Genomic DNA, 57,671 nt, shown 5'->3' on the forward strand with positions numbered 1-57,671 from the left:
CCGCGCCGCCGCCACGGCCGCCTGGGCTTCCGGACAAACCCTGAACCTCTCGGAAGCCCTGACGCTGACCGGGGCGTGACGAACGGGAACGCAAGCATCCCTTCGTTAGCATCGAAGGTTTTGGTCTCACCCAATCCCTTCTTCATGCCCCGTCTGACCGCCGCCCCCGCCCTGCTGCTGGCCGCCGCCCTCGCCGCCAATGCCCAGGAAGCTCCCAAGCCAGCGTCCTGGAACGTCAACGCGCCACCCGGCGTCGCCAAGACGGCCACCATCGACGTGAAGACCGGCACCTGGATGAGCGTGGACGTCAGCCCCGACGGCAAGACGATCGTGTTCGACCTGCTGGGAGACCTCTACACGCTGCCCATCGCCGGCGGTGAGGCCAAGGCGCTGACACATTCCATCGCCTGGGAGCAGCAGGCGCGCTTCTCGCCGGACGGCAAGCAGATCGCCTTCCTCAGCGACGCCGGCGGCGGCGACAACGTCTGGGTCATGAACGCGGACGGCAGCGGCGCCCGCGCCGTCACGAAGGAAGACTTCCGGCTGCTGAACAACCCGGTCTGGCACCCCAACGGCAAATACCTGCTGGCGCGCAAGCACTACACCGGCACGCGCAGCGCCGGCTCGGGCGAGATCTGGCTGTTCCATGTGGACGGCGACGCGGCCAAGAACAAGGGCGTGCAGCTCAACGAGAAGCCCAACTGGCAGAAGGACCTGGGCGAGCCGGCCGTGTCGCCGGATGGCAAGTACCTGTACTACTCGCAGGACACGACGCCCGGCCGCGTGTTCGAGTACAACAAGAACAGCAACGGCGAGATCTACAAGATCTTCCGCCAGGACCTCGTCGACGGCTCCGTGGAGCCCTTTGTGCAAGGCCCCGGCGGCGCCGTGCGGCCCACGCCGTCGCCGGACGGCAAGTACCTCGCCTTCGTGCGCCGCGTGCGCAACCAGAGCACGCTGTTCCTGAAGGACCTGCAGACGGGCGTGGAGCGCCCGGCCTGGAGCGGCCTGTCGCGCGACCTGCAGGAGATCTGGGCGATGTGGGGCGTCTACCCCAGCTTCGCGTGGATGCCCGGCAGCAAGGAGATCGTCGTCTGGGCCGAGGGCCGCATCTGGCGCGTGGACCCGTTCAAAGGCTCGGCCGCCGAGATCCCCTTCCACGTGAAGGACACGCGCGAGATGCGCGAGCCCATGCGCTACGCGCAGACCGTGGCGCCCGACCAGTTCGCCGTGCGCCAGCTGCGCGGCGCCCAGGTGTCGCCGGATGGCAAGCGCGTCGTCTACGCGGCGCTGGGCTCGCTGTGGATCAAGGATTTGCCCAGCGGCACGCCGCGCCGGCTGACGAAGCAGAACGACGCGTTCGAGCTGGCGCCGCACTGGGCGCGCGACGGCAAGTCCATCGTCTACGCGACCTGGCGCGACGACACGCAAGGCAGCATCCGCCGGCTGGACGTGGCGAGCGGCAAGGACACCGTGCTCATCAAGGAGCCCGGCAAGTACCTGGAGCCGCGGCTGTCGCCGGACGGCAAGCAACTCGTCTACCGCAAGATCAAGGGCGGCGGCCTGACCAGCCCCTGGCACAGTCTGGACACCGGCCTCTACCTGGCCGCGGCCGACGGTTCGGGCAAGACCGAGCGCATCGCCAAGGAAGGCAGCGCGCCGCAGTTCGGCGCGAAGAACGACGAGCTGTTCTTCACCAAGGTGGCCAGCACCAGCGAGGTCGATCAGCGTTTCTCGCTGATGCGGCTGAATCTGCAGGATCGCAGCGAGACCGAGATCGCGCGCAGCGATTTCGCCAGCGAGTACAGCGTGTCGCCAGACGGCCAGTCGCTGGGCTTCGTGGAGCGCTTCCACGCTTACGTGACGCCGCTGCCCAGCGTGCAGGGCCAGTCCGGCAAGGTCATCACCGTTGGCAGCAAGATGGACGCGCTGCCGGTGCGCCAGCTGGACGCCAACGCCGGCTACGCGCTGCACTGGAGCAGCGACAGCCGCAAGCTGCACTACACGCTGGGCGACGAGCTGTTCACCGCCAGCGCCGAAGGCAAGGACAAGGCGACCGCGCAGAAGATCGGCTTCGAGCAGGCCAGCGACAAGCCCGCCGGCAAGATCGCGCTGACCGGCGCCCGCATCGTGACGATGAAGGGCCAAGGTGACGAAGGGGTCATCGAGGGCGGCACGGTGCTGGTGGACGGCAACCGCATCGTGGCCGTGGGCAAGGACGTGGCCATTCCGGCCGACGCCAAGCGCATAGACGCCACGGGCAAGACCATCGTGCCTGGCTTTATCGACGGCCATTGGCACGGCGCGATGAACGACGGCGGGCTGATCCCGCAACAGAGCTGGGTCAACCTGGCCTCGCTGGCCTTCGGCGTGACGACGCTGCACGACCCGTCTAACCTGAACGCGGCCATCTTCACGCAGGCCGAGATGCAGCGTGCCGGCATCGTGCTGGGCCCGCGAATCTACTCGACCGGCAGCATCCTGTACGGCGCCCGCACGCCGATCACGGCGGTCGTCAACAACCTGGATGACGCGCTGACCCATCTGAACCGCCAGAAGGCCGAAGGCGCCATCAGCGTGAAGAGCTACCAGCAGCCGCGCCGCGACCAGCGCCAGCAGGTGCTCGAGGCCGCCCGCCAGACGCAAATGATGGTGGTGCCCGAGGGCGGCTCGCTGTTCCAGCTGAACATGAGCATGGTGGTGGACGGCCACACGACGGTGGAGCACTCGCTGCCGCTGGCGGACGTGTGGGACGACGTGAAGCAGCTGTGGCGCCAGACGGCGGTGGGCTACAACCCGACGCTGAACGTGGGCTACGGCGGCCTTGACGGCGAGCACTACTGGTACGCCCGCACGGAGGTCTGGAAGCACCCGCTGCTGAGCCGCTACGTGCCGCGCGCCGTACTGGAGCCCCGCGCCATCCGCCGCGAGACCGCGCCGGAGGAAGACTTCAACATCCTGAAAGTGGCCCGCACCGCCAACGAATTGTCCAAGGCCGGCGTCAACGTGATGATCGGCGCGCACGGCCAGCGCGAGGGCCTGGGCGCGCACTGGGAGATGTGGATGCTGGTGCTGGGCGGCATGGGCCCGCACGACGCGCTGCGCGCCGCGACCATCAATCCGGCGCGCAACTTCGGCATGGACAAGGATCTCGGGTCCATCGAGGCTGGCAAGCTGGCCGACCTGGTTGTCATCGACGGCAACCCGCTGGCCGACATCCGCCAGAGTGACCGCGTCGTGCAGGTCATGCAGAACGGCCGGCTGTTCGACGCGCTGACGATGAACCAGATCGCCCCGGTCGCCAAGCCCCGCAAGCCCTTGTTCTTCGACGGCAGCGACGGCAAGACCATGCCGGTGGACAGCCATGCGCTGGAGACGGGACATGGACATGACCACGGCGATTGAAGCGTCAGGGCTCGTTGCCGCAGGGTAAACAGGCCCTAGAATGCCCTCTGTCAGGAGAGCGCCCCGGAGCATTTGGGGGCCGCCGAAGGCGCAACAACGCTCAGGCAGAAGGACTGACAAGACGCGGTGGGTGACAGACACTTGCCGCGTTCCTCACTGGAGAGAGGCCGGCCCCTGAGTCGGTCCACCGAAGGGGCAAGCCCAGGGCCATTGGCCGGGGTCAATCTCTCAGGTACCAGGGACAGCGAGGACATCCACACCCGAAATCCGTCGGAGCTTTGATGTCCTCTCTGCTGCAAACGCCTCTTCACGCCCTCCACGTCGAACTCGGCGCCAAGATGGTGCCCTTCGCCGGCTACGACATGCCGGTGCAATACCCCACCGGCGTGATGGCCGAGCACAAGCACACGCGGGCGGCCGCCGGCCTGTTCGACGTGTCGCACATGGGCCAGGTGCGCCTGGTGGGCGCCGATGCCGCCGCCGCATTGGAAACGCTGGTGCCAGTGGACATCGTCGACCTCGGCGTCTTCAAGCAGCGCTACGCCCTCTTCACGAACGAGCAAGGCGGCCTGCTGGACGACCTGATGGTCTGCAAGCGCCCGGACGACCTGTTCGTCGTCGTGAACGCCGGTTGCAAGGACCAGGACATCGCTCACTTGCAGAAGCACATCGGCTCGCGCTGCGAAGTCATCCCCGTGCCCGAGCGCGCACTGCTGGCGCTGCAAGGCCCGCAGGCGGTCGACGTGCTGAGCCGCTTGAACCCCGAGGTCGCCAAGCTGACCTTCATGACCGGCAGCTTCTTCCAGCTCGACGGCATTGACACCTTCCTGACCCGCTCGGGCTACACCGGCGAAGACGGCTACGAGATTTCCGTGCACCAGGACGACGCCGTCGCGCTCGCTCGCAAGCTGCTGGCCCACGCCGAGGTCAAGCCCATTGGCCTTGGCGCACGCGACTCGCTGCGCCTGGAAGCCGGCCTGTGCCTGTACGGCCACGACATCAACGAGACGACCACGCCGGTCGAAGCCTCCATCACCTGGGCCATCCAGAAGGTGCGCCGCGCCGGTGGCGCGCGTGCGGGTGGCTATCCGGGCGCCGCGGTCATCGACGAGCAATTGGCCAACGGCGCCGCCCGCAAGCGCGTCGGCCTGGTGGGCAAGGAGCGCATGCCCGTGCGCGAAGGCGCCAAGATCGTCACCGCCGACGGCGTCGAGATCGGCGTCGTCACCAGCGGCACGCTGGGCCCCACGGTCAACCAGCCGGTCGCCCTCGCCTATCTGGCCAAGGAACACACGGCTGCCGGCACCGAAGTCTTTGCCGTGGTTCGCGACAAGCGCACCCCGATGGTCGTTTCTTCCACCCCCTTCACCCCCAACCGCTACTACCGAGGTTAAGCATGTCCATCAAGTACACCCCCGACCACGAATGGCTTGACGTGCATGGCGATGGCACGGCCACCGTCGGCATCACCGTGCACGCGCAGGACGCGCTGGGCGATGTGGTCTTCGTGGACCTGCCCGAAGTGGGCAAGACCTACGCCGAGAAGGAAGTCGCCGGCGTCGTCGAATCCGTGAAGGCCGCGGCCGACGTCTACATGCCCGTGGACGGCGAGATCACCGAGGTCAACGAAGCGCTGCGCGACGACCCGGCGCTGGCCAACTCCGACCCGCTGAAGGCCGGCTGGTTCTTCAAGGTCCGCTTGAGCAACCCCGCCCAGCTCGACGCGCTGATGGACGCCACCGCCTACGACGCGCTGTTGAAGACGCTGTAACCCTTCGCCACGTCTTAGAAAGGCAACCACAGAGGCACAGAGACACAGAGCAATCTGGAGATTGAATTTCTCCGTGCCTCTGTGCCTCCGTGGTTGCATTTGTTTTTCTCTCCGCCACGCCCCGCCATGCCGACGCCGCTCTCCCAACTCGAAGACGCCTCCGAATTCCACGCCCGCCACATCGGGCCGGATGCCGTCGATGAATCCCTGATGTGCGCCGCCGTCGGCGTGGCCAGCCGCACCGCGTTGATCGACGCGGTCGTGCCCAAGTCCATCCGCCGCTCGCAGGGCATGAAGCTGCCCGCGCCCATCACCGAGGCTGGCGCGCTGGCCGAGCTCAAGCTCATCGCCGGCAAGAACAAGGTCTACAAGAGCTTCATCGGCCAGGGCTACTACGGCGTGCACACGCCGGGCGTCATCCTGCGCAACATCCTCGAGAACCCCGCCTGGTACACGGCCTACACGCCTTACCAGGCCGAGATCTCGCAGGGCCGCATGGAAGCCATCCTGAACTTCCAGACCATGGTGACCGATCTCACCGGCATGGACATCGCCAACGGCTCCATGCTGGACGAGGCGACGTCGGCCGCCGAGGCCGTCACGCTGGCCAAGCGCGGCGTGAAGAGCAAGAGCAACACGCTGATCGTCGCCGGCGACGTGCACCCGCAGACCATCGAGGTGATCCAGACGCGCTGCGCGCCGCTGGGTATCGAGGTCAAGGTCGGCATGGCGCCCGCGCTGATGGCCGAGAACGACTACTTTGCCGTCGTCTGCCAGTACCCCAGCACCACCGGCCTCATCCACGACCTGAAGGCCTTCGCCGACCAGGCCCATGCCAAGAACGCCGCCTTCATCGTCTGCACCGACCTGCTCGCTCTGACGCTGCTGGTCTCGCCGGGCGAGTTCGGCGCCGACATCGTGGCCGGCAACAGCCAGCGCTTCGGCATGCCCATGGGCGCCGGCGGCCCGCACGCCGCCTTCCTGGCTTGCAAGGACGAGTTCAAGCGCTCCATGCCCGGCCGCCTGGTCGGTGTGTCCAAGGACGCGCAAGGCCACCCGGCGATGCGCCTTGCGCTGCAGACCCGCGAGCAGCACATCCGCCGCGAGAAGGCCACCTCCAACATCTGCACGGCCCAGGTGCTGCCGGCCGTCGTGGCCAGCATGTACGCCGTCTACCACGGCCCGCAAGGCTTGAAGCGCATCGCCGAGCGCGTGGCCAGCTACACCGCCGTCCTGCACGCCGGCCTGACGCGCATGGGCGTCAAGGTCGTCACGCCGCACGTGTTCGACACGCTGCTGGTCGAGTGCGAGCCCGGTGTCGTCATGGCCAAGGCCGTGGCGGCACACGCCAACCTGCGCAAGCTCAGCGACAAGCATGTCGGCATCGCGCTGGACGAAACGACGTCGCGTGCCGACATCGAAGCGATCTGGAGCTGGTTCGCCCCGGCCGGCGCCACCGTGCCGACGGTCGCCGAATTCGCCGCCGGCGTCGACAGCCTGATCCCGGCCAGCCTGCGCCGCAGCAGCGCCTACCTGACCCACCCGGTCTTCAACACGCACCACAGCGAAACCGAGATGCTGCGCTACATCCGCAGCCTGTCGGACAAGGACCTGGCGCTGGACCGCAGCATGATCCCGCTGGGCTCGTGCACGATGAAGCTGAACGCGACGGCTGAGATGATTCCCATCACCTGGCCGGAGTTCGCGGGCGTGCACCCCTTCGCGCCGCAGGACCAGCTGGCCGGCTACACCGAGCTGGACCAACTGCTGCAGAACTGGCTGACCGAGTGCACCGGCTATGCCGGCATCAGCCTGCAGCCCAACGCCGGCTCGCAGGGTGAGTACGCTGGCCTGCTGGCCATCAAGGCCTGGCACGAGTCGCGCGGCGACGCGCAGCGCACGGTCTGCCTGATTCCTGAAAGCGCCCACGGCACCAACCCCGCCTCGGCCCAGATGGTCGGCATGCAGGTCGTCGTCACCAAGTGCGACAAGGAAGGCAACATCGATCTCGTCGACCTGAAGGCCAAGTGCGAGCAGCACGCCGACAAGCTCGCCGCGATCATGATCACCTACCCCTCCACGTACGGCGTGTTCGACACGCACGTGAAGGAGATCTGCGCGATGGTGAAGAGCCATGGCGGTCGCGTCTACGTGGACGGCGCCAACATGAACGCGCTGGTCGGCGTGGCCGCACCGGGCGAGTTCGGCGGTGACGTGAGCCACCTGAACCTGCACAAGACCTTCTGCATCCCGCACGGCGGTGGCGGCCCGGGCGTCGGCCCGGTCTGCGTGGTCGACGACCTCGTGCCCTTCCTGCCGGCGCACCGCACTGCGGGCCTGGGCAAGGAGACCAACATCGGCGCCGTGTCCGCCGCGCCGCTGGGCAATGCGGCCGTGCTGCCCATCTCGTGGATGTACATCCGCATGATGGGCGCCGAGGGTCTGAAGAAGGCCACCGAGGTGGCCATCCTGTCGGCCAACTACGTGGCGGCGCGCCTGAGCGACCACTACGACATCCACTTCTCCGGTGGCAATGACGGCGTCAAGGGTGGCGGCGTGGCGCACGAGTGCATCCTGGACCTGCGCCCGCTGAAGGACACGAGCGGCGTCAGCGCCGAAGACGTGGCCAAGCGCCTGATCGACTACGGCTTCCACGCACCGACGCTGAGCTTCCCGGTCGCCGGCACGCTGATGGTCGAGCCGACCGAGAGCGAGTCGCGTGCCGAGCTGGACCGCTTCATCGACGCGATGATCCAGATCCGCCAGGAAATCGCCGATGTCGAGGCTGGCAAGGTCAGTCGCGAGGACAACCCGCTGGTCAACGCGCCGCACACGTCGATGGTCGTCAGCGCGACCGACTGGACCCACGGCTACAGCCGCGAGGTGGCCGCCTTCCCGCTGCCGTCGCTGCGGCGCCAGAAGTACTGGTCGCCGGTCGGCCGCGTGGACAACGTGTATGGCGACCGCAACCTGTTCTGCAGCTGCGTGCCGCTGTCCGAATACGACGAGGCCTGAAAAACCCTCGTCGCAAGAACAACCACGCAGCGCCGCAACATCGGCGATGCGTGGTTTGCTGCTGAGTCGGGGCGGCCAAAAGCCGCCCCGACCTCTTCTACTGAATCGAGGTAGTCATGGCGGTTTCTGTTTTTGACCTCTTCAAAATCGGCATCGGCCCGAGCAGCTCGCACACGGTCGGCCCGATGCGCGCCGCGCGGCTGTTCGGGCTGCGGCTGCAGCACGACGGCCTGCTGGACCAGGTGGCCCGCGTGCAGGTCATCCTGTACGGCTCGCTGGGCGCCACCGGCAAGGGCCACGGCAGTGACAAGGCGGTGCTGCTGGGGCTCGCCGGCCATGAACCCGACACGGTGGACGTGGAAGCCATTCCGGCGCTGCTGGACGTCATCCGCTCGGGCGACCTGAGCCTGATCGGCCAGCACAAGGTCGCGTTCGACGAAGCCAAGGACCTGGTCTTCAAGCGCCGCGAGACGCTGCCCTTCCATGCCAACGGCATGCGCTGCATCGCCTTCGATGCCGACGGCAACGAAGTCGCCAACCGCGTGTATTACTCCGTCGGCGGCGGCTTCATCGTCAGCGACGAGGTGGCGGCCGACGGCAGCAAGCAGAAGGTCATCGCGCCCGACGTGACCGTGCTGCCCTACCCCTTCAAGACCGGCGACGAGTTGCTGGTGCTGACGAAGAAGTACGGCCTGTCCATCGCCGAGGTCATGCGCCGCAACGAGGGCCACTGGCGGCCCGACGCCGAGACGCGCGCCGGCCTGTTGAAGATCTGGAACGTCATGCAGGGCTGCGTGCAGCGCGGCTGCAAGACCGAGGGCATCCTGCCCGGCGGATTCAAGGTCAAGCGCCGCGCGCCCAGCCTGCATGCCAGCCTGACGGCCAATCCTGAACAGGCGCTGCGCGACCCGCTGCAGGTGATGGACTGGGTCAACCTGTACGCGCTGGCCGTCAACGAGGAGAACGCCGCCGGCGGCCGCGTCGTCACGGCGCCCACCAACGGCGCGGCGGGCATCATCCCGGCGGTGCTGCACTACTACCACCGCTTCGTGCACGGCTCGAATGACGATGGCGTCATCGACTTCCTGCTGACCGCGGCGGCCATCGGCATCCTTTACAAGGAGAACGCGTCCATCAGTGGCGCCGAGGTCGGCTGCCAGGGCGAGGTGGGTGTGGCCTGCTCCATGGCCGCGGCCGCGCTGTGCGCCGTCATGGGCGGCACGCCCGAGCAGGTCGAGAACGCCGCCGAGATCGGCATGGAACACCACCTGGGCCTGACCTGCGACCCGGTCGGCGGCCTGGTGCAGATCCCCTGCATCGAGCGCAACGCCATCGCGTCGGTCAAGGCCATCAACGCGGCCCGCATGGCGCTGCGCGGCGACGGCACGCACTTCGTCAGCCTGGACAAGGTCATCAAGACCATGCGCGATACCGGCGCCGACATGATGACCAAGTACAAGGAAACGGCCCGCGGCGGCCTGGCGGTGAACATCGTCGAGTGCTAGGGTCGCGGTGCTTTGCGCCGAACACGAGGAACGGCGCTCCCGCCCCTTGAGGGCGCGGTTCAGCGAGGCGGCAGGTCGTGCGGCAGCCAGCGCTTGTAGATGGCCTGGAAGCTGCCGTCGCGCTTCATCGCGTCGACCTGGAGCTGCCACGCGCTCACCACGTGTTTGGGCGTCCCGAGCGAAAAGGCGATATAGCCTTCGCTGCTGGCAAAGGTGTAGACCTCCTTCAGCGCAGCCGGGTCGACGCCGGCGGCAGCCAGCGCACCCTGCATGCTGATGCGCTCGGAGGCGAACAACGGCGCGCGCCGGGCCAACAGCATGCGCAGAGCTTGCGCCGGGTCACTGACATGGCGCAGGTTCCGAAAGCCCTCGGACGCGAGCTGCTGGGCGGTGTACCAATCGCGCACCACCAGCACGTCGCTCGCCTGGCGGGCGTCATCCAGGCGCTTCAGCCGCTCGGCGCCCGCACGGGCGTAGAAGCTGCTGTAGAAGGTCACGATGGGGCCCACCCACTGGAACAGCTTCTCGCGCTCGGGGATGCGCGCTGCCGCAAACAAGCCCGTGGGCTGTCTTCCCTGGGCCTCTCGGTAGGCCCTCGCCCACGGAAGGAACTCGATTTCCAGCTTCTGCCCAAGGCGTTGCAGCACGGCTTGGACGACCTCGACTGCCAGCCCGCTCGGGCGGCCAGCGTCCGTGTAGTTGACGGGCGGGAACTCCTCGCTCAGCAGCCGCAGGGATGACGCCGATGCCGGCGGCGCCGCCAGCGGCTCCAAAGCCCAGCCAAGCCCCCACAATCCCACCTGACGTCGCAGCACCGAGTTCTCCAGCGTCGTTGCGCCGATGATAGACGGGCACCCCGCCTCGCGGACAGCCGGGTGCACACAGAAGAACCTCGCTTGTCCATGTGCCTCGCCGCCTTCGCGCTCAACGCCCATCCCCGCTTCCCACTCGTCATCGCCGCGAACCGGGACGAGTTCTTCGCGCGCCCGGCGGCACCCATGGCGTGGTGGCCGGACCATCCCGGCATCCTCGCCGGCCGCGACCTCGCCGCCGGCGGCACCTGGTTCGGCCTCGCGCGCAGCGGCCGGCTCGCGCTGCTGACCAATGTGCGCGAGCCCGCATCGCAGCGCGCCGATGCGCCGTCGCGCGGCGCGCTGGTGGTCGACTGGCTGACGGGCCGCGACGATGCCACCGCGTTCGCCGCCCGGCTGGCGCCGGGCTACAACGGCTTCAACCTCATCACCGCCGACTTGCAGCGCAACACCTGGCACTGGATCAGCAACCGTAGCCCGGCGCCGCAACGGCTGGCGTACGGCATCCACGGCGTGTCCAACGCCGCGCTGGACACGCCCTGGCCCAAGACCCAGGGCCTGAAGGCCGCACTGGGCCAGGCGCTGGCTTCGGCGTCCAGCGCGGAGCAACTGAGCAGCGAGCTGTTGGTTGCACTGGCCGACGCCGCCCCCGCGCCTGACGAGCAACTGCCCGACACCGGCGTGGGCCTGGCGCGCGAGCGCCTGCTGTCGCCGCGCTTCGTGCGCATGCCGGACCCGGCGCGGCCGGATCTGGCCGGCTACGGCACCCGCTGCTCCACGGTGCTGGTCACCGAGGCCCTGCCCGACGGGCGGCGTGCTACCGCAATCATCGAACGCAGCGTCGATGCCGCCGGGCGGTGGGCCGCCCCCGTGCGACATCTGGTGACCATTTGATCCGGCGCCGGAAGGACGCCGGCCGCCAAATCTCGCGCTTGACGGATCGCCAAGCTGCTATACAGACGCACCTCTCCGTTGCGAACACGCCCGTCGATGAACCTTCGGCCAAGCCTGTCCACCGCCCGTGGGGCCGCCCTGGCCTGCGCGCTGCTCGCCGGTCTTGTCGCGCTGCGCTGGCTGCTTCGGTTCGAGCTCGGGGCCAGCGTGCCAGGCCTTGCCGAGACCAGCCTGGTGGCGGCCATGCTGCTGCTGATCGGCTCGATGTCGGTCTGGTACATGGCAGGCTGGCCAACCGCCCGTGCACCGAACCCCGGCTCGACGCGCGTGCTGCGCTGGCTGGCGCTGGGGATGTCCATGCTGCCCGCGTTGATGCTGCTTGAAGCGGTGCTGGACGTATCGCTGGGCGTCGACATCGCCCACCCAGATGTGCTGCCGACGGCGCTCAATCCCCACCCCGGCCGCTCCTCTCCAAACGCCTGCATCGCGTTCCTGTTGCTGTTCGCCTCGCTGGGCCTGTTGGCGGGAGCGCCAGGCAGACGCACTCAGCGGCTGTGCTCCGCCGCCATCGGCACCGCGCTGCTCATCGCAGTCATGGGCGTGCTGGGCTATCTGCTGCGGCTGGAGCAGCTCTATCACTGGGGCAACCTCAACCGCATGACGCTGGTCACGGCGCTGGGGCTGATGCTGCTGGCCATCGCGCTGTGGGACCAGCAGCTGCGCTGGAGCGGCCTGGCGGCACGCATGGACCTGCACGAGCGGCGCATCACCTGGCGCTCCATGGCCGTGCTGTCGGTCGTGGCGGTCGCGGCCGGCGCTGGCGGCTTCGCGGCGCTGGAAGTGGAGTTCGAGCGGGCGCGCAAGGAGGACATCCGCTTCACGGCCTTCATCACCGGCGAGGCGCTGACGCACACCCTGGACGCCGGCATCTGGCTGTCCAACACCATCGCGACGCGGCCCGTCGTCATCGAGCAGCTGGCGCGCCTGGGCACCAATGCGGGCGACGCCGAGGCCCGCGAGCGGCTGCGCGCCATCACGCGCAGCCTGCTGACCGGGGGCATCACCGCGACCCGCTTCCTGGACCCCGCCAACCGCCCGCTGACCGAGGCCGGCCGCCCTGCGGTGACGCCCACCATGCCCGCGCTGTCGCTGGCCCAGCAGCACGCACCCAACGCCCGCATCGTTTGGGCCGGCGGCTATGTGCTGCTGACCGACCTGCCCGTCATGGACCGCGGCCAGCTGGTCGGCATCTTCCAGGCTGAGCACCGGCTCAGCCTGATGGACCGGCTGGTGGCCCGCGTGCGCGACACCGACCCGTCGGCCGACGTCATCCTCTGCACGCGTGTGGCCGACCGGGTCAGCTGCCTGCCGTCCAAGCTGCATCCCGAGCCCGCCAACGTGCCGATGTTCGACAGCCACGACCAGCCCTACCTGCCCATCAGCCGCGCGCTGATCGGCGAGTCCGGCGTCGTCGTCACGCCCGATGCGCGCGGTATCCAGGTCGTCGCGTCGTATGTGCCATTGGGCCGTACAGGGCTGGGCATGGTGGTCAAGACGGACGCGGCCGCCGTCTTCGGCGCGCTGCGCCAGCGCCTGGGCCTGCTGGCCTTGCTGCTGGCCAGCCTGGTGCTGGCTGGCACCTGGATGCTGCGCCGCCACGTGAGGCCGCTGGTGCAGCAGTTGGCCAGCGAGCAGGCCCGCTACCGCGCGATCCTGGACAACTCCAACGACGCCTTCATCGGCCTGAACGGCGCCGGCGACGTGAGCGACTGGAACCTGCAGGCCGAGCGCATGTTCGGCTACACCGGCGACGAGGCCCGAGGTCGGCGGCTGTCCGAGCTCATCATCCCGCCCGAGGCGCGCGCCGCGCACGATGCGGGCATGGCGCGCTTTTGCCTGACCGGCACCGGCCGCGTCGTCAACCAGCGCATCGAGCAGACGGCACTGCACCGCGACGGCCACACGCTGGACGTGGAGCTCAGCGTCGCCGCCATGCCCCAGGGCGACGGCTACGTGGCCAACGCCTTCCTGCGCGACATCGGCCAGCGCAAGGCCGCGGCCCGCCAATTGGCGGCCAGCGAGCAGCGCATGCGCGACATCACCAACAGCATCCCGGCCATGGTGGGCGTGTTCGACGCGCAGGAGCGCTGCGTCTACGCCAACGACCTGGCACTGAAGGTCCACGGCATATCGCGCGACATGGGCGTGGGCATGCTGATGCGCGAAGGCCTGGGCGCGGCCAGCTATGCGCTGCACGAGTCCCATGTGCGCGCGGTGCTGAAAGGCCACGCCCAGACCTTCGAAGGCACGCTGCCCTGGCGCAACGGCATGGGTCATTTTCAGGTCCATCTGGTGCCCATGCGCGATGCGCTCAGCGACGCGGTCACCGGCTTCTACCTGATGACCTTCGACATCACGGAGCTGCGCAGCGCTCAGCTGCAGCAGCAGCGCAGCGAGCACCGCTTGCGTGCCATCGCCGACAACCTGCCCGTGCTGATCTCCTATATCGACCGCGACCAGCGCCTGGGCTTCGTCAACAAGACCTTCCAGGAATGGATGGGCGTGGAACCTCTGAAGGCCACGGGCGTCCATCTGAAGACGCTGCTGGGCCCCGAGCTGTACGCGCAGCGCCAGCCGGCGCTGGAGCGGGCGCTGGCCGGCGAGCGCCAGGAGTTCGAGATCACATCGACGGCGCTGGGCATCACGCGACACCTGAAAGTCGTCTACGAACCCGACCGCCAGGCCGACGGCAGCGTGGCGGGCGTGTTCGGCATGTCGGCGGACATCACCGTCACGAAGCAGGCCGAGCAACGCCTGCTGGAGCTGGCCCATGTGGACGCGCTGACCGGTCTGCCCAACCGCCGCGAATTCGAGAGCCGGCTGCAGCTGGCACTGGCCCGCGCTCGCCGCCAGCGCCAAGCCATGGCTGTCATCTTCATGGACGTGGACCATTTCAAGCTCATCAATGATGGCCACGGCCACGCCGTGGGCGACGTTGTGCTGAAGGAATTTGGTGCCCGCATCCGCGCTGCCATCCGCGCCACCGACACCGCCGCGCGGCTGGCCGGCGACGAGTTCGTCGTCATCCTCGAAGGCCTGAACAGCGACGCGGAGGCGTCCCGCGTGGCCGCCAAGCTGGTGGACGCGATACGCCCGCCCATGCTGCTGCCTGGCGGCGGCGAAATCGAGGTCACCACCAGCGTGGGCATGGCCTGCTGGAGCGGCAACGGCGACGGCGCGCAGGACATCCTGGACCGCGCCGACCGCGCGCTGTACCGCGCCAAGGCCGCCGGCCGTGACACCTTCTCGCAAACGACGTTCTGAGTCACAAGGCGGCCGCCCGGCGCAGGCCACAATCGCCCGGCAGTGACCGCCATCGCCCTTCACCGCCGCTCGCCGCCCGACCCGCGCCTGCTGCAGCGCAGCCTGCTGCTGGCCGTGCTGCTGCACGTGTGGTTGGTGCTGATGTTCGGCAACACCACCGGGACGGCCCTGCCGGGCCAGGGCGTCTGGGGCAGCCTCAGCGTGCGCCTGAGCGCGCGCAGCGGCAGCCAGGCCGATGCGCCGCCCAGCCCCAACGCCGGTGGCGCCCCGGGCACGCCAACCCGTCCTGCCCCCGACAGCCGCCCCCAACGGGCCACGCCCGACGCGCAGGCCGATGGCGAGACCCGCACCGCCACGCTGCCACTGCCCGAAGGCTTCAAGCCGGTGGAGCGCGAGACGCTCAGCCCACCATCGCCTCGCAGCGCGCCGCCCGTGACGACGCCGGCCGAGCTGCCCGCCGCCGTCGGGCGGCTGGACACGCGCCCGGACACGGCGCTGACACCGTTGGCACCCGCCGCCGCGCTGCGCAGCGCCGAGCGCCGTCCCGAGGTGCCGCCCCAGCCGGCCGACCTGCCAGCACCCGTGCAACGCCTGGAGGCCGCGCCGGCCACCGTGGCCGACCTGGTGCGGCCGTCGGACCTGCGCCCCGCCGCCGCAACACCGGCGCTGGCACCGCCCAGCACCGAGCTGCCCACGCCCGTGCGCCGCCTTGAGGCACCCTCCGCGGGCACCGCCACGGCAACGCTGCCGCGCGCCACCGAGTTGCGCACCCAGGCGCCCACCGCCAGCGTCAGCGACGCCACGCCCACCCAGGCCTTACCCACGCCGGTGCAGCGCCTTGAAGCGCCCAGCGCCGATGCCGGCGGCGTCAGCCGCCTGAGCTCTCCTCGTGAGTTGCAGCGGCCTGCGCCCGGCGCGGCCACCGCGCTGTCCGGCACCCCCGACCTGCCCACGCCGGTGACCCGGCTGGAGGCGGCCGACGCCGGCGCCGGCGTCGCGCCGCTGCAGCCGGCCCAGAATCCGCGCGCCAGCCTGTCCACGCCGGCGGCCGGTGGGCTCGACGACCTGGCGTCATCGCTGCCAGGCCAGGTCAGCGCACCGGCCGGCCCGGCCCAGGGCGACCCCAGCGCGCCGCCGCTGGCGGGTGTCAGCACCGGCCGCAGCGACGGCCCGCGGGCAGGCGCCGACATGGCCGCCGCACCGACGCCGCCCGCCAGCGGTGCGACCCGCGCGCCACTGAACCTGTCCATGCCGCGCGGCGACATGTCGTCGCGCCGCAGCCCCGGCCTCGTCGAGCTGCTGCCGCCGCCGCCCGAGCGCAAGGGCAAGCTGGAGCAGGCCATCGAGGACACGGCCAACAAGGACTGCCGCAAGGCCTACAGCAATGCCGGCATCCTGGCTGTCGTGCCGCTGGCCATAGACGCGGCGCGCGGCAAGGGTTGCAAGTGGTGAGGGAGCGCCAGACAAAGTCCTCGCGGCGCTTCCGGCTCAGAATCCGCTGAGCACCAGCTTGCCGCGCATGCGGCCGCTCTCCAGCAGCGCATGGGCTCGGCGCAGGTTGGCCGCGTTGATGGGGCTGAAGTGCTCGCTGACCGTGCTGCGCAGTCGGCTCGCATCGATCAGCTGCGCCACGCGCGCCAGCAGCTTGCCCTGCTCGGCGATGTCGGGCGTGCCGAACAGCGAGCGCGTGAACATCAGTTCCCAGTGCAGCGACAGCGCCTTGCGCTTCAGCGCCATCACGTCCAGCGGCGTGGCCGGGTCGTCGATGAGGCCGATGCGGCCCTGCGGCGCGGCGAGGTCCACCAGCTGGGCCCAGTGCTGGTCGCTGTGCGTCAGGCTTGCGATGTAGTGCGCCTCGGCGATGCCGCCAGCCACCAGCTGAGGCCGCAGCGGCTGGCCATGGTCCACCACCGCGTGCGCGCCCAGCTTCCGCACCCAGGCCTGGGTCTCGGGCCGGCTGGCCGTGCCCACGACGCGCAGCTGCGTCAGCTGGCGCGCCAGTTGCACGAGGATGGAGCCCACGCCACCGGCGGCGCCGGTGACCAGCAGCGTCTGCCCGGCGCCGCCGCCCTCGGGCACGCCCAGGCGGTCGAACAACAGCTCCCAGGCCGTGATGGCCGTCAGCGGAAGGCCGGCCGCCTCCGCGTCGGAGAGGCTGCGCGGCGCTAGCGACACGATGCGGTGGTCCACCGCCTGCAGCTCGGCGTTGGAGCCGGGCCGGTTGATGGCGCCGGCGTACCAGACGCGGTCGCCCACGGCAAAGCCCTGCACCGCGGCGCCCACGGCTTGCACCGTGCCCACGGCGTCCCAGCCCAGCACCTCGGGCTGGCCCGGCTGTGGCGCGCGGTTGCGGCGCACCTTGGTGTCCACCGGGTTGACCGACACGGCCGACACGCGCACCAGCAGGTCCAGCGGGCCCGGCGTGGGCGCCGGAAGGTCCAGGTCCAGCAGCGCTTCGGGGTGGTCGACGGGCAGGGATTGCAGGTAGCCGACGGCTTTCATGAGAGGTCCTTCTGCGATGAATCAGCGATGGCCGTCATCGTGAGGCCTGGCATTCAATGCACAAAGACTAGGATCGGCGAATCAGTTTCACGCATTGCATGAAGATGGACCGCCTCGCGCCCTTGCAGCTCTTCGTCGCTGCCGCCGAATCAGGCAGCTTCTCGGCCGCCGCGCGCCGGCTGGACCTGGGCGCAGTGCAGGCCAGCGCCACCATCGCGCGGCTGGAGCGCGAGCTGGGCGTGCGCTTGTTCGAGCGCTCCACGCGCCGGCTGCGGCTGACCGAAGCCGGCGAGCAGTGGCTGCCGCACGCCCGCCAATTGCTGGCCACCTGGGAGGACGGCCAGGCCGCGCTGCGCGACGCGGCCGGCGAGGACCGGCCCCTGAGCGGCCGTCTGCGCGTGAGCCTGCCCAGCGACCTGGGCCGCCAGCACCTGTGGCGCTGGATCGAAGACGCCGCACGAGCCGATGCCGCTGACGGCCTGCAGCTGGAGCTGCGCATCAGCGACCGCCTGGCCGACCTGATGCAGGAGCCGGTGGACTTCGCCGTGCGTTACGGCGAGCCGCCCGACTCCAGCCTCGTCGCGCTGCCGTTGGCGCCGGACAACCGTCGCGTGCTGTGCGCCAGCCCGGCCTACATCGCCCGCCACGGCCCGCCGGCCACGCCGGCCGAGCTGCGCGCGCACGAGTGCCTGCGCTTCGTGCTGGGCGACAGCCTGCACGGCCGCTGGCGCTTCATCTCACCCGAGAGTGAGACGCAGCCCGTCGAGGTGGGCGGCAACCGCGTGGCCGACGACGGCGGCCTGGTGCGCGAATGGGCCGTGGCCGGGCTGGGCATTGCCTACAAAAGCCGGCTGGACGTGGCCGACGACCTCGCCGCCGGACGGCTCGTGGCGCTGCTGCCCGACTGGCAGGGCGAGCCGGCACCGCTGCACTGGATGGCCATAGGCCGCCACCGACTCACTCCCGCACTGCGCCGGCTGGCCGTCGAGCTAAGGCGCCGCTGCGACGCTTTAGCACGGGGGTAGGTCTCAGCTTTCGTTCAGCACCCGCGGTCGCAGTCGAAAAGCCATTGCAAACAATGACCTTTAGATCTTTGCTCCACAGCTGGGGACGCTCGGTGTCCGGCCCAGGGTATCGGTCCTTGGGCGTTTCCTCGCGATCGGCTCAAGCGCGGCCTACCACCTCTTTGAGCTCGTCCAGTGCGGCCTCGAACTGCAGTTCCGCCATTTCGTGTTCCAGGCGCTCAAAGGCGTCAGCCGACATGGCCGCACGGAGCCTGGCTGACATGGATTTGTAGGTCTCCAGCGCCCGCAGGTCGTTCAGCGCCAGCAGTTGGCGCAGCCCGTCCAGCTCCGCAGCATCGGGAAGGTTTCCAGGCGCCGGTTCATCCATCACCTTCCGCTGAGCGAGCAGATCGGACGACTCGCGCCGCAATGCGGACGCGGCGGCATCGAGGCGGGACATTCCTGCGTTGACCGCCTCGGCGTCTGCCTGAAGGCAAGCCTCTTCGACGCGCGTGGCGAGCACGGGAATCTCGATGGCGCCCAGCGTCGACGAACTGCCCTTGATGTTATGCATCAGCCGGGCGAGCTCCTGCATCTGCGTCGGCGTCGCCCGTGGGCTGGCGAGGGCGTCATCACAGACGGCGAGCATGCGCCTGAGCATGCTGATGAACAGATCAGTGTCGCCAGCCAACCGCCTGCGGACCTGGTCAGTGTCGATGCCGTCGATCGTTGGCCATTGCGCCGCCTGCTGAACATGCTGTGAGGTCAGCTTCAAGGGCAGCAGGCCCGCAGCGCGGCGCACCGCCTGCACAAGCCGCTCGGGGTCCAGCGGCTTGGACAGGATCTCCTGCAGGCCGGCATCGCGCGCGCGGCGGTGCTCGGTGTCGGTGTTGCCCGCGGTGAGCGCCAGGATGGGCAGCCCCTCGCGCGCGGGGATGGCGCGAATGCGGCGTGTCGCCTCCAGCCCGTCCATCACCGGCATCTGCACGTCCATCAGCACGACGTCCAGCGGCTCCGCCGTCTGGGCTTGTTGGACGGCCTCGGCGCCGTTGCGGGCCTGCAGCACCTGCGCGCCTTCGATCTCCAACAGACGCCCCGCGACCTGCAGATTGATGTCGCTGTCGTCCACCAGCAGGATGCGCAATCCCGCCAGCCTCGGCCCGTCGGGCTGCTGAGGCGCCGCCGCGCTGGGCAGTTGGGCCACCTCAGCGCGTTCGAAGGGCAACTCGACACTGAAGCAGCTGCCTTCGCCGATCTTGCTCTGCACTCCAACGCCGCCGCCCATCAACTCGGCCAGCTGGCGCACGATGGACAGCCCCAGCCCCGTGCCGCCGAAGCGGCGTGTCGTCGTCGCATCCGCCTGCGCGAACGGGGCAAAGAGCTGAGGCAGGACGTCTTCCGCGATGCCCATGCCGGTGTCACGCACCTCGAAGCGCAGCCAGCAGCGTTCATCTGACTTGGGCAGGACCCAAATGTGCAGCACCACCGAGCCACTCTCGGTGAACTTGATCGCATTTCCCAGCAGGTTGGTCAGCACCTGGCGCAGGCGGGTGGGGTCGCCACGCAGCGCATCGGGGATGCCCGGCTCGGGCGTGAGGTTCAGTGACAGCCTTTTGGCCTGAGCCTGTGCGGCAAAGACGCCTTGAAGCGACGAGCACACGTCACGCAGACTGAAGTCGACATGCTCGATCGTCATCTCGCCAGCTTCGATCTTGGACAGGTCCAGCACGTCGTTGATGATGCTCAGAAGCGCGTTGCCGGCCACCTTGATGTTCTGCACATAAGGCGCCTGCTCCGTGTTCAATGGCGTGCGTTGCAGCAGGTGGGCCAAGCCAATCACCGCATTGAGCGGCGTCCTGATCTCATGGCTCATGTTGGCCAGGAACTGCGATTTGGCCTCGCTGGCGGAACGCGCCGCCTGCACGGCGAGCTGCAATTCGCGCTCGTGTTCGACTCTCGCACTGATGTCGTAGGCCACACCGATGAATCCCAGGCTGGCCCCTTCGACGTCGCGAATCTCCGTGACGGACAGTGTCACGGGAACCAGCTCGCCATCCTTGCGCACATAGTGGCAGTCGAAGGCCTCCCCCAGCACTTCAGGTGCGACCAATGCGAGCCCCGGCGGGACGCGCCGCCCGAGGCGCTCGCTCAGCGACTGCGCCCGTGCCTCCAGTTCCGTCGGCAAATGCCAGTGGAAGGCGTTGACCTTGCCGATCACTTCCTCCGCTGTATAGCCCAGCAGGCGCTCGGCACCGCGGTTGAAGAGCGAGACGCCGCCCTCGCGGCCGACCGCGATGATGGACACCTGTGTCGCCGATTTCAGCACCGACACCAGCAGGGCCAAGGTGTGACGGAGTTCGTCTTCCGCCCGCTTGCGGTCCGTGATGTCCGTGCGCAGCGAGACGATCTTGTCGATGCGGCCGTCCTCGCCAAAGAACGGCATGACGACGCTGTCCACCCAGTACAGCGACCCGTTCTTTGCCCGGTTGCACACTTCGCTATGCCACACCTTGCCTTCGGCAATATGGCGCCACATGTCGAGCCAGAACTGCCGCGCATGCGTGCCGGAATTGATGAGGCGATGGTTCTGCCCCAGCAGTTCCTCGCGCCCATAGCCAGAGATATCGCAAAACCGGTCATTGACCGAGATGATGGTGCCGGTGCGGTCCGTCATCGACACGATCGAATGCGCGTCCAGCGCCGCCAGCAGGGCCGCCTTGTCGCGCTTTTCGGCTTCCAGCGCGGTGCGCTGCTCCTGTAGTTCCGTGACGTCGTGGACCAGCACATAGAAGCCGCGCACCTCTCCGTCAACAACGTCCGGCAGGTAGTGCGCCAGCGAGTGCCGTAAGCCACCATCCGGCCTGGGGATGCTGCGCGAGAAGCTCTGCGGCTCGCCCCGCAGAGCACCCTCGGCCAAGGGGCGGTTGCGCTCGAACAGCTCGGGCCCCAGCAATTCGGCAAGCGACTTGCCCTTCAAGGTCGCGGGTTCAACGCCGAACCAATCCGCGTAGGCCTTGTTGGCCATCACGTTGCGCAGGTCCGGGTCCCAGTAACCGATCAAAGACGGCAGGGCGTCGATGACGTTGCGCAGGTCGTGCAGGGCGCGCGAAAGCGCCAAGGTGCGCTCGCTCACCTGTCCTTCGAGAGCGCTGTTGACCTCCTCGAGCTGCCGCTGGAGCTGCTTGGCGGGGCGAATGTCGCGGAAGATCTTCGCCAGGCCGATACAGCGCCCCTGCGCGTCATGGATGGGCGTCGCGCTGACCGACACATCGATCAGATGGCCGTCCTTGTGCCGGCGCATCGCTTCATGCGCATCGACCCGCTCGCCCGCAACGATGCGGTGGCGGATATCGGCATCCTCGGCCTCCCTCTCTGGCGGCAGCACGAGCGCCGTGATGGGGCGGCCGACGGCCTCGACGGCGCGGAAGCCGAACAGCCGCTCCGCGCCTCGGTTCCATTCAGTCACCTGCCCTTCCAGCGTCAGTGCCACGATGGCGTCTTCCGATGATTCGACGATGGCGGCGCGGCGCAGGCGCTCCTGCTGCGTCACCTCGGCACGCACGCGGCGCTGCGACAGCAGGAACGCCAGCGCGCCCAGCAGCATCGACAGCACGGCGCCGCTGAAGCCGAACAAGGACGGCGGCGTGAGATGCATGCTCGCCACGAACTCCGGCGTGGCAAGCATGCGCGCCTCCCACTGGCGCCCAAAGATGTCGATCGTCGTTCGCCGCTGGGGCAGGCCGGCGCCCTCGGGGGCCGGGCCCGGCGTGCTGAAGAAGGGCCCGTCCGCCCGGTCGCCCACGTCGGCCAGATCCAGCCACAGCAGCCTTGCCGACGCGTCGAGGCTGGCCAGCACCTCATCGATGACGATGGGCGTGTAGCTCCAGCCGCGGCCACGTTCGGGCGCGTCCGGTGCGCCGGCCCGGTAGACGGGCAACAGCACCAGGAAGCCGCGCTTCTTCTGGCCGGAGGCCTGCACCAGCGTGATAGGCGCGGTGATCTGAGCCTTGCCCGTGTCGATCGCGCGCAAGGCTGCCTCGCGCCGGCGGGATTCGGAGGCGATGTCCAGCCCGACTGCCTGGCGGTTGCTGGCCTCCGGCTCGATGTAGACGATGACGGCGCGATCGCCCTCATGGGGCGCGAGTTGCTTGATGGCGAACTCCGGCCGGCCGTCCGCCCGCATCATGGTCGTGAAGTCCGCGGCCTCCTCGGCCGGCACGCGCCAGATGATGCCGAAGCCACGCGCGCCCGGAAACTCCTGATCGAGCGAACGCGTCTGCGCGTAGCGCTGCACCTGCGCGAGCGTGGGCAAGGTGCCCTGAGCCGCCGCGATGCCGCGCATGCCGCGCAACCCGTACTCCATGCGGTGCAACTGTGCGCGAATCCGCTCCACCGTCTCCGAAGACAGTTCCTCGAACCGGCTGGCGACGACGGCCCGGTTACGCTCGGCCTGGTTCCAGCTCAGCCACGCGGTCGCCAAGGCGCCCAGCAGGAAGCACACCAGCGCGGCCCGCCAGGGATGGAGTTTCATGTCGCTGCGCCGTCGAGCTGGGCGGCTGGCGGCTGAGGCGAGTCGCTGTGGCTGCAATACTGCGACCGACCCTCACGCTTGGCGCGGTACAGGGCCTCGTCGGCGCGCTGCATCAGGGTCTCGGCGGTAAAGGCGTCACTACCTTGGCCCAAGGCGACGCCAACGCTGACGGTCACCACGCCATCCACGACACCATCCTCGTGGGGGATGGCCAGTTGCCGCACCGCATCGACCAGTCGCCCCGCGATCAGGCAGGCGCCCTCCAGGTCGGTGTTGGGCAGCAATGCGGCGAACTCCTCGCCGCCGTAGCGGGCAACGAAGTCCGCCGGGCGCCGCATGACGCCAGCCAGCGCCGCCGCAACGCCGCGCAGGCAGGCGTCCCCCGCCGGATGACCATAGCGGTCGTTGAAAAGCTTGAATCGATCGACGTCGATCAGCAAGGCGCACAAGGGCTGCGCCTCCCGCTGCGCGCGCGCCCACTCCGTTGCCAAGGCGCCATCCAAGCTGCGCCTGTTGGGCAGCTGGGTTAGCGCATCTGTGCCCGCCAGTCGGCGTAGCTCGTCATTGGCGCGCTTGAGCTTGAGGTGGGTCGACACGCGTGCCCGCAGGATCGGCTCGCTGACCGGCTTGTGGATGAAGTCGGCCGCTCCCATCTCAAAGCCGCGGATCTCCATCTCGAGCGCATGGTGGCTGGTCACGAAAAGCACGGGTACGTCGGCCAGTTCGAAGTCCGCCTTGAGGGCGAGACAGGCGTCGAAGCCACTCATGCCGGGCATCTCGGCATCCATCAGGATGAGGTCGGGCTTGTTGCGCCGCGCCTGGCTCAGCGCCGCCTCGCCGCTGCGCGCAAAGCGCAGCGTGCCCAGTTCGGACAGCATCTGGGCCATCAGCTGGACCAGGGTGGGGTCGTCGTCGACGATGAGGATGGACGCCTGGGCTGATGACATCGGTTCCTTGGCGACTGGCAAAGCCACCGCACTGTAGCGGTCAGGTCGCTGCAGCCACATGAGGTCGTTTCAGGCAAAGCGTGAACTGTGTCCCGATCCCCGGCTCGGAATCCACCAGAATCCTCCCACCCATGGCCTCGACCAGGCTCTTGCTGATGACGAGGCCCAACCCCGTCCCGACGACCGTTGTGTTCTCGCGGCCGAGGCGGTTGAAGGGCTCGAACAGGGCTGTCTGCTGCGCGGCGCTCATGCCGATGCCCTCGTCACGCACCGCAATGCAGGTCTCGTCGGCCGTCAGCGCCAGGTCCAGCGTGACGCGCCGGCCCTCGCCGCTGTACTTGATGCCGTTGGTGAGCAGGTTGACGAGGCACTGACGCAGGCGCTGTGTGTCCGCCATCACCGGCACCTCGGCATCCAGCGAAGGCAGGTGAACCACCGCCCCGACTTGGGTGGCGAGAGGCTGCACGGTCTCGATCGCCGAACGGATGGCGTCGCGGGCATCCCCGGCCTGGACCTGGATGGCCAGCGTGCCGGCCTCATGGCGAGAAACGTCCATCAGGTCGGCCAGCAGGGCCTGCAGCTGGCCGGCAGCATCGCGGACGTACTGCAGGCGCTTGAGGTCGGTTTCTCCTGTGACACCGCCACCCAGCTGCAGCAGCTGGGAAAAGCCCAGGATGGCATTGAGGGGCGCCCCCATCTCATGGCAGACCCAGGCGATCAGCCGGGACTTGGCCTTGGCTGAGGCTTCCGCGACGACCTGCGCCTGGCGCGCCTGCTCGAGTTGCTCGCGTTCCGCGATGTCGCGAATGATGAGCGTGATGAGCCGGCCGGATTCGGCCTCCGAGGCGCGCACTTCCAGGACGCGTGTCGTGCCGTCGGGCGCATGAAATTGCATGCGAACCGGCGCGCGGCGGGCCGCTTCCATGCTGTCTCCCATGCCGGCCATGGTCTGGTCGATGTGCTGGCCGACTGCCGCCGTGGCATCGCAGCCAAGGATGCGCGCGGCCGCGTCGTTCAACAGCATCACGTGCTCGCTGGCGTCGCAGGCGATGACGCCGTCGCTGGCGGTGCGCACGATGTCGGCCACCCGGGAGTCCGCCAGCCGGCGCCAATGCGCAGCCATTGCCCGGATCTCGCTGTCGATGCGCGTCTTCAGCGTCAGCAGATTGCGGATGCGGGCGCGCAGCACGCTGACGTCAAAAGGCTTGCTGACGAAGTCCGCAGCACCCAGGTCCAGCGCCCGCTTCTCGCGCTCGGCGTCAGCAAAGCGCGTGATGAAGACGACAGGGATGTGCGCGAACTCGGCCTGGCTCTTGATGGCAGCGCAGACTGAGAAGCCGTCCAGGCCGGGCATGCTGGCATCCAGCAGGATCACATCGGGGCGGATCTCATGCAGCTTGCGCAGCGCGCCGTCGCCGGTCGTGGCGAAATGGACAACACCCAGGCCCTGCACGGCCTTCTGGATGAGCCGGATGGCGGAGACGTCGTCGTCCACCACCAGGAGGCGGGCCGGGGCCACGTCGGCATCGGCCGGCTCGTCGCCGGACTGCACGATTTCCTTCAGGCGGGAGGCGAGTTCATGGGAGCGCAGATGCGCCCTGACGCGGGCCAGGAAGGTCTCGCGATTCAATGGTTTGGTGAGGAAGTCGACCGCGCCGCGCTGCAATGCAGCGCATTCCAGCTCCGTCGGTCGGTCCGCGGTTGCGACGATGACCGGCAAACTCTCGAACATCGGGTCGCGCTGCAGTTCCTCGCACAACTGCAGGCCGGTCATGCCCGGCATGTTGAAGTCCACGATCACCAAGTCCGGCCGCGAAGCCCGGATCTGGCGCAGCGCATCGATCGCCGACGTCGCGAAGCGCACCTGCACAAACTCCGACAACATCGAGCGCATCAGCTTGATGGACTCGGCTTCGTCGTCCACCAGCAGGATGCGGGCCTCGTTCAGCGCGCGCATATCTCGCCACTCGTCGGACATTGCCCCTCCCGCACATTGGTGTGCATGCACGTCCACGCGGACATTGGCCTGAGCATAGATAGACTCACTCAGCAGTGGCAAGCCCGGTGTTCCGTGAATTGGCGAAGTCTCTCGCGTGTCGGCGTCCCGCTACTCCTCACATATTGCAAGCGCGCGACCTCTACCGCGGAGCGCCCAAAGCGCAGGTTCGCCAGTTCGGAAAGGATCTGACCCAAGGCCTGAATGGCCGTCGGATCGTCATCCACCGGCAGCAAGTCCGGGCTCACACGAATCGCCCCAAAAGCCTGCAAGAAATGATGAAGCGGAACCCAGATCCCGCCTGCTTCTAACACGCAATCTACGCGCATCCTGATATTTCGCAAGTCTGTTTGTTGCATCCTTGCGCGTTATAGGATGGCTGGAAATTCCAGCCTTGCCGATGCCGCCGATGGAGGTTGGCTGCCACCGGTACCGAGGGGAGACGTCCGGATGAAACGGAACCCGCGCGCCCAACGGGCGGCGATGTTGCTATTTGGATGCTTGGGCCTGGCTGTCAGTCTTTTGATCGCCGTCTGGGTGCATCAGGAGAATCAGCAACAGTTGCAAGCGCGCCAGTCCCGGCTCAGTTCAGAGGTTGCTGCTCTGGTGCAGCAGCGATTCAGGCTGTATGAGTACGGTCTGCGAGGTGCACGAGGCGCAGTCGTTGCAGCGGGAGGTACGGCGCTGTCCCGAGCCAGCTTCGAGGCCTACATGGCTGGCCGCGAGACGGGGCGCGAATTTCCCGGTGCCCGGGGATTCGGCTTCATCCGCCGCGTGCAGCCGCAACACGAGGCCTCCTTCCTGCGGCAGGCACGCCAGGAAGGGCCCCCCGACTTCAGCATTCGCTCGCTGGGGCCCCGCAATGGGGACTTGTTTGTCATCCAGTACATCTATCCGCTGGAGATGAACCGCGAGGCCATGGGGCTGGACATCGCCACCGAGGAGAGACGGCGCGAGACGGCGCTCGCGGCTGCACGCGAAGGGGAGCCCCGCCTCACGCCGCCGCTGACGCTCGTGCAGGCTGATGGCATGCCACGGCGTGGCTTCCTTGTGCTGCTGCCGGTCTATGGCAGCCAGGCCCCACTGCGGGATGGCGAAGCGCGCCAGCAAGCCACCATCGGATGGACTTATGCCCCGCTGGTGGTCGATGACGTGCTCGCCGACATGGGACCATTGCTGGACGAGCTGCGGATCTCACTCGCTGACGCTGAAGACAGTCGGCCCTTCTACGAGTCCAGCCCGGCCGTTGAATCAGCGCCGGCAGGCACACCAGCCAGCCAGACCGTCAGCGTCTTTGGTCGCCGCTGGCTGCTCACGGCAACGGCGAGGCCGGCGCTGTTGCGTGAAGCGCGCCTGCACGATCCGGTGTGGGTAGGCGCCGGCGTTGCCGTTGCCTGGAGCTTGTCGACCTTGCTGATATGGGCTTGGCAGCGATCACGCAGCGCATTTCCCGTAACGGAGGCGGCTCGGCTGGAGGCCTTGGCCGAGACCGGGGTGTTGGAATTCCTGCGCAGCCCTCTGGCTCGGCGGGCAGCATTGGCATTCCTGGCGCTCCTGGCGCTCTTCGCCTGGGTGGACTACCAGCAGCAGTGGGTTTTCCAGGCGTCCAACGCCCAAAAGACGCTTCAGGGGCTGGTCGACGAACGTGCGGAGCGGCTGCACCTGACTCAGACCGCACGACGCAAGTCGGTACTTTTCCTGGCGGAAACCCCCTCGGTGCAAGGCCTGGTGCGGGACGGTGCCAACCAGGCCGACTGGCTGCTCCAGATGCAGCGGATCTTCATTGCACAGATGAGATCCTCGCCGGAGGTGGCGCAGGCCCGAATCATCGGGGTGGCTGACGGTGGGCGTGAACTGGTGCGGGTCGATCGGCGCGGCGCAGATCTGCAAGTTGTGCCCCGGTCCGAGCTGCAGGCCAAGGGCGACAGACCTTACATGGAGCAGACGCTCGCGCTGCAGGTCGGAGAGGTGCTGACATCGCAGCTCGAACTGAATCAGGAGCATGGACGTGTGGAGATACCGCACCGGCCGACGGTGCGCTACTCGACACCCGTGTACACGGCCGACGGCCGGGTGTTCGGAATCGTCATTCTCAACATTGACGTTGCCCAGCGCCTGGCGGAATCGGCTGCGGCGGCGCCACCGGGCACAACGTTGTACTTGCTGAACGCGGTCGACGAGTTCCTGATTCATCCCGATGCCCATCGCACGTTTGCAACAGACCGCGGGCAGACCTACCGGTGGGCCAATGAGTTCAGTTCAGCCGCGCTGCCACCGGAGATGGACGCTCGCGTACTGCAGGCCTGGCGGAAGGCGGACGGTGAAGTACTCGTCACCGCGCGGGCGATAGTGGACCCTAACCCCGGCAGCGTCGTCGGCCGGCTGACCTATGTGGCGAGCATGCCTGTTCGGCCAATGGAGCAAGCGGCCGTCCGAAGGACCGCAGAACACTTGCTGGCGCCTTTGCTGGCAGGGCTGGGTGGCGCCACGCTGCTCTACTTCTACTGGGTTGGCCTGCAGCGCCAGTTGCAGGCCCGCGGCGAACGCCTGCGCCTGGCCGCCATCGTGGATCAGTCGCGCGATGCCATCATCAGCCTGGATGCGCAGGGTCGCGTGTCTTCCTGGAACCGGGGCGCCCAGCAGCTCTTCGGCATCGCTGCGCAGGCTGCTTACGGTCTCGGACTGAGCGAACTGGTCTCGGACCCCGCGCGCCCCCTCGTTCTCGAGGATTCCGTAGCGGGTGAACAGGAACACTGGTGCCTGACCCGCGACGGTCGGCAGTTGCTTCTGGCCATGAGCGTTTCGCGGCTGGCCGGTCCAGGCGAGGCAGAGGATGGGGGCAGCCTGTCCGTCATCTTGCGAGACGTGACGGCGGAGCGGCAGGCGCAACAGGTCCAGACCGAGCTGACCGAGTCGCTGGAAGCGGAGGTCAACGAGCGCACGGCCGCGCTTGCCCGCGAGCGAGAGCGGCTGCAGAACATCCTGCGTGGCACGGATGCCGGCACCTGGGAGTGGAACGTCCAGACGGGCGAAACCCGGTTCAACGAGCGCTGGGCCGGCATCATCGGCCACACGCTGGAAGCGCTGGCGCCGGTCAGCATCCAGACCTGGCATGCGCACTTGCATCCCGAGGACCTCGCGAAGTCCCAGATCGAACTGGAGCGGCACTTCTCGGGCGAGATTGAGCAATACGCCTTCGAAAGCCGCATGCGCCACAAGGACGGCCGCTGGATCTGGGTGCAGGACCGGGGGCGGGTCTTCACCCGTACGGAAGACGGCCGGCCTGAGTGGATGTTCGGCACGCACAAGGACATCACCGCAGCGAAGACCGCACAGCTCGACGTGTCCCGTCTGGCAACGCTGCTCAAGAGCGTGCTGGACGCCGCCACCGAGGTGGCCATCATCGCGACGGACCCTGATGGCCTCATCACCATCTTCAATGCGGGTGCACAGCGATTGCTCGGCTATGACGCCTCCCGGATGATCGGGCGCGAAACGCCCGAAATGCTGCACCTGCCTGCCGAGGTCGAGGCCTATGCAGCAGAACTCACGGAGGCCCATGGTCAGCACATCGCGGGCTTTCGCGCGCTGGTGCACCAGGCAGAAATGGATGGAGCAGACCAGCGGGAGTGGACGTATGTCCGCAGCGACGGGCGGCATGTTTCCGTGATGCTCGTGGTCACACCAATACGTTCGCCACAAGGCATGATCGTGGGCTACCTGGGCATGGCGGAGGACGTATCGGCGCGCAAGCGCGCCGAGGCCGAACTGCATCAGGCCAAGTCCGACGCCGATGCTGCCAATGCCGCCAAGAGCGAGTTCCTGGCCAATATGAGCCACGAAATCCGCACGCCGATGAACGCCGTCATCGGCATTGCCAGGTTGCTGGAATCCACGCCACTGGATGTGGACCAGCGCCAGTTGTTGAGCAAGCTGCAACTCGCCGGGCGCTCGTTGCTGGGCATCATCAACGATGTGCTGGACCTGTCCAAGATCGAGGCTGGCGAGATGCGCATCGAGTCGGCGCCGCTGTCGCCAGCCCGACTGCTGGATGAGTTGCAGCAGATCTTCGGTCCACAGGCCCAGGACAAGGGCATCGGTCTGCGCATGGAGGGCGGCGAGGCGCTGCCAGCCTTCATCCGGAGCGACGAACTGCGTCTGCGGCAGATCTTCGTCAACCTGCTGAGCAATGCGATCAAGTTCACGTCGGCAGGCGAAGTTGTGCTGCGTGTGACCCGGGAGCCCGCGCAGGACAAGGGTGACTGGCTGCGCTGGTCGGTTTCCGACACGGGCATAGGCATTCCGCCGCAGACGCTCGCACATCTTTTCGAACCCTTCGTACAGGCGGACGCGTCTACCACGCGACGCTTCGGCGGAACGGGCCTGGGCCTGGCCATCGTCAGCAATCTGGCTGCGCTGCTGGGCGGTGAAGTCGGTGCCCTCAGCACGCCAGGACAGGGCAGCCAGTTCTGGCTGCGCATGCCACTGGTCATCGTCGCGCCCGATGAGGGGCAAGAGGTTTCGCGGGGAGTGATCGAAGTGGTGGTGGTGGACGACGATGTTGAAGACTTGCGCACCCTGGGTAGCCTGTGCCGGGCTCTCGGCTGGCACACCACGGAACTGGAATCCGGACAGGGCTTGCTGGACCTGGTGCAGGCCAGGCTGGAATCCGCCAAGCCCTTGCCGGATGCGCTGCTGGTGGACTGGCAGATGCCCGGAATGGACGGCCTCGTGGCGCTGCGGGCGATCGCACACAGGCTGAATCTCGAGCGCTTGCCTGCCATGCTGGTGGTGTCGGCACGCGAACGCAAGGACATCGAGGCCGCGGACCACGACCATCTTCTGGATTCGGTGCTGACCAAGCCCATCAGTAGTTCAGAGCTTTTCAACGCCGTCAATCAAAGCGTGGCGATGCACACGGGCAGCACTGAGCGCGTGATGGGCTCGACCCGCATTGATGCCCTGGATGCGCAGTGGCTGCATGGCTTGCAGGTATTGCTGGTGGATGACAGCGAAATCAACCTCGAGGTGGGCAAACGCCTTCTGGAGCAGGAGGGTGCGGTCGTGCACACCGCTCGGGACGGCCAAGAGGCGGTGAATTGCCTGCGCGAGATGCGCGGGCGCATTGACGCGGTGCTGATGGATGTGCAGATGCCCGTGATGGACGGTTACGAAGCCACCCGACGACTGCGCGAAGACCCGGCTCTGGCCAAACTTCCGGTACTGGCATTGACGGCGGGCGCACTGAGCGAGGAGCGTCGTCGGGCGCAGGAAGCCGGCATGACCGACTTCCTGACCAAGCCGCTCGATCCCGCTTCACTGGTACGGGCACTGCGGCGCACCGTGGAGCGTGTCCGCGGCACGCCGCTTCAGATCAGGCCGAGCGACGCAGCAAGAACCGGCAACGCTTCCCTGCCCCACCACTGGCCGGATATCAAGGGCATCAATGCCGTCGAAGTCGCGGGCCGGATGTCTGGCAACGTGGACCTCTTTCTGAAGCTCGTGGCGCGAATGCTGCGCGAGTTTCAGGGCGTGCGGCTTGCTGCCGAATGGCAGGGCCTTCTCAGTGCGGAACCACAGGCGCTCGAGGCGGCCATGCACAAGCTGCGAGGAGCTTCCGGGACCCTGGGAGCCAGCGACGTACAGCGTTGGTCGGGAGAAGCGGAAACGCGGTTGAGGGCCGGCGCCACGCTGTCTGATTTGCAACCGGTGATGGACGCTCTATGCCATGCGTTGGTTGACTTGAACGATGCCAGCGCCGCATCGCTCGCGCATCTCGCCGGCCCTGCGGCCGAACCGCGCGTCGCCGGCCCCATCGAGCAGACGGACCTGGATGCGTTGCTCAGCTCCCTGAGCGCACGCGAACTGAGCGCTGTTGACAAGTTCCGACGCCTTGCGCCGGCGCTCAGATCCGTCTGGGGTGAGGCGAGCTTCTCCAGCGTGAGCGCCGCCGTCGAAGATCTCGACTTTGCCGCTGCGTTGAATCAGGCACTCGCAGCCGAAGAGGCACGAAGCCGCTGATCGCGCCGACCGTCCGGCGCTTCCACCGATGCACGGAGCGCATGTTGGATCGTGCTCATGCGCTGAGCGTTCCTCAGATCGCCAGCATGGAACTCTTGTAGACACTTCATCCCACATGCAGTCGGCAGCTTCGGCTGCAATCGCTTTCTGGTCGCGCCAGCCGGGCCATCGGCGGTCCCCCGGATGCCGCGGCCCTCTGGACTGCTGCGCCGACACCGTTGAAACTCCCTGTGAACCGGCGGCAGACCTCATGCGGCCTGCGCTTGCCGGTCAGGCGAGCTTGAAGAAGCTGATCTCTGCGTTGAGGCGCTGCGCCTGTTCGGCCAGGCCGCTGGCCGAGGCGGAGGTCTGGTCAACGAGGGTGGCGTTCTGCTGCGTAGTCTGGTCCAGGGCTTGAACGGCCTGGCCCACCTCGACCACCGCCTGCCGCTGCTGCTGCGTCGACTCGGTGATCTCCCTCATCATCGTGGCCATGTGCGCGGCATTGGTGACGATGCCGGCCACCATTTCCCGGGCCTGGCCCACCACGGAGTGGCCGGACTCGACCTGCTCGATGCTGGTGTTGATCAGTGTCTTGATCTCCTTGGCGGCCTGGGCAGACCGCTGAGCCAGCGCCCGCACCTCCGATGCCACGACCGCGAAGCCGCGGCCTTGCTCACCCGCCCTTGCGGCTTCCACAGCGGCATTCAGCGCGAGGATGTTGGTCTGGAAGGCGATGCCGTCGATGGTGCCGATGATCTCGCCGATGCGGCCGGAGGATTGGCGAATCTCTTCCATGGTCCGGACCACGTCCGAGATCACCTGGCCGCACTGGCCCGCTGCGCCGGCGTTGTCATGCACGATGCGGGCGGCACCGTCGACCGTCGCGGCGGTCTGGCGCACCTGCTCGGCAATGTGCTCCATGGTGGCGGCGGTCTGCTCCAGGTTGGCTGCGGACTGCTCGGTGCGGCTCGACAGGTCCACCGCGGCGTCGGCGATCTCGCCACTCGAGTTCTGCACCTGCGCCGAACCGCTCAGCACGGCGGAGACGATGCGGCGCAACGCCACCTGCATCTCACCCAACGTCACCATCAGCTCAGCCGCTTCATCGCGGCCCCAGGGCTTGGGCGCCGTCGCCAGGTTGCCGCGGGTGATCTCGCGCAGATGTTCCGACACCTCGTTGAGCCCGCCCATCATGACCTTGTAGAAACTCAGCATCAGGTAGAGCGCCAGCAGCAGGAAGCCAGCGACGATGCTGGCCTCCACAGCCAACATCCGGTTCTTAACGTCGATGCGCTCCTTCAGCCGCTCGTCCAGGCGGGCCAGCACGCGACTGTTGTAGTCGGCCAGGGCGGCCACGGCCGCATTGCCCAGCTTCAGGAAGTCATCGGCGCTGCCCTTCAGCTCTGCGCCCAGGAGTTGCTCATTGGCGGCCGCGACGAATGCGCGGACGGCTTGATCGGCCTCCTGGCTACTCAGGCGCTTCGCCACCTCGGCTGCGCCGGATTCGATACCTTGCTGGTGCGAGCGCAGCATGTCGCCCTGCAGGAAGGGAATCACGGCCAGGTTGTCGGTGATGTGGCGACGGCGGTCGTAAGGCAACTCACCGGACTTGAGGGCGAGCGTGCCCAGGCCACGCAGTTCGGCCAGCTGTTCCAGCAGCGCGGGTCCACGCTGCACACCCAGCAACATCAGGTGATAGGTGTCCAGTTCAGGGTCAAGGCTGAGCTCGGCGCCGTCGGCGGCGTCCATTTCCAAAGACAGCAGCGTCTTGACGAACTGGTTGTGCTTCGCGAACGTCTCGTCGGGCGTGGCGCCCGCCGGGCTGCGCCTGAGCGCCTCGTGGCTCTCCCGCGCCGCGGCAAACGACTTGTCCATGCCGAGCTCCGCGCCTTCCTGGCGGTGGACGGCCTCCAGCTTGGCCCAGGCCGCGTCGACCTTGGCCTGGGCTTCATTCAGATCGGCCACCTGCGTGGTTGCGGCGCGCCTGCGGTTCTGCGCGCTTGCCGTCACCTCATGGATCGCGGTGACATAGCGCAGGCCCTGCAGTTCGTGCCGCGTGCTGCTGATGAGGCCCTGGCTGACTGACCACACCAGCCAGGCCAGCATGACCAGAGGAACGGCGAATGCCGCGGCGATGCAGGCGGCCTTGGCCGGGAAGGACAGCTTGCGGAACAATCGCACGCCGGGTGACAGCCAGCCGTGATACCGAAAGAACTCACCGAGCCCAGTGGCGCTGGCGGATGGCGTTTGAGCGAGATTGAGCATGGTGACTCCTGGAGTGGCTGTCGCGACCCGCGACGGCGTTGGGTGATGCGGAGATCGGGGCCGAAGAGACTTTTGGCTTTGCGGCGAAGTGGGCAACTGTTGCTTCAGTGCAGCGCGTTCGGACCTTTGAGCACGCCAATGGACGGGTCGTCCAGCAGCTTCTCGGTGTCCGTGAGGATCAGCACACGCTGGCAGGCTTCGAGCGATGCGACCGTGGCGATGCCATTGATGAAGTGGACGGCGCCACTTTGCAGGCTCGGAGCCGGCCGGATCTCGGCTTCGCTGAGGGCGAGCACATCGCTGACAGCATCGACGACGACGCCAACCACGCGGCCCCGCACGTTAAGCACGATGACGACGGTCAGAGCGTCATAGCGCGGCTCCTCACGAGCAAGAAGCAGGCGCAGGTCGACGATGGGCACGATGACGCCGCGCAGGTTGACAACGCCCTTGACGCTCGGCGGCGCGCCGGCGATGCGTGTCGGCGGCTCGAAGCGGCGGATCTCCTGCACTTGCAGGATGCTCAGCGCGTACTCCTCGTCGCCGACTTGAAAGCTCAGGTACTCGCCAGGTCGGGCGGTTGCGCTGGCCGCCGGTGACTCAACGCCAACCGGTTGCAGCTGTAACTGTCGCCTGTGGTCGAGCGGCGTGCTCATGACAGTGAGGGCTTGGTCCATCGCATCTCGCTCCGACAGCCGAGGCTGATCTGTTTAAGATGCTTCTATGGTAGGCGATGGAGTGGCATTTCTAGCATTTATGCATGTGACGTCTATCACATGATTTCATTTCAAATGCAGTCCGGTGGGTTAGAGCGACTCCAGCTGTCTTGCCAGCGCTTCCCAGCGCGGACGGGCGATATTCCAGTCATGGGCCTCGCAAGCATTTTCAAGCGCGGCTGCGCAGTCGCTGGCGTCGCGGTGGCCGAGGGTGCGCAGTATCGACTTGAGGTTGTGCGCCAGGCGACGCAAGCCGGGGGCATCGGTGGCCGCCATTGCACGCCGGCCCGCAACCAGATCCAGTTGGAACTGCTCGAGGCAACTGGCGCGGAAGGCGTGGTACAGGGCGGCATTGCCGTCGAAATGCTCGGCAATCACGTCTTGGTCGCCCTCGGAATGCACCTTCAGGGTGACTCCGCTCTCAGGGCTAGGCTCACCGGCCAGTGCCGCCGTGACGCAATCCTCGAGTTCCGCCACGCTGCAGGGTTTGGACAGCAGCCGCCAGACGTCGGGGCGCTCAAGGATCCGCCGCGTGGCGACGTCCAGGCCTGCGCTGAAAACGGCCAGCCGGGCATCGCCTCTCAATCGAGGCTCTGCGGCGAGGGCGTCGATCAGGTCCATGCCCGAACGACCGGGCAGCATCAAATCCGTCAGGATGAGGGCGACTGACCGCTGGGAAAGTATGGCGAGGGCGTCTTCGACCGTCGTAACGACGACGAGCTGAATGGGAAGTTCGCCCAGCGCCATGCTGACGAAGCGCCGCATGATGCTGTCGTCTTCGACAAGCAACACGCTGGGCGCCATGTTCACTCCACCGTTTCCTCGGTGAATTGCTCCGCCAGCAGGGCTGGCAATTCCGCGACCAGACGCGGCTTGTGAACGACCGCAACCCCTTCAAGCGCGAAAGCGTAAGGTTCGCGCTGGGTCTCATCCAGCGATGTGATGACGATGAGCTGGCTGCCTGAAAAATGCGGGTCGGAGCGCAAGGTGCCGATCAGGGCTGCGCCATCAATGCCGGGAAGCAGGATATCGACCAGCAGCACTTGCGGCTGCAATTGCCCGTACATGGCGAGCCCGACGATGCCATCCGGCGCAATATGGAGTTCCAGCTCGGGGAACTTTTGGGCGAGCACCATGGCGATCAGCTTCTGGTAGTGCACGGAGTCTTCGATCAGCAGCACGCGCCCACGGGGGGCACTTGGCCGTGCCCCGCTCCGCGGCGCTGGCGCCTCCTCCGGCTTCACCGCTTCAGCAGTCCCTTCGCGGCGGGCCGCCCACGCCTGGACAGATTCCTTGGAGATGCGGCGATGCCCGCCAGGCGTCTTCCAGGCAACAAGCTCGCCGCGGTCCACCATCATCTGCACGGAACGTACGGCCAGCCCGAGCAACTTGGCGACCTCAATGGTGCTGAAGTCAGCGCCGGTGGCAATGTCTGCGGGAGTCCTGGGCATCAGTCAAATTTGAAGACTCTCAATCCCAGAGAGTCATGCGCGTTGAATGACAAATATGATAGCCCGCCACCAAGATGTGGTTCGGGGATTTGCAATCTGCAATGCTATGCAATCGATTCAAGTACAAGTGCCGCCGATTGAGACTCACGTCAGGGCGTCCTGCAGGCTTGAGTCCTTGCCCAATCGCCCGCCACCGTGACTCGCAAGTGGCTGGGTTCAAGGGCCGCTGTACTCTGCCTTGCCAGCGTCCTGAGGTGGCTTGCGACTGACGATTGCCCAGTGAAGGCAGGTTGGTTGATGCATTCATGGCGAAAGTTGCCAGCTAGTTCGCCATCGCCAAGGGAAGCTGCAGGCGGAAGAGTGCTCCCCCACCGGTGCGGTTCTCGGCCGTGATCTGACCGCCGTGGACGCCCAGAATCTTGCGGCAGATGGCAAGCCCAAGGCCGGTACCGCCGGACCCATCTTTGGTCCGGCTGGACTGGACGAAAGCTTCGAAGACGCTTTCCAGTTCCGCAGCGGGAATGCCCGGGCCCCGGTCAGCGACGCTCACTTCACATCGGTCATCTGCGGTACGCCGTGCTTCGATGTGCACCTCTGCGCCCTCCGGCGAGAACTTGATCGCATTGGCCACCACATTGCGCACGGCCTGGTGAATGCGACCGGGATCCACCTCTGCCGAAAGCTCTGAGGAGGGCAGCGAAAGGTTGAGTTGCAGACGACGCTGGTTCAGCAAGGGGTCCAGTTCCCGCAACGCTGCCTGGAGCAACGTGCGCAGGTCGCAGCGTTCCATCTCGAAGCCGCCGACGGTGCTCTCCAGCTTGGAGACGTCTAGGAGGTCATTCACCAGGGCCAGCATGCGTCGACCCGAAAGGTGGATGTCGGTGAACATGCCGGCAAGCATCTCCTTGCTGCCACCGCGGGTCATGCCGAGTTCAGAGAACCCGAGAATGGCCTGCAGGGGGGTGCGCAGTTCGTGACTGATATTGGCAACGAATTCGGACTTGGCACGCGATGCCCGCTCGGCCACGTCACGTGCCTCACGGGTAGCGCGTTCGGCATCGCGGAACTCGCTCACGTCCATCAGCGTGCACAGGATGCCCGCAGGCTGGCCATGCTCGCCGGGCACGACAACCTTGGTGACGACCATGTCACGCAGCGACCCGTCCTGATGCTGGACGCGGGCTTCATAGCGAATCCTGCCGCCGCGGGCCATCAACTGGGCGTCCAGGCCGGCATGCAGGGCTGCAGCTTCAGCAGGCAGGAAATGCCCCACCTCGGCGCCCACCACCTGATCACGCGATCGGCCGACGAAGTCTTCCCATGCCTGGTTGACCATGACGTAGCGACCGGCTGTGTCGAACATGGACACGGGCAGCGGACTGATCTCCTGCAACAGTCCAGTGAATGCGAGCTGACGACTCACTTGCCGCTCGGCCGCCACCTGCTCGCTGACATCGACTGCGCTGCCCGCGAAGCCGACCAAGCGCCCGTCGCCGCCCTGGAGCGGAACGACAGCAACCAGGAAGTGGCGGCGCTGGCCGTTGGCTTGTGGAACGCAGACCTGAGCCTGTCGGACACCAGCGCGGTCGTCCGGTCGGAAGAGTTCAGCCGTGCGCTGCTTGTCGCCACAAACCACAAGGTCGGTCAGGCGAAGCCCGTGTGCACTGCTCATGTCACCATTGCTGACTGCGGCCCAGCGAGCGTTCACGAACGTGATGACGCCGTCAACATCAGTCCGGAAGATCAGCTCCTGCACACTCTTGAGCAGCACACTCATCTCCCGCTCTCTCAGAGCGACCTGTTCATGCGCAAGATCCAGGGCCAGTCGCGCGCGGTCCTGTGCCCGAATCTGGCGCAAGACCACGACCAAACCGCTGCCGATGGCTACCAGCGTCAGCAGAGCCAGCAAGCCAAGCCATCTCAGGCGCTCACGCCATGAAGTCAGCACGGCGGCTTCGTCCAGCTCGATGATGACCGCAAGCGGCCTCTTGCGGGACGCGCGGAAGGCCACCACCTGCGGGCCGGCTTGCGTGCCAGTTCCCAGGTACTCCCCATGCTCGCGATCGGGGAGCCAACTTTGGAACACAGGATGACTGGTGATCAGAGCGCCTGGCTCAAGCTGCAGCCGATCGTTGACCGCGATGAGTTGTCCACCGAGGCTGCTGAGCATGGCTACGCCGCCGGGTTCGGCCAGCGCGGCCTGCTGAAAGTTGGCAAGCGCCCCGGGATTGATCAGCGCCACGAGCAGCAGTTGCCGGCCATCTGGCCCACGCAACGCACGCAGCAGCGGCTGCATGACCACTCCTGTGGCACGGGGTCGCGGGGCGTCAGGTGCCAGATCGGCCAGGCTGCGGCCCCGCACCAGGGGGAGCAGTGCATCGCGCCCGTCGCCCGGCAAGGTGCCGAGTTTGCGCAAATCAACGCGCCCGCCACGATCGGCGGTGATGGAGCTGGCGAGCACGCTGCCCGAATCGTCCAGGATGGCAGCTCCGCGGAGGAATGGAAGGCCGGTGAGAAGCGGCTGGTCCAGCAGTGGCTGAAAATTTTCGATGTTGCGCTCGCGCGAGACTGCCTCTGCCAGCGTCTGCAGAATGAGTGACGCGGAGTCGACGGTCCGCGTGACGTGATCCTCAAGCGTTCGGGCGATGAGCTCTGCCCGCTCCTGTGCATTCTTGAGAACCTCACGCCGCTCATAGGTGACGAAGGCGGCCAGCACGAGCACGACCGCAAGCGCCAACAAGGCAGCAAACCCTTGTGCCAGCAGTGCCTGGCCTGCCGTGCGCGAAGGGGCGCGGTGGTTGGTCACATCGACCTCGTCACTGGGTGACGATGATCTCACCCAGACCGTGGCGGCGTGCCGCCGCCGAGAGCCGTCCATCGCGCTTGATGGCGGAAACGAACTCGTCCAGTCTCGCAAGCCAAGCAGCATCTCCGCGCTTGACGGCATAGCCATAGGGCAGCACGAAGAACGGTTTGGGCGGCGCGACGAGCCGCGCCCAGTCGGCGTTGTCGAGCAAGCGGCGGCTGTAGGGATAGTCGGTCATGAAGACATCGACGCGGCCGGCTTCCAACTCCTGCTCGCGCGTCGAAGGTGGGCGCACAACCACCATGCGCGCCTCCTTGAGCGCATCACGCATGACCGGCTCCATGAAGGTGCCGGCCTGAACAGCAACCACCACGCCGGGTTGGTCGATGTCGCCCCACTGGCGCACGGTGCGATTGGCTCGTGTGGTGACGCCATAGATGTCGCTCTGCAAGTACGGCTCGGTGAAGGCCAGTTGTTCTTTGCGGCTGGGCAGGATACCCACGGCAAACATGGCCACATCACAGCGGCCGCTGTTCAGATCCCCGATGAGTTGCGGGAACGACGACTCAACATAGGCCAGTCGGACATTCAGCTCGCGGGCCAGTTCGCCCGACAGGTCGATGTCGATGCCAGCGAGCCCCTGGGTTCGCGGGCTGCGATAGGTCACGCCGTAGTAATCAGGCCAGATGCAAACACGCAGCGTGCCGCTCGCCCGCACCTGATCAAGGACTTGCGCCTGGGCGATTGGAGCCGCCATCGCCGTCATCATTGCGGCGGCTGCCGTGGCGATGAAACGCCGCAAGGCGGCAAGGGCGAAAACAATGGCCGTGTCGTGCTTGCTCATGCCAGCCCCACCAGTTCGTCGAAACTAGGCGGCTGCTGGTTGATGCGATCACGCACAGCCACGAGCTTCACCGCGTGCTCCGCGAAAACGTCGACAACACGAGGGTCGAACGCCTTGCCGCGCTGCTCAAGCAACATGTCCAAAGCCACCCCGTCGGCATAAGCCTTTCGGTAGCAGCGATCCATCGTCAAGGCGTCGAAGAAGTCGACCACGGCCACGATGCGACCGGACAGCGGAATGGCTTCGCCGCGCAGACCGCGCGGATACCCGCCGCCATCCCAACGCTCATGGTGCGTCAGCGCTACTTCCGCCGCCAATTGGAACAGTGGTACGCGAGAGCGCCCCAGAATGTCTGACCCGATTTCAGGGTGACGCGTCATCACGCGACGTTCCTCACCGCTGAGGCTGCCAGGCTTCTTCAAGATGTAGTCAGGAATGCCAATCTTGCCAACGTCGTGCATGGGTGCGGCGCGGCGCAGGCGCTCGGCATAGGCCGCCGATTCGCCAATGGCCAATGCCAGTGCTTCCGACAGGTAGCCAATGCGCACCATGTGCACGCCGGTGTCGTCGTCCCGAAAATCCGCTGCCAGGGCGAGACGCAGAAGCGCGTCGTGATGAGCGCGTGTGACTTCGCGCAGGGCCTCATTGCGCTCGTCATACATCTGACGCAGGTCTACGACCAAGCGCTCCATCTGAGCTGCGGCCGATTCGTCGAAGCTCCGTCCGACCGGCGTGGCGATGACGTCGATAGTTGCAGTCATCACACTGTCTCCCACATCTGAGCGACGCAGTCGATCAACTGCAGTGGGCTGAAGGGCTTGACCAGGTACAAGTCGGCGCCTGCAACAAGGCCGGCATCACGGTCCGTGGCTTGACCCCGCGCGCTCAGCAGGATGACGCGCGGCAAAGCAAAACTTTCGTCGCTGCGCAGTCTTCGGCAGACCTCCAGTCCATCGATCTCGCCCGGCATCATCACGTCAAGCAATACCAGTTCCGGCAGCAACTCCGCGGCCAGGCGCAGCGCCGTCGGGCCGTCAGGTGCCTCGATGAGGTCGTAGCCTTCGAACTCCAGCGTCATGCGGATCAGCCGACGGATGTCGGCGTGGTCGTCCACTATCAAGATCCTTTTCATGAGCTGCGTCCTCGTTCGTGCGGGTGACCTGAAGTGTCATTTTTATTATTTGAAATTGCAACGCGGGAGGCGCGATTAGCATATCAATTCCGGAATTATTTGGCTTACAGAACGCCCCTCTCCCTTGCGCGCGGGGTGCATCCGAGTTGATGTGCTCGGACATCATTTCAGTGAATGATTTGTATCGTTTCAGAACCGCGCTTTTCGCCGGCCGTCGAAGTGAGGACGCCTCTGGGAGTAGCAAAGGCCTTCGGGAGACCTAATGTCGTACCCCGGATAGCTCCACCGCGTAGATGGCCGGCCTGCCTTCCAGGTTGGAACGGAAGACCAGCCACTTGCCGTCCGGCGTGAAGTGCTGGTTGGGTTCCAGCGTGTAGTCGTGCTTGCCGAGGTCCGCCACGCGGATGCTTTCCAGCCGGCCCGGCGTGATGAGGCCGGGCACCGGCTTCTCGCGCTGCACGGGCTTCAGCAGGCTGATCCACTTGCCGGCGTTGCCGCCGTCGCCGGAAAACATCTGGCCGTCGGGTGACTGCATGAAGTGATAGGACGCCTGATCGCGCGCAACCTCATAACGCCACTGTTCCCCGGTGGACAGGTTGCGGCCGGTCAGCCAGGTCACGCCGCCACGAGGGGACTGCAGATCGTACCAGACGGTCTTGCCGTCGCGGCCCCAGAACTCGTGGCCCGCGATCTCGCCGGCCATCGTGCGGGTGTGGATCTTGGTCAGCTGCGTGCCGTCGATGCGTATGGTCCAGATGCGGTCCACCTCGTGCCAGGGGCCTTCGTGGCAGAACATCAGCAGCGTCGGGTCGGTGGGCGAGAACTTCAGGTGGTTGAGCCAGTCGGTCGCGCGGTGGATGGACTTGCGTTCACCGGTCGCGATGGCCACGCTGTACATCTCCATGGGCACGCGCGCGGCCAGCCGCTCGGCCATCCATTTGCCCTTGGCGGCGGCGAACGACAAGGGCTTGCCGTCCGGCCCGGTGCCCGCGTAATGCGGCGAGCCGGTCACCGGATCGCGCTTGCCTTGCGCGGCGATGTGGGCCGGCGGTGGCGCCGTCTCCCAGACGCCGGCCAGCAGCGTCTCGTCGGCATTGATGGCCATCACGCGGCCGCCGGGCAGGTCGGCGATCTTGCGCGTCTTGCCGCTGTCGATGTCCACCGACCAGACCGAGAACGGGCCGCCCTCCTCCACCGCCTTGTCACGCAGCGTGTAGTAGGCGTTGCGCGACTTGGGGCCGGCGAACAGCAGGCGGTCAACGCTGCCTTTCAACACCGACCGGGTCTGCCAGGTCCTGGTGTCGGCCACGCGCACGCCCTCGGCCGTCAGGTAGATCATCAGATCGCCCTGCGGCGTGAACGGGTTGTAGTTGAAGTAGAGGCCGTAGTTGCCGGGGCTGTCGTCCACGCGCACGATGCGCCGGCCGGTGGTGGTGTCCGTCCAGCCGGCGGGTTCGGCCGCGAGGGCCGCGAGGGCCGCGGGAGCGGGAAGCGCGCCGAGCACCAGGGCCGCCGCGAGCGCGCCCCACCAAGCCTTTGTCTTCATCGTCGTCGTCGTGGCGAATGCGAAACGGCCATCCTAGCCAGCACCCATGCCCGGCGCGGCAGCCGCGGACCCGCGAGGCGACAACGCTCATGTAAATGAGCCGTCAGGCGAACTGCAGCGTCTGCCCGTCCTCCGGCACCAGCATGCGTGCGCCGAGACCTGCCGACGCGACCGCGTCGCGCAGGCTGGCGCGCGTGGTGGGGCAGTGGTCCAGCGCTTCCAGGTGGTTGGCGATGAAGACGCCGTCGCCCTCGGCGGCCAGGGCCAGCGCCTGGTCAGCGTCCATGATCAGTTCGCCGCCCAGGTCCATCGCAGCGCCGCCTGCCGGCACGATGCTGACGGCGGGCCGCTGCTCGCGCACGCAGCGGCGCACTTCGTCGGTCAGCACCGTGTCGCCGGCCAGGTAGACGCTGGGCTCGCCGGCCTGCTCGATGATGTAGCCGTGGCCGTGCACCATCAGCCGGCCTATCCAGCCTTCGCCGTGCAGGCAGGCCACCGGCGTGATGCGGCCGCTGCGCAACGGCGTGGCTCCCTCGGCGTTCAGCACCTGCACGTTCAGCCCGCGTTCGCGCAGGTAGGCCGCGTCGTCAGGCATGCACAGCACCGGCAGCTGGCGTTCGCGCAGCCAGCGCTTGCCGGCGCGGTCCAGATGGTCGAAGTGGCCTTTGCGGCAATGGGTGATGAGCGCATGCGTGACGCCATCGAGCAGCGCGTCGGTGCCCGCCGGCAGGTCGACCAGCGGGTTGCGACGGCGCTGTGCAGTAAGCCACTTCAGCGACGGCAGCGCGCCGGCCGGGGCCAGCATCGGGTCGACGAGGATGCGCAGGTCGTCGGCGTAGCTCAGCACGACGGTGGCGTTTCGGACTTGGGTGATCTGCATATGGGTCTGCTCCCGAAGCGTGAACAGGCCCGATTGTGGAAAGCGGCCGCCCTGAGGATAATGACCTGGAATGACACATTCATTGCATTTCATGCCACGCCGCCGCATCGGCCTGCTGCTCTACCCCGGCTGCATGCCGGCTGGCCTGTTCGCCGCGGCCGATCTGCTCAGCGCGGCCAGCCTGCGCGCCGCCCGGCCGGTGTTCGAAACGGTGTGGGTGGGGCTGCGCGCCGGCGATGTGGCCTGCGCCCAGGGCATGTCTTTGCGGGCCCAGGCCGCACTGACCGATGCGCGGCTCGATGCGCTGCTGGTGCCGGGCTACTGGTCGCGCTCGCCCGACCACCTGCCGCGTGGGCTGGCCGACAACCGCGAGCTGGTGCAGGCGCTGGGCGCGCTGCCCCGGCGCGTGGCGCTGTGGAGCTACTGCACCGGCGTCGCGCTCGTGGCCGAATCCGGCCGGCTGGTGGGCCAGCCCGCGACCGCGGCCTGGTGGATGGCGCCGTGGCTGCAGCAACGCCACCCCCGCGTCGACTGGCAATGGCAGCACGCCCACGTGGCCGGGCGCAGCGTGGCCACGGCCTCGGGCGTGCATGGGCATCTGCCGCTGGTGTCGGCGCAGGTGGAGCCCGTGATCGGCCCAGAGGCGTGGCAGGACGTGGCGCGGCTGATGATGCTGCCGCGCCCTCGCCAGCCGGCGCCGGTGTTCGACGGCCTGGCCCTCACACCGGCGACCGATCCGCTGCTGGCGCGACTGCGCACGGTGGCCGAGGCCACGCCGGCTGCGGAGGCCACGCTGCCACGCCTGGCGGCGGCGCTGGCCGTGTCCCCGCGCACGCTCGCACGCAAGGCGCAGGCATTGGCGGGCGAGCCGGCCGGCGCCTTCGTTCGGCGCGTGAAGCTGCACCAGGCCAGCGAACACCTGCTGCACACCGGCCGGTCGGTGGGCGAGGTCTGTGCCGGCCTGGGATTTGCTGACGAGGCGAGTTTTCGGCGCAGCTTCAAGGCGTTGACCGGCCAGACGCCCCAGGAATTCCGGCAGCAGCACCGCCCCTGAACGCCCGGATACTCCCGCCATGCGCAACCCACCGCCGCTGCCGCGGCCCACACCCGAACAGATCGCCGCCCTGCCGCCCTACCCGGCGCTGCCGGTCGGTCGCATCCATTTGCTGAAGACGCCCGAGCAGCTGGAGTTCGCCGCCGCCGCGCTGCGCGCCGCCGGCCATGTGGGTTTCGACACCGAGAGCAAGCCCACCTTCGTGGCCGGCGCGCCGCAGACCGGGCCCGAGGTCATCCAGTTCGCGACGCCGACCGACGCCTTCATCGTGCAGACCGCCACGCCGGGCGTCGAGGGCTTTCTGCAGGCCATGATCGAGTCGGACGACGTGGTCAAGGTCGGTTTCGGCCTGGCGTCCGACCGGCCGCAGATCTACCGCAAGCTGGGCCTGCGGCTGGGCGCGTCCATCGACGTGTCGCAGATGGTCAAGCGCCTGGGCTTCAAGGACGCCGTGGGCCTGAAGACCGCCGTCGCCGTCGTGCTGGGCCAGCGCTTCACCAAGTCCAAGAAGGCCACCACGTCCAACTGGGCCAACAAGACATTGACGCCGCAGCAGCTGCAGTACGCGGCCAACGACGCGCATGCGTCGCTGCTGGTCTACCAGGCCTTGGAAACCGGCTAGGCCGGTGTCGATCAACTTGACACTTCGAGGGCTCGCTTTGCCCTGACGTCGCGAACCAGCGGCGTTTACCCAGGAAGCCCCCCTAGCTCGAAACGAACGGCGCGATCCATGCTTCCCGCATGACTTCACTTCCGGAGCTCGCCATGCCATTCACCCGACTGGTTCCCGCGCTGCGCCATGCAGGCGCGCTGCTCACCCTGGCTCTCGCGCCGCTGGCCCACGCCGCGCCTGTGGTGGTGGACTTCTCCAACTACGCATCGACCGGCGTTCATGCCACTGTCAGCAGCGGCGGCTTCGACTTCTCGCCGGCCGGCGGCTCTCTGGCGGTCGCCTTCAACGGCTCCTCCTGCAGTCCGACCTGCGCGGCCAACGGCACCACGGCACTCGCGGTGGGCAGGCCCGGCCTGGTTCCAGCCACCGTCGCGCCGGTCACGATGAGCACCGCCATCTACGCGTCCTTCCGGCTGACCGGCCTGGACTATGCCGAACTGAGCCTCAACGCGACCGATGACTGGAGCGCGTCTTCCCTGCTCCTGACCGGCACGCTGCTGGGCGGCGGCACGATCTCGCAGTTGCTGGCCATCGACGGCGCCAACGACGGCCCCGGCGGCGATGCCGATTTCCAGGCGGCCGTGCTTGATGCGATCTGGGGCAGCAGCGACCTCGTCTCGCTTCAGTTCACCGGCTTCATTGGCGCAGACAGTCCACACGCCTTTCAACTCGACAACATCGGGCTGGATGTCAGCCGCGTCGGGCGTCTGCCTGAACCCGCGAGCCTGGTGCTCGTCGGCCTGGCCTTGGCCGCCGCCAGCCAGACCCGGCGCCTGCGTCGGCGTTGAGTCTGGGCTGACTCAGGTCGGCAGGCTGGGGTGGGGCCAGCCCGGCTCCACCACCAGCGGCATGCCCGCGCCGCTGCGCCAGGCCTGCAGCCAGTCCTCAGGCGAATGCACCGCCCCCGGTGCCAGTCCACGCACGATGCAGCCGGCCGCGGCGCCGCACGCGGCGATCTGCACCAGTTGCTCCGGCGCGAGCACGCCGCCTATGCCCACCACCGGCATGGGCGCCATCGCAGCCCACCAGCTCAGGTTGTCCAGCCCCTGCGGCCGCCAGGGCATGGCCTTGGTGGTAGTGGGCCACAAGGGGCCGCAGGCCACGTAGTCCGGCGCCCACGCAACCGCACGGGCCAGCTCCCACAGGCTGTGCGAGCTGAGGCCTAGCCGCAGGCCGCGGGCACGCGCGTCGGCCAGTTCGCGGCGTTCGGCGCTGGACAAGGCCAGCAGGTCTTCCTGGCCCAGATGCACGAAGTCCACGTCCATCGCGATGGCCTCGCGCCAGTGGTCGTTGACGATCAGCGTGCTGCCGGGCCGGCGCGCGGCCTTGATCTCGGCGCGCAGCCGGGCCCGCCACGCGGCATCACCCTCGTCGTCCGTTCGCTTGATGCGCAGCTGCACGGTGCGCAGCCCCGCGTCGAACAGCGCGGCCGCGTGGGAGCCGCTGTCGGTGATCGCGTAGACGCCTTCGACGGCGGGCGCCGGGTGGCGCTGCAGCGGCCAGTCGCGCCGCTCGTCGAACAGCGCCGGCAGCAGCGTCGGGTCGGTGATGAAGCCGGCATCGGGCCGCACGGGGCCGGCGCCCGCGCCGGGTGACGGCCCGGCCCGCAGGCCGGAGGTCGTCAGCATCTTGGCCAGCACGGCCGCGTCGGCCGCCACGAAGCCGCGTGCCAGCGCGGCGGCCAGCGCGGTCGCGAAGCAGCAGCCGGTGCCATGGTGGTTGCGGGCGTCGCGGCGCGGCAGCGCCAGCCAGCCGCGCGCGTCGCGGCTGTGCAGCCAGTCCAGCGCCAGCGGCCCGGCCTCGTCGCCGCCGGTGATGCAGACGGCCTGCACGCCCAGCGATTGCAGCTCCAGCGCCTGCACCGCGGGCTCGCCGTCGCCCACCAGGCGCGTGGCCTCGCGGCGGTTGGGCGTGACAACGGTGGCGCGCGGCAGCAGTTCGTCGCGGTAGGCGCGCAGCATGGCGTCGTCAGCAAAGCTGGCGCCGGTGGTGGCGCGCAGCACCGGGTCCACCACCAGCGCGACGGGGCCGCGCGCGCGCAGCCGGTCCACCCAGCGCGTGACGACGCGCAGCTGCTCCACGCCGCCCAGCAGGCCGGTCTTGATGACGGCGGGCGGCAGGTCGTCGGCCAGCGCGGCGAGCTGGGCCTCCAGCCGCTCGGGCGAGACCGGCAGTACGGCCTCGACGGCCACGCTGTTCTGCGCGGTCAGCGAGGCGGCCACGGGGCACAGGTGCACATCCATCACGTCAGCCGCGCGCTGGTCGGCGGACAGGCCCGCGCCGCCGCCACTGTCCAAGCCGGCAATGCTCCAGATGATCGGCTTGTTCATGAGATCAGAAAGGGCCTCCCGCCCACCGGTGTGCTGGCCACCGCCATGTCCTGTCGGGCCATCACGCCGGCCTCGAAACCCAGTCGCCCGGCCGCAATGGCCTGGCCAAACGCCGCGGCCATGCGGACCGGATCGCCGGCCTGCGCGACCGCAGAGTTCAGCAGCACGCCATCAAAGCCCAACTCCATCGCCTGCGCCGCATGCGACGGCGCGCCGATACCGGCGTCCACGATCAGCGGCACGCCGGGCAGGCGTTCGCGCAACGTGCGCAGCGCGAACGGGTTCAGCAGGCCCTGACCCGAGCCTATGGGCGCGCCCCAGGGCATCAGCACCTGGCAGCCCACGTCCAGCAGACGGCGGCAGGTGACGAGGTCGTCGGTGCAGTAGGGAAAGACGTCGAAGCCGTCCTTGACCAACTGCTCTGCGGCCGAGACCAGCTCCCACGGATCGGGCTGCAGCGTGTATTCGTCGCCGACGACCTCCAGCTTGATCCACGTCGTGTCGTACAGCTCGCGCGCCATGTGGGCCAGCGTGACGGCCTCCTGCGCGGTGCGGCAGCCGGCGGTGTTGGGCAGCAGCTGGCCGCCGCTCTGGCGCAGCGTGTCGCGGATGGCCGCGACGAAGCCGTTGTCGCCCGCCGCCGCCAAGGTGCGCTTCAAGCCCACGGTCAGCACGCGGGCGCCGCTGGCGTGGATGGCCTGGCGCAGCACGTCGGGGGATGGGTAGCCGGCGGTGCCGAGCAGGAAGCGGCTCGCCAGGCTGCGGCCGTAGAGGGTCCAGGTCATGGTCATCCGCCAGTGATGGGTTGGATCAGCGTCAGCTCGTCGCCGGGCTGGATCAGCGTCGCCGCGCGGCGCGCGCGCGGCACGAAGGCGCCGTTCAGCGCGGTCGCGACCGCGTCATCGGCCCGGCCCTGTTCGGCCAGCAGCGCCGCGACGTTCAAGCCTTCGCGCCAGGGCTGAGGCTGATGATTGAGCGTGAACTCAGACATGTTGAAGTGCCTTCTCGGCGAGCGCCGGCGCCAGCAGCCAGCCGTGGCGGAACAGGCCGTTGATGCGCAGCAGGCCGCGCTCGTGGGTGACGCAGGGCCGGTGATCCGGCAGCGCCGGGCGCAGGTTGGTTTCCATGTGAACAATGCGCGCCTCGGCCAGCGCCGGCAGCACGCTGTGAGCGGCCGCCATCAGCTCGACGGCGCTGCGCAGGCTGACCGGCGAGCGGTCCTCGCTCTCCACCTCGGAGGCGCCGACGACGATGACGTCGCCCGGCCGCGGCACGAGGTAGACGCGATGCCGCGGATGCATCAGCCGCACGGGCCGGTGCATCGCAACGCCGGGCGCATGCAGCCACAGAATCTCGCCGCGAACGCCGCGCAATGTCGCCATGTCGGGCTTGGCGCCCAGGCCGCGCGTGTCGATGACGAGGTCGGCATCAAGGCGGTAGCCGTCATCCAGCTCGACGCAGTGCGGCTGGACGGCGGTGGCGCGCCGCCCCCATTGCCAGTCGACGCCCGGCGCCTGCTCGGCCAGCGCCACCAGCAGCTCGCACGGCAACACCTGGCCCTCGCCGGGCAGCCACCAGGCCTTGAGGTCGGGCGCCAGCGCCGGCTCCAGCATCTGCAGCGCGGCACGATTCAGCGGCTCGGGACCGTCCTCGATGCGGGACAGCACGCGCTGCGCCGCGCCCGCGTCGCAGCCATGCGCCAGCAGCAGGCTGCCCTCGGTCTTCACGAGCTGCGGCCGGCCCAAGGCCGCGGCAATGCCGGGCCACAGCGCAAGCGAACGCCAGCCCAGCTCGACGACGTCGGGCTCCGCATGCTCCTGCTCGGCCAGCGGGCTCAGCATGCCGGCTGCCGTGAAGGCCGCGGCACCGGGCTCGTGAGGGCCCGAGGCGGGGTCCACGACCTGCACCCGATGCCCCGCCCGAGCCAGCTGCCAGGCCAGCAGCCGGCCCATGACGCCGGCGCCTGCAATGGCGATCTGCTTCACGCCTGCGGTTTGATGGGGATGTAGAACTCGCCGCCCGCCGCCTTGAACTCGGCGGACTTCTGCGCCATGCCCTCCGCGGCCACATCGGCCGCCTCCAGTCCATGGGCGTTGGCGTAGTCGCGCACGTCCTGCGTGATCTTCATCGAGCAGAACTTGGGGCCGCACATGGAGCAGAAATGCGCTTCCTTGGACGAGTCCTTGGGCAGCGTCTCGTCGTGATAGTCGCGCGCCGTGTCGGGGTCCAGGCCGAGCGCGAACTGGTCATGCCAGCGGAACTCGAAGCGCGCCTTGCTCATCGCGTCGTCGCGTGCCCGCGCGCCGGGGTGGCCCTTGGCGATGTCGGCCGCATGCGCGGCGATCTTGTAGGCGATCAGCCCCTGCTTCACGTCGTCGCGGTCGGGCAAGCCCAGGTGCTCCTTGGGCGTCACGTAGCACAGCATGGCCGTGCCCATCCAGCCGATCATGGCCGCACCAATGGCCGAGGCGATGTGGTCGTAGCCCGGCGCGATGTCTATGGTCAGCGGGCCCAGCGTGTAGAACGGCGCCTCGTGGCAGTGCTTCAACTGCTCGTCCATGTTGGCCTGAATCAGGTGCATGGGCACATGGCCGGGGCCTTCGATCATGGTCTGCACGTCGTGCTTCCACGCGATCTGCGTCAGCTCGCCCAGCGTCTTCAGCTCGGCGAACTGCGCCTCGTCGTTGGCGTCGGCGCCGCTGCCGGGGCGCAGGCCGTCGCCCAGCGAGAAGGTCACGTCGTAGGCCTTCATGATTTCGCAGATCTCTTCGAAATGCGTGTACAGGAAGTTCTCGCGGTGATGCGTGATGCACCACTTGGCGAGGATGGAGCCGCCACGCGACACGATGCCCGTGCGGCGCTTGGTGGTGAGGTGGATGAACGGCAGCCGCAGGCCGGCGTGGATGGTGAAGTAGTCGACGCCCTGCTCGGCCTGCTCGATCAGCGTGTCGCGGAAGATGGCCCAGGTCAGGTCTTCGGCGACGCCGCCCACCTTCTCCAGCGCCTGGTAGATGGGCACCGTGCCGATGGGCACGGGCGAGTTGCGAACGATCCAGTCGCGCGTCGTGTGGATGTTTCGACCGGTGGACAGGTCCATCACCGTGTCCGCGCCCCAGCGGATGCTCCACACCAGCTTCTCGACTTCTTCCTCGATGCTGGACGTGACGGCCGAGTTGCCGATGTTGGCGTTGACCTTCACCAGGAAGTTGCGGCCGATGATGGTCGGCTCCAGCTCCGTGTGGTTGATGTTGGCCGGGATGACGGCACGGCCGCGGGCCACCTCGTCGCGCACGAACTCGGGCGTGATGATGTCGGGAATGCGGGCGCCCATCGCGTTTCCCTTCAGGCGCTGCTCACGCTCGGCGTCGCCAAGATAGTCGCGCATCCATTCGCGCTTGCCGTTCTCGCGCAGCGCGACGAACTCCATCTCCGGCGTGACGATGCCGCGGCGCGCGTAGTGCATCTGGCTGACGTTGGCACCGGCTTGCGCACGGCGCGGCTGTCGCTGCAGCGCGGCGGCCTCGGCGCGCAGTTGCAGGATGCGCTCGTTGTCTTCCTTGCCGCCGTCGTCCAGCGCGACGCGGGTGCGGCCGGTGTAGGCCTCGGCGTCGGCGCGGTCGCTCACCCAATTGGAGCGTATCGGCGGCAGGCCACGGCGCACGTCGATCTGCGCGCTGGCGTCGGTGTAGGGGCCGGAGGTGTCGTGCACGACGACGCGCTCGCCGTTCGTCAGCGCGATCTCGCGCATGGGCACGGCCACGTCGGGCCGGCTGCCAGGCACATAGACCTTGGTGGACGCCTGGAAGGGCTCGCGCGTCAGCGACAGGCGCTCGGCCAGGGAGATGTGGGGGTCGGGGGCATTCATCGCGGCGGTCTCCTGGAGCAGTTGATCGATTGCTCCAAGGCCGCCTGCGAGGTACGGGCGAGCGCCCACGGATGGGCTTCGCCTGCACGCCGCGTGGCATGCGCTCTCCTTACGCCGGTACTAGCCGGTTCAAGTTCACGGGTTCGGTCGTCATCGACCGTCTCAGCGTCAAGGCCTGCAACAAGGCAGGCCCCGGCACCCCGGAGCGGGGGCGATTGTGGCACGGGTCCAGGGCCCGCCGAGCGCCGCGCCAATCCGCCAAGTTGCATCGCAAAGTTTCCGGCAAGCGGGTTCATCCACATTTGGAAACGATGTAGTAACGGGTTTGCACCTACCCTGCCGGCAAGTTAGCAGTTGTGTGTCCATGGAGTTTTCAGAGCTTTTCACGCAGAGCGCGCGCGACGTCCTGCCACATGCCAGGAGGAAGGGGCTTGTTGCCTACTTCGACTATCGCGGGCCGCGCCTGGAGCTCGGCGACCCGGGGCCCTACCTGAGGGCGGGCATCCACCGCATCTTGTTGGGCATCGTCGACTGCTTCGAGTCGGGCTTCGTCATGTTCAGCGCCGAGGTGTCGGCGCCGGTGTTCGGGCGAAGCAACATCGTCATCCACGCTGCTGGCACCGGAGCCAGCCGCACGTCAGACGTCGTGGGCGTGTTGCAGCGCCTGCGCCTGGTGCCGGAAACGGCCGATCCGGACGGCAGCCTCGTGCCTCATGCAGAAGGCCCATGTCCCGCCACGAGCGGCACCGTCCAGTTCGTCGACGCCGGTGAGAACGGGCTGGTCATTTCACTGAAGGGTGACGTGGCGGCGGAAGAGCCGCCGTTCGAGCACACGCCCGATGCCGCTGGCACCGTGGCATGGCTGGTGAGCGTGGTGCCCGGCGCACTGGACTCGGTCGAGATGCGCTTGCGCCTGCTGGGCTGGCATGTGTTGTCGTTTGCATCGCTGGAAGACGCCGCGGCGGCAACGTCTTCAGGGCTGGCCCCGATGCTGATGATCGTCGCCGAGCACGACGGCGAGGAACTGCCGCTGCTTGAACAGGTGGCCGAGGCCCTGCCCAGCCTCTGGACGGTGCTGGCCGTGGTCGCGGGCTCCGACACGCTTCGCCAGCGCGGCCGCGGCCCGGTCGACATCCGGGTGCTGCCGCTCAGCCCGCTGGAACTGGAACGCTTCACGGCCCACGTCGACATGCGGACCTCGACGGCGCTGTCGCGACTGACGTCGCCGGCGCCGCTTTACGTCCAGGAATGTCGGCGTGTGCTTGTCGTCGACGACAACCTGGTCAACCAGATCGTGGCCCGGGGCCAGCTCGAAGCGCTGGGCTACGAGGTGGTGGTTGCCTGCGATGGCATCGAGGCCCTCGACTCCTGCTGCGATGAGCCCCCCGACATGGTCCTGATGGACGTGGACATGCCCGTCATGGACGGGCTGGAGGCCAGCGAGCACTTGCGGTCGTTGCAGCGCATCGGCACCTTGCCGCCGTTTCCCATCGTCGCGGCCACGGCCGGTGACAGCGAGTTGCGGCGTAGTGCCTGCATGAGCGCGGGCATGGACGGCTACCTCAGCAAGCCCATGAACCTGCGGGTCCTGGCCGACGAATTGCACCGGGTGCTGCCAGGGCGAGCCACACCCATGGAAGCGTGAGACTGCCCTGCTGCTGAACGATCACGCGGCTTGCCTGCGCCCCAACCGCCAGGCCGCCAGCGCCACCAGCAGCAGCACCGCTGCGACGCCGAAGGTGTGCCGCATGCCTACCGCGACGTCGGCAGGCGCCGCGACCGGGCCCGTCCAGGCGGCGAACACCGCGGCCATCAGCGACGCGCCCGTTACCAGGCCCAGATTCCTCGACAGGTTCAGCAAGCCCGAGACCACGCCGCGCTGGGCCGGGTCGGCGCCGCCCATCACTGCGGCGTTGTTGGCCGCCTGGAAGAGCGCATAGCCGGGCGTCAGGATCGCCAGTGGGCCGACGTAGGCCAGCGCGCTGCCGGCCGGCAGCAACGCCAGCAGCGGGCTGCCCGACACCATCAGTGCGAGGCCCAGCACCATGGCCCGATGAGCGCCGAAACGGTCGACCAGGCGGCCGGCCGGCACGCCGCTGAACGCCGACACGGCGGGTCCGATGGACATCAACCCGCCGACCGTTGCAGCGCTCAACCCGAGACCCCGCGCCAGGTGGAAAGGCCCGACGACCAGCGTCGTCATCATGACCGTCGTGACCAGCGCGTTCATGACGAGGCTCATGCCCAGCACCGGCTCGCGCAGCCGCTGCAGGCTGACCAACGGCGCCGCGGCGCGGGCCTCGGCGCGCACGAAGCCGAGCAGGCCCAGCGCGGCCACCGCCAGCAGGCCGAGATGCTGGGTCATCGCCAGCGCGTAGGCCGCCAGCGTCAACGCCAGCCAGAACGTGCCCGGCAGATCAAAGCCCGCCGCAGGTTGGCTCGCCCGGTCCGCGGGCAGGTAGCGCCATGCCATCGCCAGCACCAGCAAACCCAGCGGAACGTTGACGGCAAATATCGCGGGCCAACCGAAGGCTGCGATCAAGATGCCCCCCACAGACGGCCCCAGTGCCGTGCCGACGGCCGACATCGTGCCCAGCAACCCCATCGCCGTGCCGGCGCTTGCTTTCGGCAGTGCCGCGCCGATGAAGGCCATCGTCAACGCCATCATGGCTGCAGCGCCCACGCCCTGCAGCGCACGTGCGGCGATCAGCAGCGGCAACGTGGGTGCCAGCGTGCACAGCGCCGATGCCGCCGTGAACAGCGCGATGCCTCCCAGCAGCAAGCGGCGCCGCCCGATCAGGTCGCCCAGGCGGCCGGCGCCGACGATGAGCGTTGTCGTCGCCAGCAGGTAGGCCAGCACGACCCATTGCACGTCGGCGACGCCGGCACCGTGGGCGCTGGCCAGCGTCGGCAACGCCACGTTGGCGCTGCTGACCGCCAGCGAGGGCAACAAGGTGGCCAGCGCGAGCGTGGCGATCACGCCGGCAGCGGGCGCGGTGGGGGTTGAATCAAGGGTGACGGTGTTCATGCCCAGACCTTAGGCATTGGTGAGGCCTGGCGGAAGACGCATCATCTGCACTTCATCAATGCATGAGACGCCATGTCTGACCTGAACCTGCTGCTGACGCTGGACGCCCTGCTGACTGAGGGCAGCGTCGCCGGTGCCGCGCGCAGGCTGCGGCTGAGCCCGTCGGCCATGAGCCGGTCCCTCGCCCGGCTCCGCGAAGCCACCGGCGACCCGCTGCTGGTGCGCGCGGGGCGTGGGCTGGTGCCCTCCCCTCGTGCGCTGGAACTGCGCGAACGCATCGGCCCGCTGGTACAGGAGGCTCAGGCGGCACTACGGCCGGCGGATGCGTTGAAGCTGGACAAACTGGAGCGCGAGTTCACGCTGCGCACGCGTGAGGGCTTTGTCGAGAACTTCGGCGCGGCGCTGCTGGCGCGCATGGCGAGCGAAGCGCCCGGTGTGCGGCTGCGCTTCGTGCCCAAGTCCGATCGTGACAGCGGGCCGCTGCGCGATGGCAGCGTGGACCTGGAGACCGGCGTGATCGGCTCGACGATGGGGCCCGAGTTGCGCACGCAGGCACTGTTCCGTGACCGCTTCGTTGCCGTCGTACGCGATGACCATGCGCTGGCGCGCGGCCGGCTGACGGCCAAGCGCTACGCGGCCGGCCGGCATGTCGCCATTTCGCGGCGCGGCACGGCGGCCGGGCCGATCGACGACGCGCTGTCGACCCTGGGCCTGAGCCGGGACATCGCCGTCACGGTAGCGGGGTTCGCCGAGGCGCTGGCCTTGGCACGCGGCATGGCCCTGATCGCGACGGTGCCCGAGCGGCATACGGGCCATCTGCGTGCGGGCCTGACAAGCCTTGCGCTACCGCTGGCGCTGGAACCTTTCACCGTGTCGCTGCTGTGGCATCCGCGGATGGAGGGGGATGCGGCGCACCGGTGGCTGCGGGGCTGTGTGCGGGACGTCTGTACAGCACAGCCGGCTTCAGTAGCCCATCGTGCGCCAAGCGCATCTTCAAGCCGGTAACAACGCGCTGCTCTTACCGATGTTTGTTGGCATAGTCGTTGCCCATCAATCAGTTGCGGCGGTGGCTTCGTTGTTGCGCGGCAGCACCGGCTCGCCCTAGAACGTTAGAGCGAATGAGCACGATACGGCTACATGACGATCCAAGCCGGACTACTCCGGTTGGCTTAGCGCGCTATGCGACGGATTTCTTCCGGGCGGCTATCGCGGCCGACGATGTACTTGGCAAGCACGCAGGCTATGAACTCATCGCCCCCATCCCAGTAATGTTCCTAGTTGGGCAGGCCATCGAGCTGGCGCTCAAGGCCTACCTACTGCACAAGGGCGTAGAACTGAAGAGGCTCAGGCAAGACTTTGGGCATGAAATACATCGCGCCCTTCGTAAGGCAAAGGAGTTGGGGCTTTTTGATGCGGTACCGCTTACGCCGGAAGATGAAGCCACAGTGGAATTGCTGAACTCGCTCTATGCATCAAAGCAGCTCCAGTACATCGTCACAGGCGCAAAAACGTATCCGGTATTCGGGCCACTGGAGCAAGTTGCACGAAAACTTGTCTACGGCATTGGCCCGGTTGTCGGGTACCAAGCAAGGTGATGATGCCCGCCAACGTTTCCTTGCACCGATTCCTGGCTAGCTCCGCCGTACGGTCGGCTGGACTACAAGGTTGATTCTTCACACATCAACATTTCTACCCATTCCACCAACAAAAAGGGCCGACCACTCACGCGGCCGGCCCAGGCGCTGAAGCGCTCGAGGGAGATCGGTTATTCCTTGTCCGCCGGCATCGCGCCCGGCATGCCGTGCAGCGGCAGCGCGGTTCCACCGCCCTGCTCTTCAGCAGCCTTCACAACAGGCTTCTTCTCGCGCACCAGATAGCTGTACAGCACCGGCACCACCACCAGCGTCAGCAGCGTCGACGTGATGACGCCGCCGATGATGGCGCGGCCCATGGGTGCCTGGATCTCGCCGCCGTCGTTCAGCGCGATGGCCATGGGCAGCATGCCGAACACCATGGCGGCCGTCGTCATGATGATGGGGCGCATGCGGATCAGACCGGCCTCGCGCAGTGCCTCTGCCACCGTGGCGCCGGCCTTGCGGGCGTGGTTGGCGAAGTCCACCAGCAGGATGGCGTTCTTCGTGACGAGGCCCATCAGCATGACCAGGCCGATCATCGAGAACACGTTCAGCGTCGAGCGCCACAGCAGCAGCGCCAGCATCACGCCGATCAAGGCGAGCGGCAGCGACGCCATGATCGCGATGGGCTGAAGGAAGCTGCCGAACTGGCTGGCCAGCACGATGTAGATGAAGATGCCGGCCAGGGCCATCGCCGCGAGCAGGCCGTTGAAGGCCTCGGCCTGCTGCTTGCCGGCGCCGTCCACCTTGAAGCTGGTGCCCGGCGGCAGTTGCGTGGCCTTGATGAGCTTCTGCACATCGGCGTTCACGTCGCCGCCCGGGCGGCCTTGCACGCCGGCGAACACGGCCTCGCGGCGCTGCAGGTTCTCGCGGCGGATGACCTCGGGGTTGAACACGGGCTCGATGGTGGCGACCTGGTCCAGCGTGATGGGCGCGCCCGAGGCCGAGAAGGCCACCGGCAGCTTGGCCATCTGCTCGATGCGCTCGCGCTGGTCGCGCGGCAGGCGCAGCAGCACTTCCACCTGGTTGCCGTCCGGCGTGGTCCAGTAGGTCGCGATCTCGCCGTTGACGTAGGCACGCAGGCAGGACGCGATCTGCGGCGCGGTCAGGCCCAGCTCGCGGATGGCGGAGTCCTTCAAGCGCACGGCAAAGGCCGGCAGGCCGGGCTTGACCGTCGTGTCCACGTCCACCGCCCCGGGGATCTTCTTGATGTTCTCGACCAGGTCCTTGGCGGCCTGCGTCAGCACCTCGGGGTCGCTGCCCAGCAGCGTGATCCAGATCGGGCGGTCGAAGCCCACGCTGACCTCGATGCCGGGGATCTTGGCAATGTCGGCGCGGATTGCGTCCTCGATCTCCTTCTGCGTGCGCTTGCGTTCGCTGCGCTCGGTCAGCGTGATGTTCAGCGACGCCTGGTTGCGGCCGGTGGCCATGCCCTCGCCGGTGCTGCCGACGACGGACGACACGGTCTTGATCTCGGGATAGCCCTTCAGGATCTCCTCGATCTGCGCGACCTTGGCGCTGCCGCGCTCGATGCTGCTGGCCACGGGCATGCGCAGGTTGACCTGCGTGAAGCCGTTGTCGGTCTGCGGCACGAACTCGCTGCCCACCATGGGCGCCAGCATCAGCGCCGCGACGAAGCTGGCAAACGCGCCCCACATCACCAGGCCACGCGGCGTCAACGTCGCGAAGCGCAGCCGGCGCTTGGCGGCCTTGTCGCGCTTGCCCTGGGCATCGAAGG

39 protein-coding genes and 3 riboswitches (2 of these 42 cut by a window edge) are annotated in these 57,671 nt (G+C 67.8%); of the genes, 17 read left to right on the plus strand and 22 right to left on the minus strand.

What is annotated here, in order from left to right; all coding sequences use genetic code 11:
- The 6 genes from J2X21_RS17450 to J2X21_RS17475 form a co-directional block, all read left to right on the plus strand.
- Positions 1-79: the 3' end of an ATP-binding protein gene (locus tag J2X21_RS17450; protein ID WP_310330710.1), read on the plus strand. 2,486 nt of this gene lie to the left of the window's left edge; 79 of the gene's 2,565 nt are visible here — the last part of the coding sequence; the start codon falls outside the window, past its left edge; it ends in the stop codon at positions 77-79.
- Between the two features lie 65 nt (positions 80-144).
- Positions 145-3,405, plus strand: a complete 3,261-nt coding sequence (locus J2X21_RS17455) for an amidohydrolase family protein (protein ID WP_310330712.1) — start codon at positions 145-147, stop codon at positions 3,403-3,405.
- Positions 3,406-3,446: 41 nt separating this feature from the next.
- Positions 3,447-3,531: riboswitch (glycine riboswitch) on the plus strand.
- Between the two features lie 20 nt (positions 3,532-3,551).
- Positions 3,552-3,660, plus strand: a riboswitch (glycine riboswitch).
- A gap of 26 nt (positions 3,661-3,686) precedes the next feature.
- A complete protein-coding gene (gene gcvT / locus J2X21_RS17460; protein WP_310330713.1) occupies positions 3,687-4,799 on the plus strand; it encodes a glycine cleavage system aminomethyltransferase GcvT in 1,113 nt (370 codons plus the stop codon).
- 2 nt (positions 4,800-4,801) lie between these two features.
- Positions 4,802-5,176 (plus strand): glycine cleavage system protein GcvH, encoded by a 375-nt coding sequence (gene gcvH, locus J2X21_RS17465; RefSeq protein ID WP_310330714.1) that lies wholly within the window; start codon positions 4,802-4,804, stop codon positions 5,174-5,176.
- Positions 5,177-5,302: 126 nt separating this feature from the next.
- Positions 5,303-8,191: an aminomethyl-transferring glycine dehydrogenase gene (gene gcvP, locus J2X21_RS17470; protein WP_310330716.1), complete on the plus strand. Its 2,889-nt coding sequence runs from the start codon at positions 5,303-5,305 to the stop codon at positions 8,189-8,191.
- Positions 8,192-8,307: 116 nt separating this feature from the next.
- Complete coding sequence (locus J2X21_RS17475; protein WP_310330718.1) at positions 8,308-9,696, plus strand: L-serine ammonia-lyase; 1,389 nt, start codon at positions 8,308-8,310, stop codon at positions 9,694-9,696.
- Between the two features lie 59 nt (positions 9,697-9,755).
- On the opposite strand, the gene J2X21_RS17480 is transcribed toward J2X21_RS17475, so the two are convergent.
- A complete protein-coding gene (locus J2X21_RS17480) occupies positions 9,756-10,511 on the minus strand; it encodes a substrate-binding periplasmic protein (RefSeq protein ID WP_310330720.1) in 756 nt (251 codons plus the stop codon).
- An 87-nt stretch (positions 10,512-10,598) separates the two neighbouring features.
- Between J2X21_RS17480 and J2X21_RS17485 the strand changes: the two genes are divergently transcribed.
- The 3 genes from J2X21_RS17485 (at position 10,599) to J2X21_RS17495 (ending at position 16,178) form a co-directional block, all read left to right on the plus strand.
- On the plus strand, positions 10,599-11,402 hold the full coding sequence (locus J2X21_RS17485; RefSeq protein WP_310330722.1) for an NRDE family protein: 804 nt from the start codon (positions 10,599-10,601) through the stop codon (positions 11,400-11,402).
- 96 nt (positions 11,403-11,498) lie between these two features.
- The gene (locus tag J2X21_RS17490) at positions 11,499-14,726 is read left to right on the plus strand and encodes a PAS domain S-box protein (RefSeq protein WP_310330723.1); all 3,228 of its coding nucleotides are present in this window, start codon (positions 11,499-11,501) and stop codon (positions 14,724-14,726) included.
- Positions 14,727-14,768: 42 nt separating this feature from the next.
- Complete coding sequence (locus J2X21_RS17495) at positions 14,769-16,178, plus strand: hypothetical protein (RefSeq protein ID WP_310330724.1); 1,410 nt, start codon at positions 14,769-14,771, stop codon at positions 16,176-16,178.
- A gap of 36 nt (positions 16,179-16,214) precedes the next feature.
- Here the strand turns inward: J2X21_RS17495 and J2X21_RS17500 are convergent, their stop codons facing one another.
- The gene (locus J2X21_RS17500) at positions 16,215-17,228 is read right to left on the minus strand and encodes a zinc-binding alcohol dehydrogenase family protein (RefSeq protein ID WP_310330726.1); all 1,014 of its coding nucleotides are present in this window, start codon (positions 17,226-17,228) and stop codon (positions 16,215-16,217) included.
- A gap of 104 nt (positions 17,229-17,332) precedes the next feature.
- Between J2X21_RS17500 and J2X21_RS17505 the strand changes: the two genes are divergently transcribed.
- Entirely contained in the window at positions 17,333-18,253 is a 921-nt protein-coding gene (locus tag J2X21_RS17505) for a LysR family transcriptional regulator (protein WP_310331230.1), read from the plus strand.
- A gap of 139 nt (positions 18,254-18,392) precedes the next feature.
- On the opposite strand, the gene J2X21_RS17510 is transcribed toward J2X21_RS17505, so the two are convergent.
- The 3 genes from J2X21_RS17510 to J2X21_RS17520 are packed head-to-tail and all read right to left on the minus strand — an operon-like array spanning position 18,393 to position 25,688.
- Positions 18,393-22,763: a PAS domain S-box protein gene (locus J2X21_RS17510; RefSeq protein WP_310330728.1), complete on the minus strand. Its 4,371-nt coding sequence runs from the start codon at positions 22,761-22,763 to the stop codon at positions 18,393-18,395.
- Positions 22,760-23,710: a GGDEF domain-containing response regulator gene (locus tag J2X21_RS17515; RefSeq protein ID WP_310330729.1), complete on the minus strand. Its 951-nt coding sequence runs from the start codon at positions 23,708-23,710 to the stop codon at positions 22,760-22,762. Before J2X21_RS17515 ends, J2X21_RS17510 begins: the two co-directional genes overlap by 4 nt.
- A 40-nt stretch (positions 23,711-23,750) precedes the next feature.
- Complete coding sequence (locus J2X21_RS17520) at positions 23,751-25,688, minus strand: response regulator (protein WP_310330732.1); 1,938 nt, start codon at positions 25,686-25,688, stop codon at positions 23,751-23,753.
- A gap of 468 nt (positions 25,689-26,156) precedes the next feature.
- Between J2X21_RS17520 and J2X21_RS17525 the strand changes: the two genes are divergently transcribed.
- Positions 26,157-31,727, plus strand: coding sequence for a CHASE domain-containing protein (locus tag J2X21_RS17525; RefSeq protein WP_310330733.1), 5,571 nt, complete (start codon positions 26,157-26,159; stop codon positions 31,725-31,727).
- 270 nt (positions 31,728-31,997) lie between these two features.
- Here the strand turns inward: J2X21_RS17525 and J2X21_RS17530 are convergent, their stop codons facing one another.
- The 10 genes from J2X21_RS17530 to J2X21_RS17575 all read right to left on the minus strand — a co-directional run bounded on the left by J2X21_RS17530 (position 31,998) and on the right by J2X21_RS17575 (position 43,349).
- Complete coding sequence (locus J2X21_RS17530; RefSeq protein WP_310330736.1) at positions 31,998-34,070, minus strand: methyl-accepting chemotaxis protein; 2,073 nt, start codon at positions 34,068-34,070, stop codon at positions 31,998-32,000.
- 8 nt (positions 34,071-34,078) lie between these two features.
- The gene (locus J2X21_RS17535; protein WP_310330738.1) at positions 34,079-34,630 is read right to left on the minus strand and encodes a chemotaxis protein CheW; all 552 of its coding nucleotides are present in this window, start codon (positions 34,628-34,630) and stop codon (positions 34,079-34,081) included.
- Positions 34,631-34,780: 150 nt separating this feature from the next.
- Positions 34,781-35,494, minus strand: coding sequence for a response regulator (locus J2X21_RS17540; RefSeq protein WP_310330739.1), 714 nt, complete (start codon positions 35,492-35,494; stop codon positions 34,781-34,783).
- Between the two features lie 2 nt (positions 35,495-35,496).
- Positions 35,497-36,141 (minus strand): excisionase family DNA-binding protein, encoded by a 645-nt coding sequence (locus J2X21_RS17545; RefSeq protein ID WP_310330740.1) that lies wholly within the window; start codon positions 36,139-36,141, stop codon positions 35,497-35,499.
- A gap of 322 nt (positions 36,142-36,463) precedes the next feature.
- Entirely contained in the window at positions 36,464-38,947 is a 2,484-nt protein-coding gene (locus tag J2X21_RS17550) for a sensor histidine kinase (protein WP_310330742.1), read from the minus strand.
- A 10-nt stretch (positions 38,948-38,957) separates the two neighbouring features.
- On the minus strand, positions 38,958-39,704 hold the full coding sequence (locus tag J2X21_RS17555) for an ABC transporter substrate-binding protein (protein ID WP_404667381.1): 747 nt from the start codon (positions 39,702-39,704) through the stop codon (positions 38,958-38,960).
- Positions 39,705-39,787: 83 nt separating this feature from the next.
- On the minus strand, positions 39,788-40,552 hold the full coding sequence (locus tag J2X21_RS17560; RefSeq protein ID WP_310330744.1) for an HD-GYP domain-containing protein: 765 nt from the start codon (positions 40,550-40,552) through the stop codon (positions 39,788-39,790).
- Positions 40,552-40,923 (minus strand): response regulator transcription factor, encoded by a 372-nt coding sequence (locus J2X21_RS17565; RefSeq protein WP_310330746.1) that lies wholly within the window; start codon positions 40,921-40,923, stop codon positions 40,552-40,554. The genes J2X21_RS17560 and J2X21_RS17565 overlap by 1 nt, the downstream gene beginning before the upstream one ends.
- Positions 40,924-41,182: 259 nt before the next feature.
- Positions 41,183-42,469: an oligogalacturonate lyase family protein gene (locus J2X21_RS17570; protein ID WP_310330748.1), complete on the minus strand. Its 1,287-nt coding sequence runs from the start codon at positions 42,467-42,469 to the stop codon at positions 41,183-41,185.
- Positions 42,470-42,572: 103 nt separating this feature from the next.
- A complete protein-coding gene (locus J2X21_RS17575) occupies positions 42,573-43,349 on the minus strand; it encodes an MBL fold metallo-hydrolase (protein WP_310330750.1) in 777 nt (258 codons plus the stop codon).
- Positions 43,350-43,440: 91 nt separating this feature from the next.
- Here J2X21_RS17575 and J2X21_RS17580 point away from each other — a divergent pair, with 91 nt between their 5' ends.
- The 3 genes from J2X21_RS17580 to J2X21_RS17590 all read left to right on the plus strand — a co-directional run bounded on the left by J2X21_RS17580 (position 43,441) and on the right by J2X21_RS17590 (position 45,864).
- Entirely contained in the window at positions 43,441-44,403 is a 963-nt protein-coding gene (locus J2X21_RS17580) for a GlxA family transcriptional regulator (RefSeq protein ID WP_310330751.1), read from the plus strand.
- A 19-nt stretch (positions 44,404-44,422) separates the two neighbouring features.
- Positions 44,423-45,025 carry a 3'-5' exonuclease gene (locus J2X21_RS17585; RefSeq protein ID WP_310330753.1) on the plus strand — a complete coding sequence of 201 codons (603 nt, stop codon included), beginning with the start codon at positions 44,423-44,425 and terminating at the stop codon, positions 45,023-45,025.
- Positions 45,026-45,168: 143 nt separating this feature from the next.
- Complete coding sequence (locus tag J2X21_RS17590) at positions 45,169-45,864, plus strand: PEP-CTERM sorting domain-containing protein (RefSeq protein ID WP_310330756.1); 696 nt, start codon at positions 45,169-45,171, stop codon at positions 45,862-45,864.
- Between the two features lie 12 nt (positions 45,865-45,876).
- Here J2X21_RS17590 and J2X21_RS17595 read toward each other — a convergent pair whose 3' ends face one another.
- From J2X21_RS17595 to thiC, 5 genes are read right to left on the minus strand one after another with little or no spacing between them, the layout of a single operon-like run.
- Entirely contained in the window at positions 45,877-47,406 is a 1,530-nt protein-coding gene (locus J2X21_RS17595) for a PfkB family carbohydrate kinase (protein WP_310330758.1), read from the minus strand.
- A complete protein-coding gene (locus tag J2X21_RS17600; RefSeq protein ID WP_404667368.1) occupies positions 47,403-48,197 on the minus strand; it encodes a thiazole synthase in 795 nt (264 codons plus the stop codon). Before J2X21_RS17600 ends, J2X21_RS17595 begins: the two co-directional genes overlap by 4 nt.
- The gene (gene thiS / locus J2X21_RS17605) at positions 48,194-48,397 is read right to left on the minus strand and encodes a sulfur carrier protein ThiS (protein ID WP_310330762.1); all 204 of its coding nucleotides are present in this window, start codon (positions 48,395-48,397) and stop codon (positions 48,194-48,196) included. Before thiS ends, J2X21_RS17600 begins: the two co-directional genes overlap by 4 nt.
- Entirely contained in the window at positions 48,390-49,391 is a 1,002-nt protein-coding gene (locus J2X21_RS17610; RefSeq protein ID WP_310330763.1) for an FAD-dependent oxidoreductase, read from the minus strand. Before J2X21_RS17610 ends, thiS begins: the two co-directional genes overlap by 8 nt.
- Positions 49,388-51,271: a phosphomethylpyrimidine synthase ThiC gene (gene thiC, locus J2X21_RS17615; protein ID WP_310330764.1), complete on the minus strand. Its 1,884-nt coding sequence runs from the start codon at positions 51,269-51,271 to the stop codon at positions 49,388-49,390. The genes J2X21_RS17610 and thiC overlap by 4 nt, the downstream gene beginning before the upstream one ends.
- 89 nt (positions 51,272-51,360) lie before the next feature.
- Positions 51,361-51,484: riboswitch (TPP riboswitch) on the minus strand.
- Between the two features lie 151 nt (positions 51,485-51,635).
- Here thiC and J2X21_RS17620 point away from each other — a divergent pair.
- Positions 51,636-52,916 (plus strand): response regulator, encoded by a 1,281-nt coding sequence (locus tag J2X21_RS17620; RefSeq protein ID WP_310330766.1) that lies wholly within the window; start codon positions 51,636-51,638, stop codon positions 52,914-52,916.
- Positions 52,917-52,937: 21 nt separating this feature from the next.
- Here the strand turns inward: J2X21_RS17620 and J2X21_RS17625 are convergent, their stop codons facing one another.
- A complete protein-coding gene (locus J2X21_RS17625) occupies positions 52,938-54,299 on the minus strand; it encodes an MFS transporter (RefSeq protein WP_310330768.1) in 1,362 nt (453 codons plus the stop codon).
- A gap of 72 nt (positions 54,300-54,371) precedes the next feature.
- Between J2X21_RS17625 and J2X21_RS17630 the strand changes: the two genes are divergently transcribed.
- Together J2X21_RS17630 and J2X21_RS17635 are read left to right on the plus strand one after the other, a co-directional pair.
- The gene (locus tag J2X21_RS17630; RefSeq protein WP_310330770.1) at positions 54,372-55,304 is read left to right on the plus strand and encodes a LysR family transcriptional regulator; all 933 of its coding nucleotides are present in this window, start codon (positions 54,372-54,374) and stop codon (positions 55,302-55,304) included.
- A gap of 113 nt (positions 55,305-55,417) precedes the next feature.
- On the plus strand, positions 55,418-55,894 hold the full coding sequence (locus J2X21_RS17635) for a HEPN domain-containing protein (RefSeq protein ID WP_310330771.1): 477 nt from the start codon (positions 55,418-55,420) through the stop codon (positions 55,892-55,894).
- A 170-nt stretch (positions 55,895-56,064) separates the two neighbouring features.
- Here J2X21_RS17635 and J2X21_RS17640 read toward each other — a convergent pair whose 3' ends face one another.
- A protein-coding gene (locus J2X21_RS17640) for an efflux RND transporter permease subunit (protein ID WP_310330773.1) crosses the window boundary here: on the minus strand, positions 56,065-57,671 show its final stretch. Its footprint extends 1,639 nt past the window's final position; only the last 1,607 of its 3,246 coding nucleotides appear in the window; its start codon lies off the right edge, out of view; its stop codon occupies positions 56,065-56,067.

This window comes from Roseateles asaccharophilus, assembly GCF_031458115.1.
Lineage (GTDB): Bacteria > Pseudomonadota > Gammaproteobacteria > Burkholderiales > Burkholderiaceae_C > Pelomonas > Pelomonas asaccharophilus_A.

What these genes read in the sequence shown, in the direction of transcription:
- J2X21_RS17620 (WP_310330766.1), top strand. Translation starts at nt 51,636, where the DNA reads ATGGAGTTTTCAGAGCTTTTCACGCAGAGCGCGCGCGACGTCCTGCCA.
- gcvP (WP_310330716.1), top strand. Translation starts at nt 5,303, where the DNA reads ATGCCGACGCCGCTCTCCCAACTCGAAGACGCCTCCGAATTCCACGCC.
- J2X21_RS17500 (WP_310330726.1), bottom strand. Translation starts at nt 17,228, where the DNA reads ATGAAAGCCGTCGGCTACCTGCAATCCCTGCCCGTCGACCACCCCGAA.
- J2X21_RS17600 (WP_404667368.1), bottom strand. Translation starts at nt 48,197, where the DNA reads ATGACCATGACCTGGACCCTCTACGGCCGCAGCCTGGCGAGCCGCTTC.
- J2X21_RS17510 (WP_310330728.1), bottom strand. Translation starts at nt 22,763, where the DNA reads ATGAAACTCCATCCCTGGCGGGCCGCGCTGGTGTGCTTCCTGCTGGGC.
- J2X21_RS17475 (WP_310330718.1), top strand. Translation starts at nt 8,308, where the DNA reads ATGGCGGTTTCTGTTTTTGACCTCTTCAAAATCGGCATCGGCCCGAGC.
- J2X21_RS17515 (WP_310330729.1), bottom strand. Translation starts at nt 23,710, where the DNA reads ATGTCATCAGCCCAGGCGTCCATCCTCATCGTCGACGACGACCCCACC.
- J2X21_RS17635 (WP_310330771.1), top strand. Translation starts at nt 55,418, where the DNA reads ATGAGCACGATACGGCTACATGACGATCCAAGCCGGACTACTCCGGTT.
- J2X21_RS17540 (WP_310330739.1), bottom strand. Translation starts at nt 35,494, where the DNA reads ATGGCGCCCAGCGTGTTGCTTGTCGAAGACGACAGCATCATGCGGCGC.
- J2X21_RS17505 (WP_310331230.1), top strand. Translation starts at nt 17,333, where the DNA reads ATGGACCGCCTCGCGCCCTTGCAGCTCTTCGTCGCTGCCGCCGAATCA.
- thiS (WP_310330762.1), bottom strand. Translation starts at nt 48,397, where the DNA reads ATGTCTGAGTTCACGCTCAATCATCAGCCTCAGCCCTGGCGCGAAGGC.
- J2X21_RS17525 (WP_310330733.1), top strand. Translation starts at nt 26,157, where the DNA reads ATGAAACGGAACCCGCGCGCCCAACGGGCGGCGATGTTGCTATTTGGA.
- gcvH (WP_310330714.1), top strand. Translation starts at nt 4,802, where the DNA reads ATGTCCATCAAGTACACCCCCGACCACGAATGGCTTGACGTGCATGGC.
- J2X21_RS17520 (WP_310330732.1), bottom strand. Translation starts at nt 25,688, where the DNA reads ATGTCCGACGAGTGGCGAGATATGCGCGCGCTGAACGAGGCCCGCATC.
- J2X21_RS17545 (WP_310330740.1), bottom strand. Translation starts at nt 36,141, where the DNA reads ATGCCCAGGACTCCCGCAGACATTGCCACCGGCGCTGACTTCAGCACC.
- J2X21_RS17455 (WP_310330712.1), top strand. Translation starts at nt 145, where the DNA reads ATGCCCCGTCTGACCGCCGCCCCCGCCCTGCTGCTGGCCGCCGCCCTC.
- J2X21_RS17565 (WP_310330746.1), bottom strand. Translation starts at nt 40,923, where the DNA reads ATGAAAAGGATCTTGATAGTGGACGACCACGCCGACATCCGTCGGCTG.
- J2X21_RS17580 (WP_310330751.1), top strand. Translation starts at nt 43,441, where the DNA reads ATGCCACGCCGCCGCATCGGCCTGCTGCTCTACCCCGGCTGCATGCCG.
- J2X21_RS17585 (WP_310330753.1), top strand. Translation starts at nt 44,423, where the DNA reads ATGCGCAACCCACCGCCGCTGCCGCGGCCCACACCCGAACAGATCGCC.
- J2X21_RS17485 (WP_310330722.1), top strand. Translation starts at nt 10,599, where the DNA reads ATGTGCCTCGCCGCCTTCGCGCTCAACGCCCATCCCCGCTTCCCACTC.
- J2X21_RS17560 (WP_310330744.1), bottom strand. Translation starts at nt 40,552, where the DNA reads ATGACTGCAACTATCGACGTCATCGCCACGCCGGTCGGACGGAGCTTC.
- J2X21_RS17570 (WP_310330748.1), bottom strand. Translation starts at nt 42,469, where the DNA reads ATGAAGACAAAGGCTTGGTGGGGCGCGCTCGCGGCGGCCCTGGTGCTC.
- thiC (WP_310330764.1), bottom strand. Translation starts at nt 51,271, where the DNA reads ATGAATGCCCCCGACCCCCACATCTCCCTGGCCGAGCGCCTGTCGCTG.
- J2X21_RS17535 (WP_310330738.1), bottom strand. Translation starts at nt 34,630, where the DNA reads ATGAGCACGCCGCTCGACCACAGGCGACAGTTACAGCTGCAACCGGTT.
- J2X21_RS17630 (WP_310330770.1), top strand. Translation starts at nt 54,372, where the DNA reads ATGTCTGACCTGAACCTGCTGCTGACGCTGGACGCCCTGCTGACTGAG.
- J2X21_RS17625 (WP_310330768.1), bottom strand. Translation starts at nt 54,299, where the DNA reads ATGAACACCGTCACCCTTGATTCAACCCCCACCGCGCCCGCTGCCGGC.
- gcvT (WP_310330713.1), top strand. Translation starts at nt 3,687, where the DNA reads ATGTCCTCTCTGCTGCAAACGCCTCTTCACGCCCTCCACGTCGAACTC.
- J2X21_RS17575 (WP_310330750.1), bottom strand. Translation starts at nt 43,349, where the DNA reads ATGCAGATCACCCAAGTCCGAAACGCCACCGTCGTGCTGAGCTACGCC.
- J2X21_RS17590 (WP_310330756.1), top strand. Translation starts at nt 45,169, where the DNA reads ATGCCATTCACCCGACTGGTTCCCGCGCTGCGCCATGCAGGCGCGCTG.
- J2X21_RS17595 (WP_310330758.1), bottom strand. Translation starts at nt 47,406, where the DNA reads ATGAACAAGCCGATCATCTGGAGCATTGCCGGCTTGGACAGTGGCGGC.
- J2X21_RS17555 (WP_404667381.1), bottom strand. Translation starts at nt 39,704, where the DNA reads ATGGCGGCTCCAATCGCCCAGGCGCAAGTCCTTGATCAGGTGCGGGCG.
- J2X21_RS17490 (WP_310330723.1), top strand. Translation starts at nt 11,499, where the DNA reads ATGAACCTTCGGCCAAGCCTGTCCACCGCCCGTGGGGCCGCCCTGGCC.